Genomic DNA, 57671 nt, shown 5'->3' with positions numbered 1-57671 from the left:
CTTAAAAAGCAAAAATAGTTTTCAGAATAGCAATACTAAGGAACAAAAAAAATTAAATAAAAATGATCAATCAAAACCATCAAAAACGAACAATTACAAAATCAATCAATTATCAAAAAAAATGAAATGAAATCAATCAATCAAAAAGCAAGGAAATTTAATTATAGAAATGCTTCTGGTGCTTGGTATCATGACAGGTGTAAAAGCCATTGGAGACCATTTTGATATTATAGCATCAGGTACCATAATCCGGGTTAAACTATTTTAAATGATTAAATCTATTATTTTACTTCTTTCCGTATTGTTTTCTAATATCTCGGTCGCGCAAGAGAAGAACACTTTAGAAGAAGATTTAAAAAAGGCCATTGCGAGCGAAAATTTGACTGGTGCTGTATGGTCATCTGTTAGTGATGATATAGTTACAATTGGAGCAATAGGCTTAAAGAATGCGGAAACAAATGAAATTTTAGACACTAACGATAGGGTATTAATTGGTTCAGTGACAAAAACACTGATCGCCACAGGTATTCTTCGTTTAGCAACCCAGGGAAAATTAGACATTGACTCCCCTGTTTACAAAATTTTATCCAACATAACTTTTGATAACCCCTGGAGAGAAAATAATCCCGTTACAATTAGAGATTTATTAAATCACACGGCAGGAATTGAAGATTCCAGATTTTGGCAGGTTTTCAGCACTAAATCAACTTCTACTACGCCACTAGAATATCTTTTTACTAAAAACCCTTCTGTATTGAAAGTGAGAACCATACCTGGAACTCGATTTTCTTACTCAAATATGGGGTATTCCTTTTTAGGTTTAATTATTGAAAAAATCACTCAGGAACCTTACGAAAACTATTTGGATAAAAATCTTCTTGGTCCTTTAGGTATGAAGAACAGCACTTTTCAATTTACAACTCAAAAAGGAAAGAATATTGACCGGCACCTTGCTATGGGACATTTTGATAATGGGATAACGCAAGAGAACATACCTATGTTTTTACGTCCATCTGGCCAATTTTCCACAACTGCAAAAGATATGGCGCTATTCACAAAATTCTTAATGAGTGACGGCACTGTTAATGGGAAGTCTTTTATTGATAAAGCGCTTTTATATCAAATGGGGAATCCAACATCAACAGAATCTTATAAAAATGGATTAAAATCAGGCTATCAGTTTGGACTTAGTTACAGAGATAGATATGGGGTTGTAGGTAAATTCCATCGTGGAAATACAACTGGTTACAGAGCAACATTCTATCTATTTCCTGAGCAAAAAAAAGCATTTTTTATAAGTTTTAATACGGATAGTGAAACCGCTAATTATGAGAAATTTAATAGGATTTTTATAAATCACCTTGAGATTAATAAGCCTGACCAACTGAATGAAAAAGAGAACTTACCATCGAATGTTGAAGAGTTTGAAGGTTATTATAAAATGAACCCTGTTCGATTTAAACTCTTTGCATACCTGGATTTACTTTTCAATTCAATAAAAGTGGAGAAGAAAAAAAATAGCCTTCTTGTTAAATCTATTCAAATGGAAACTTACACTCTTGTACCTGTTGGAAGTAATTTATTCAGAAAAGAAGATAGAGTAAATTCTTCTCACGTTTTATACAAAAACGGAAGTATACCAATAATTAGCGATGGATTAGTAACCTACGAAAAAGTTAATACAACTTATTTAGCTTTAATGTGGCTAAGTCTTATTCTGGGATTAATTGGTATAATCATTATTTTCTTACGTGGATCCTATTTACTCTTTCAGAAAAAACTGTTTAAAAACTACCAGATAATAACGTTCCCATTTTTATCCATTGTTGGGCTTTTGATTCCGATTCCGTTTCTTCTAAATCAATCTTTTCTAAACTTAGGAGATTTCACATTTGCAAATGTTTTGTTAGCAATTGTAACAGGTACATTACCAATAGCAATGATTTTTGGTAGTATAAAAATATGGAGAAACAAAACATTGACAATAGATGCACTAGGAACTTTATTTATCCTACAGTGGACCGTTATTTTAATTTACTGGGGGGTAATTCCTTTTAGATTATGGTCGTAGAAAAGGAAGATTGTAAGCCGTATACAGTTCAGTATTTCTGATTTTACGATAGGCAAGCCTCGTATTTTACTATCTTGATTTATTACCCTGAAAACCCCATGGAATTTTCTCGCAACCAACCATAAACAAAAACGTTGGTATGTATTAGAGCAAACAATAGCTTATTTCAATAATTGAATGATATTTGTTTTATACAGTTTACCAATAGGCACAATATGATCTCCAATGTAAATTCTGTTGCCTTCTACACTACGTATATGCTTTTTTGCAACTGCAAAAGACTTATGAACTTGAAGGAAATCATTGTCTGAAAATAATTGTATCGTATCCGATATTTTTTCTCGGATGCTGATGATGCCATCAGTAGTAATAACTTTGGTATAGTTGCCAGAAGCTTCAATAAATAGTATGGAATCTATAGCTACCTGAACATGACTATTATTTTGCTTTAAAAAAATATGCTTTCCTTCAGGCTTTATATTCTGTGCTCTTCCCATACTTATTGTACTAATGGTCGAAGACGTTACTTTATTAATAGCACTCAAAAAACGTTCTAAACTAAAAGGTTTTAACAAGTAATCTACAACGTTTAATTCGTAGCCTTCAATTGCGAATTCACTGTAGGCGGTCGTGACAATAACTTTAGGAGGTGATGATAAGGTTCTTAAAAATTCGAATCCTTTTAACTTGGGCATATTTATATCTAAAAAGATTAGGTCAACTTGATGTGTATTCAAATACTCAAGCGCTTCCAAAGCGCTATAACAGTTTTTCTGCAACTTCATATGCGGAAGCATTTGACAATATTCCATGATAATCTTGTGGGCTATATGTTCATCATCTATGATTAGATATCTCATTATTTTAATTTTAGAGATAGTTTAACTTTATAACTATTGGTGTTTACGTCAAAAGAAAGAGCATGCTTATTTGGATAAACTAGCTCTAATCTTCTCTTTAAGTTTTTTAAACCAATACCTTCTGTATTGGGTGTTTGTTGTAATTCAAAATTATTTTCAATTATGAAATTTACGTTATTATCCTTTTCGGTGAAGTTAATATGGATATACGCGTCTTTTTCTAAATTTTCCAAGCCATGCTTAAAAGCATTCTCTACTAGAATAATAAATAGTAAAGGCATAATTTTAGCTTGCGGATTCTCAATTTCAGAATTAAATTGAATATCAGACTTTTTATGATAGCGTATTCCTTGAAGTTCAATATAGTTTTTTAAGTAATCTAATTCTTGTTTAAGGGTAACCCAATCTTTTTGGCCCTCATAAATACTATATCGCATCATATCAGAAAGTTTAAGTACCATTTCCCTTTCCTTAGAATCTTTTTCCATTAATCCATACAAATTGTTGAGTGTATTGAAGAAGAAATGTGGGTTTACCTGACTTTTTAAATGCAGTAATTCTGTTTTTTCTTTTTCATTCTTTAATCGAATAATTGATTTGATCTGTTTAAAAACCCAGTGGGCAATTGTAATGATTAAGAGAATAAAGTACAATACAACAAACTCAGCAAACCCTTCTAATTTACCAAAAGTGTCATTAAAGATTACAATGACTATACCTATAATTACAAGGGATATCTTATAAACCCTGTTTATAATTTTCTTATTTCTATCTGATATTTTCAACTTCATAGGTCAAGATTAATTAAATAAAATTCCTCCTACAAATTAGTTGACAAACAATAGATTCAGAGGGATAAACACCTGCTTAGTAGGGATAAAGTACGTTTGCACCCTTCTTAAGGTCTTGTATCACGCTTAACATGAGATGTGTCACTTTTTGTTTTTTACAATTAAGGCCCACCATAAGTTTGCCTCAATCAATCAAAAACGAACAGTATGGAACTTAGAATTGACAATCTATCAAAAACGTATTCAAACGGGATTAAAGCTTTACAAAATATTTCACTAGATATACCAATAGGCATGTTTGGTCTATTAGGGCCAAATGGTGCAGGCAAGTCTACGTTAATGCGAACTATTGCAACACTGCAAGAAGCCGATGCTGGTTCCATTGTTCTTGGAGACATCGATGTATTAAAACAAAAAAATGAATTGCGACAGGTATTAGGTTATTTGCCGCAACAATTTGGTTTGTATCCAAAAATATCTGCCGAAGTATTACTTAATCATTTCGCAGTGCTTAAAGGCATCACTAATAAAAACGAACGCAAAGAATTAGTGAAAGCGCTTTTGTATAAAACCAATTTATATGACGTACGACAACAAAACCTTAAAGGATTTTCTGGTGGGATGAAGCAACGTTTTGGTATTGCACAAGCCTTACTTAACAATCCGAAGTTACTTATTGTAGATGAACCAACAGCAGGATTGGATCCCGTAGAACGCAATCGATTTTACAACGTTCTAAGTGAGCTCGGAGAACATACCGTGGTTATTTTATCCACACACATTGTTGACGATGTCAAAGAACTCTGCACAAATATGGCCATTATTAATCAAGGACAAGTATGCTTAAAAGGGCAGCCGTTGCAAATACTAGAAGGCCTAAAAGATAAAGTCTATAAAAAAACAATCGAGAAATCAGAATTGAACCTATATAAAGAAAATTATCAGGTCATCAGTGAACGATTATTTCTTGGAAAACCAACCATTCATATCGTAAGTGACACAAATCCAGGAGACGGTTTTTCGCTTATTAATGCCGAATTAGAGGATGTCTATTTTTCGGAAATATTCAATAATACAAACCTTAAATCTAATTAGTTATGTGGTATACTATTTTTAAGTTCGAAATACAATACCGAATTAAACGACCGGACACCTATGTATTCTTCCTTTTTCTATTTCTATTTTCAATTGTTGGTGTTGACTTTATTTTTCAAGGTTCAGACATGGGGTTGATGAAAAATAATTCACCCATAGTGATTGCAAAAACTATGGGAGCTATTACCGGTATATTTATGATTTTAGCCTCAATGATAATGGGCGTTTCTGTACTAAGGGATTTTGAATACAATATAGAATCATTGCTATTTTCTGCACCAATCAACAAAAAAGATTATTTACTAGGTCGATTTTTAGGATCGTTTGCAGTTTTGCTATTTGCATTTACAGGTATTTTATTTGGCATGATGCTAAGCGAATTTATGCCATGGCATAATCCAGAAGATCTATTAGGGTTTAATGCCATTGTTTATATAAAGACATTTTTAATGGTAACGTTACCAACGTTGTTTTTTGGAGCTTCGTTATTTTTTGTTACAGGTGCTTTAAGCAGAAACCTGGTGGTAGTCTATACACAAGGTATTATTTTATTTGTGATTTTTATGCTAACCAAAGCTATCACTAATGAATTTTGGCAAGCCATTCTAGATCCATTTTCGCTAACAACAACCACTTTTGCGACAAAGTCTTGGTCAGCGTTAGAAAAAAGTACACAAGAACTTCCTTTTATTGGAGCATTGCTGTATAACAAACTATTTTGGATGTCTCTAGGAATACTGGCGCTAATCTATGGTTATAAAAAATTCAATTTTAATGTTGTTAAAGAAAAGCGATCAAAGAGAAAGCAAGTTGAAAAATTAGTTGGTAAAAGCACTAGTGTTGTTAGTGATATAGAAATTCCTGAAGCTACACAGCAATATGGATTACTTTCAAAATGGAATCAATTAAAACAATTTTCTTGGTTTTACTTTATCAGTATTTGCAAGCAAGCATCATTTTGGGGAATTGTTCTTTGTGGGATGATTATCATTCTCATTAATTCCGTAAATCTTGGAACTGTATATGGTGTTGATAGCTATCCAGCAACCTATTTTATTGTTGAAGAACTCAAAGAAACATCTATTTATTTCTTCATAATAATTTTAGTGTTTTATTCAGGTGAATTGGTATGGAAAGAGCGAGGTGCTAAATTAGATTTGATCTATGACGCAACACCAATGTCTAGTTTTATCAAACTAATGGGTAAATACATTGGATTAAACGTAGTGTATGTAGTATTAATGCTCGCACTAATTGGTTCAGGAATTCTATTTCAAACATTAAGTGAGTATTACAAATATGAATTCCAAGTCTATTTTTATGGTTTCTTCTTAGAGATTTTACCGTTTTTAGCACTGTATACATGCATTGCATTTTTTATTCAATCTGTGGTAAACCATAAGTTTGTAGGCATAATGTTGGTGATTGTATTTTTTATAGCCAATGTTGCTTTAGGTTTATTCGGGTTTGATCACGATTTATATTTTTTCGGAGGAAGTGCTTTAGGAACGTATTCTGATATGAATGGTTATGGTCATTTTTTAAAACCCTATCTGTTAATTAAATCATATTGGTTTCTCTTCGGAATACTATTACTAATTATTGGGTCTTTAGTAAACGTAAGAGGTACTGAAACCAATTTAATGCAACGCATAAGAGCTAGCAAAAACAGATTGAGCAAGCCGCTTTTTAAAGTTGGTTCTATGGTCTTTTTAGTATTTATACTAATGGGAAGTTTAATCTTTTACAATACGAATATTTTAAACACCTATTGGACCAATACTAAAGCAACTGAATTTAGAGTAGCTTATGAAAAAGAACTCAAACAGTTTGAATATATATCACAGCCCAAAATAGTGGATGTAAATTTAAAAGTGGAATTGTATCCTTCATCAAGAGATTATACTGCGGAAGGGTATTATATATTAAAAAACACCAATGCGCAACCCATTAATGAGATTCATATTCAGAAACTCATTGAAGAGAATATCACATTAGATGCTGTCACTTTTGATGGAGGCGCAACAGAAAATAATACATACGCTACTTATGATTATACCATCTATCAGTTGCATAGCCCTTTGAATCCTGGAGATTCAATTAAAATGAACTTTAAGCAATCATTCACTACGAATGGATTTGAAGCAGCTAATTCGAATGCTAATATTGTTGAAAATGGAACATTCTTTAACAATAAGGACTTTCCAACATTTGGCTATAACAGAAAATATGAGCTAAGTGATAGGGATGAACGTTCAGAATATAATTTACCTGAAAGAACGAATAGAGCAAATAGAAATGACCCTAAAGAATTAGTTAACGCAAGATCTGGTAGTGATTCTGACGGTATTCATTTTGAAATGGTCATAGGAACAGACATTGACCAAACAGCTTTAGTTCCTGGGAATTTATTGAGGGAGTGGACAGAAAATAATCGTAATTATTTTCATTATAAAATGGAAATTCCAATGATTGATTTTTACTCAATTGTTTCAGCAAGGTATGACATAAAAAAAGACAAATGGATTTCAAAATCTGATGCTATTTCGAAACAAGTAGATTTAGAAATTTACTATCATAAAGGTCATGAGTATAACATAGATAGAATGATGATGGCTATGAAAGCCTCATTAGATTACTATAGCACGAGTTTCAGTCCGTATCAATATGAACAGTTACGTATCATGGAGTTTCCGCGTTATGCGCAATTTGCACAATCATTTCCGGGCACTGTTCCATTCTCAGAATCTATAGGTTTTGTTTTAGATATTGATGATGAAACCGATGTAGATATGGCATTTTATGTAACTGCACACGAAATTGCCCACCAATGGTTTGCTATGCAAGTAGAAGCCGCAAATGTAAAAGGGCAATACTTTATTTTGGAAACGCTATCTCAATATGCAGCCATGATGGTTTTAAAAGCGCACTATCCAAAAGAAAAGGTTCAGGAATTTTTAGAGTTGCAATTAGAGAAATACGAAGAAGGCAAACTCAGAGAATCTGGAGCAGAACCAACTTTAGCTTTAGTAGATAATCAAGACTATATTTATTATGCTAAAGGTGCCATTAACATGTATCAATTTCAAAAGGCAATAGGCGAGGAGCAGGTCAATAAAGCTTTAAGACGCTTTTTGGAAGATTGGAATACTACAAACGGTAAGCTAAAAATGAATACCAATCGCTATGCCACCAGTCAAGACTTGATAGGCTATTTTAGAGCGGTTACACCAGATTCGTTACAGTATGTAATAGTTGATCTATTTGAAGAAGTTAATTAGGCCAATAATAACGTGGGGTATGGAGTATAGTTTTTATAAATAACACTTAAGCTTTATATTTCACGTTCCTGTACTTTTACTTTTCACTTTAAAAAGTATTTTGTGTCTTTGTCTAAACATGGGTAGCAACAAAAAAATAAATACTAATACTACTAGAACATCCCTTTACTGGAAGTGCCAGTTAATCGGTTGGGGGCTGGTTTCCCTTTTTTGGTTTTATATCGCCTTGTTAAGGGATGATTTTAAAATCTCTCATGCCATTATCAACTACTTCTTAGACATTTTTATATGCATAGCAATAACACATGCGTATAGGACTATGGCAGTGCGGCGAAAGTGGAATGAACTAGGTATGAAAAATTTGATTTGGAAAGTAATTCCTGCATTGTTTGTTCTTTCCCTGGCATTCATGTTGTTCATGAATCTTAAAACGTCTGCCTATATTTCTTTAGTAGATAGGCAAAATGATGCTATTAGCAAGCTTTTTGTTTGGAATCCTATTTTTATATGGAATCCTGTCTTAATTACTGGTTTGAGGCATATGACCATTTGGCTACTTGCATATCATTTATATCATTTTTATCAAAGGGAGGTGCAAACTTCCAAAACTAATGCACAACTTTCTCTAATTGCAAAACAAGCGCAGTTGGATAATTTGGCAGCGCAATTAAACCCACATTTCTTGTTTAATTCCTTAAATTCTATTAAATCATTAGTAATAGAAAACCCTAAAGGTGCAAGAAGAGCTATTGATTTATTATCAGATTTGTTGCGTTCTTCTTTATATGAAAAAGACAAAGATTTAATTCCTATTGAAAATGAACTTTCTTTAGTCTATGATTACATTGAATTAGAAAAAATGCGTTTTGAAGATCGGCTTCAACTTAAAACCGATATTGATCAGGAAGCACTTAATTACAAGATTCCTGCGTTAAGTATTCAGTTATTAGTAGAAAATGCAATCAAACATGGAATCGATTTAAGAGTGGATGGTGGCGTTGTTTTCTTGAAAATAAAAAAGAGGGATAACTACATTCATATTAACGTTGAGAATCCTGGTGTAATTCATAAAAACGAACGTGTTGGGTTAGGTCTGGAAAACTTAAATAAACGCCTGGAAATTCAATATAAGGGTAAGGCAAGTTTTAGTTTAACTCAAAATGAGAATGACTGTGTAGTTGCAGTAATAATAATTCCAATGAATATAGACGATGAAAAAATATAAAACTATAATCATTGATGATGAACGTTTAGCGAGAGAAGAAGTAAAACGCGCATTAGAAAAACATCAAGAGTTTGAAATTATAGGTGAAGCAAGTCATGTAGATGAGGCCATATCTTTAATTGAAGAACTACAACCCGACCTATTGTTTTTAGATATTCACATGCCAGGTAAATCTGGTTTTGATTTATTGGAAGAATTAACGAATGTACCAGACGTTGTTTTTACAACGGCGTACGATCAATATGCCGTAAAGGCTTTCGAGATGAATGCTCTAGATTATTTAGTAAAACCTTTACGAGATGAGCGTTTTTCTAAAACTATTCAAAAGGTAAAGGAAGAACTTTCTAACAGGGTAAAATTAGAGCCTACAACCTTACCCATGCATCAAAAGATATTTATTAAAGATGGAGAGAAATGTCATTTTATTCCGCTAACAGACATTCATTTTATAGAATCTTTAGAAAATTATGCGCGGCTGCATTTTGGTTCAGATAAAGCCATGATTAAGCGTTCTTTAAATTTATTAGCAGAAAAATTGGACCCTAAAGTCTTTTTTCGCGTTAATCGAAGTCAAATGATTAACATACATTACATTAAAGAGATTCACCCATACTTCAATAATAAATTACAAATTATATTAACTACTGGTAAAAAAGTAGAAGTGTCTAGTAGGCAATCAGTTAAGTTTAAAAATTGGAATAGTTTGTAAACTCTTTTTACGCTTATTTACGTATATCTGCGTTCCTGTACTTTCCCTTTCTACATTGAAAAACTTACCATTTCTTTGCTTCATAAATGAGTATAATTTTAATGACTAAAATATTGCTATGAGGCATTTCAAAAGTAAATATCAGCTACCTATAATTCTAATTGTCTTTATAACTGGGGGACTTTATTCCTGCATAAATGATACCCTGAAAATCGCTGCGCAACCTACTTTATCAGATTACTCCGTTGGAGAAAAATGGGTTTGGAAGTATAAGGGAGTTACAACCGAAGGCGAGGTACGTTCAGAGGGTGAGGATACAAGAGAAGTAGTTATTGCAGATGGTGTTTTGGGGATGACAATGGGTAATGATACGATTCCAATAACAGACATCGTAAAACCGGAAGAAAGTGAAACGCCTAAGTATGACTGGCCTCTGGAAGTGGGTAAAAAGTGGAAATATGAAAAAAATTGGACCAGTCAAGATGGTACCACAGGAAAGCAAAGTCAAGATGTCGAGGTTTTGTCGTTTAAGGAAGAAACAGTAGCAGCAGGAACCTTTATGGCGTTTACCATAGAATACAAGGGAACCGTTTCGAATTCTAGAGGATATAACGCACAAACCGATGAAGTTTGGTGGTATGCTCCAGAATTAAAAAACTTTATTAAAATGACACAAACTCAAGACGATTTTTTGTACAAAGAGGAGTTAAAACACTATTCAAAACCAAACAATTAAAATATATGGTTACCCCCAACTTTTTAAATGAATCAACATGACCAAAGACATCAAATCGCAATTAACACTAAAAAGGGGCATTCTTGCCATTGTTGTCATGTATGCATGTCAGCTTTTAGCAGGAATTATAACCTCTTATAGTTTTAAGTTCTTTGTACCGTCAAAGACTGTTTCTATAGAGGTGATTGGAGTATCGTCTGCCTTATTAAGTGGTATTATCATCTTGTTTCTATTCTGGTGGGACCTAAATAGGTCTGGCAAATCATTTTATCCACAGATAGGATTACAAGCTAGTAAGATCAAGAAGAACAAAGGAGTTTTATTAGTGATAGCGGCATTGGTATCGACACATTTTTTAGCATGGATATATAGGTCGGTTATTTTGCCAAGCTTTGACCAAGCAGGCATTATAGGCGGTGGTTCTAAAATGTTTAGTTTTATTCAGGCCAACGGAGGAGTACTCGAAATGAGTGGCTTTCTACTATTGGCACTCATTGTGGGCCCTATAATGGAGGAGGTTGTTTTTAGGGGGTATTTGCAATCGTCATTAGCAAAGCGTATACCTTCTTGGGCCGCAATCTTAATTACCTCTGTTATTTTTGCTGCTGGCCATAGCCCCATGATTTTATGGCCAATGTATTTTCTCTTTAGCATTACTTGGGGTTGGATATATGTAAGAACAGGATCTTTAAAAATGGCCATTCTAATCCATGTCTTAAGCAATTTATTTTATACCGTTATTGGTTTTGCAGGTTGGGATATTCTCGCTTGAGTGAATTTAGTTGCAATTTTGAAAAATAAGCTATGAAAAAATCAGTCCTATTATCATTTTTAATTGCAATTAGTATGACTTCTTTTGGTCAAGAATTGCCATTTAGGAAGGTAAAACTATCGGATTCAATAGCGATTTCAAAACAGATGAAGCAATTAGCGGCATTATGTAATACTCAAAATTTATCGGATTTAGACTTGTTTAAGTTCCAGTTAATTAGAGGTGATTATGCAGATGCTTTAGTTACGTTCAAAAAAAGAATTGAAGAAACACCCATAGATAAAAGACAGTACTTAGATATATATATGCATTATGTGGAGGCAAAGCGTTCTAAGAACTTTAAAGGGGAGTTTAAAAAATCGTATAGAAAATACGTAAAGAATGCTGATGACATACAAGTTATTAATTTAGATAAAGCATTGATAATTAGAGATCCTACCGATTATTATGTAAATAATTTTAATACTACATATTCTAGTATAGAATCTGAAAATCTATCACAGGAAACCGCCAAGGATTTAGTAAAAAAATATTTTTTAAGAACTGTATTTTCATCAACTAGAGATCTTTATTTTGAAGAAATTAAACAAGACCATGAAAGGAGATATAGTATAAACGATAGCACAATAATACCAATGAAGGATGGTGCAGAAGTTTCTGTGGTAGTGATTCAACGAAAAGGAAAGGTATCGACTAAAAAGCCTGCTGTATTAATTGCTTCTATTTACGCAGGTTCCAATGAAACTGGGGCGATGTTATCTGCCTCAAAAGGTTATGTTGGAGTGATAGCGAATACTAGGGGAAAACGCTTAAGTAGTGGAGAAGTAAAGCCTTTTGAATATGAAAACACAGATGTCTATGAAATGATCGATTGGATTAGTAAACAATCGTGGTCAAATCAAAAAGTAGCCATGTTTGGTGGTAGTTACAATGGCTTTACACAATGGGCTTCTATGAAACACAAAGTGCATCCTGCATTAAAAACCATTGTTCCAATGGTTGCTATTGCTCCTGGTATTGATTATCCGATGGAAAATAATATCCTACACAATTATTCGTATTCATGGAATTTTTATGTGACTAATAATAAGTTTTTAGACTTTGATGCTTCAAATGATTTTAATCGTTGGAACACTTTAAAAAACACCTGGTACAAAACAGGAGTTGCATTTAATAAGCTAGATAGTTTAGATGGGCAAGTAAATACATTATGGAATACCTATATGGCGCATCCTAGTTATGATGCTTATTGGAAAAAAATGATTCCATATAAACAAGAATTTGAAAAAATTGACATTCCTATTTTAACCATTACTGGTTATTATGATGACTCGCAGAGAGGAGCTATGTATTATTTTAATGAGCATTACAAATATGCAAAAAATCCAAATCATTATTTATTAGTTGGTCCTTATGATCATTGGACTGCGCAAACGAGGCCAGATGAAAGCCTTAGAAATTACAAATTAGACAAATCGGCTTTACTAAATATTGAAGAAGGTCTTCTTTTTCAGTGGTTTGATTACATTTTAAAAGGAAAAGAAAAACCAAGCATTTTAAAAGATAAAGTCAACTTTCAGGTAATGGATACCAATACCTGGATGCATAAACCGAGTTTAAGTGCCATGACCAACGATACGTTGACTTTTCATTTCAGTGATTATAAAACGGATGATTTTTATGCGCTTAAATCGAAATCAAATACTTCTAAAATTGATTTAACTGTTGATTTTAAAGATAGAGAAAGCATGAATAACACAGGGTATTATCCTTGGCCTTTAGAAAAAGAAAACATCAATATAAAGGATGGATTGCTTTTTAAATCGGAACCCTTAGAGGAGGATGTGATTATAAATGGATCCTTCCTCGGAAATCTTGAATTTACTATCAATAAAAAAGATGTTGATTATTCCGTTATCCTATATCACTTAACGCCAGAAGGGAACTACTTTCATTTGAGCTATTATATTGGTAGAGCGAGTTATGCTACAGATCAAGAACAAAGAAATTTATTGATACCGAATCAAAAAACGCAAGTGTCTTTCGACAATTCTAAACTCATCAGTAAAAAGCTACAAAAAGGAAGTAGGATGGTAGCTGTGGTCAATGTGAATAAAAACAATAATGCACAACTTAATTATGGAACGGGGAAGGATGTGAATGAAGAAAATATTAAAGATGCAGAAGTCCCGTTAAAAATTATATTTTCAGGTAATAGTAGTATTTCCTTACCGGTTTGGTATTCCCTAAAGGAATAACCAAATTCTTATTAGTATATCATTGGCAAAAAAGGCCTATTCGATTCTCCTTTTGACTGTTTTTTTCCGTGGATAGGGGCTGCAGGGTTGCACCTATTGATCAAAGCAAAAGTAACGATGCGGTGAGTTCCATTGTAAAGATATTTGAGAAAACGAGCCCCATAGGCCAATTTAATGGATTTGGTATCATCTCACAAATAGTTATGGAATAGAGTGAAGTCCATGACCTTTACTTCCTGTTTTTCGGTATCTAGGTTTAAGGCCCTGAAAAAGTTATTTTGAAAAGGGGTATCATTCATATACATAGAAGTCAATATGGAATCCAAATTGATTGCTTGTTTCTATGGCATTTCAAGCTTTAGAAGTATTTGCAAGGTTCTCCCATATATCGTTAAATAAACTATATGGTTTTTGTAAATTTAGCTTTGAATAATGCCTGTAATCGATAAGAAATCAATAGCTGTCTTGCCATTTGTTAATTTGAGTAATGATATTAACAATGAATATTTCTGCGATGGCTTAACCGAAGAAATAATTAACGCCTTAGCATCTATAAAGGTATTATTAGTGACCTCTCGTACTTCTTCCTTCTATTTTAAAAACAAAAAAGCAACCTCTAAAGAAATAAGGGAAAAACTAAAGGTGGCTACATTTATAGAAGGCAGTGTAAGGACATCCAAAAATAAAATGCGCATTACTGTGCAAATGATAGATGCTTTGGATGACTTTCATTTCTGGTCAGAAACTTTTGATAGAAATCCTAAAAATATTTTTGAAATTCAAGATGAAATTAGTCTGTTTATCGCTGAAAAATTACGCGAACACATAGGGCATCTTGAAATCGAAGATAAGCTAGTAGAAGCTATTGATGTACCTGTGGCTATTTATAGAGAATATTTGAAAGGAAGGTACTACATCATGAAACTAGATTATAAAAACTCTATAAAGGGTATCAATATCTTAAAAGAAGTAATACATAAATCACCCAATTTTTCAAATCCCTATTTAGATATAAATCTAGCCTATGTTCATATGGGAACCATGAGTCTTTTACCCGCATATGAAGCATACGAGAAGGCCCAGCCTTATTTGTTAAAGGCATTGGAGCTAGACCCAAACTCATCAAGGTCACAATTGAATTTGGCTTGGATAGAATGCTGGCAAAACTGGAATCTTAAGAAAGCTTACGAACATGCCAATAAGGCTTTGGAGATGCAACAAGCAGACGATATTTACTTAACCATTTCTAATTTTTTGACCGTAGAAGGAAAATTAGATGCGGCACGGAATTATCTTGACAAAGCCTTACAATTAGATCCTTATGCCGCTATAAATCATCATTACAAGGGTTTTATATACTACTTGAAAGAAGATTATAAAACTGCGATACCTTATCTAAAAAAGGCATTAGATTTAGACCCTAAGTTACCCTTTCCACCAATTTATATAGGGATTTGTTTATTAATGTCAGGCAAACCAAATGAAGCTTTAACATATTTCGGTTCACTTGAAGGCGTTTCTGTGAAAGACCTCACCAAATTAGGAGGTGAAACCATGTGCTATGCAAAACTCAATGAAACGGAAAAGTGTAATGATGGATTAAAAGAATTAGAGACGTATTTAAATACTGATCTTGTAGATAAGGCATTTACGTTTTTGATATTAGTAAATGCCTTGTTAGGTAATAACGAAAAGGTAATTGATTTAATAACTCAAGCATACAATAATCGTTTGCCCGTAATTTTATTACTTAATCCATCACCAATTCTTAAACCTGTTAAAAATCACAAAAGGTTTAAAGACATCATGCTAAAAGCCATTCCAGATAATTTAAATTATAAACAGAAAAAGAAGTATAAACAGGCTTTACTAGATTCCAACGAAATCAAAAAGTACAGTAAAGAACTAGAGCAAATAATGATAGACTACAAACTGTATTTAAATCCAGACCTATCCTTAAAAGATTTAGCTTCTTACTTGGAACTTCCTGCTAATTATGTCTCGCAATTATTAAACTTGGGGTTTCAAAAAAACTTTTCGGAATATGTTAATACCTATAGAATTAACGAATTTAAAGAGCGGGTTCTTCTAGAGGAAAACAAGGGCTTAACCTTAATGGCTGTAGCTTATGATAGTGGTTTTAACTCTAAAACAGTCTTCAATACCTTTTTTAAAAAAATAGAGGGGATAACACCAAATACTTACCTTAAGAGTAATAGTTAGTTCTGATTTAAAAAATAGAACCTTCCTTTTATAAGCTACAATTAGTTTTGCTTCATCAAATTAGTAACAGTAAGAGATTACTTGATTTATTCTTTGGCAATATTTTAAAATGCGTCATAATTTATATAGCTGCGTCATAATTTTCAATCTATCATCAAACTTTTTATATAAGGCTACATAAGTGTTTAGAGGCATATTACTTCTTGATCGATCTTTGTAGAAACGAAAATCAAGTTTTTAATTACTATGAATTTAATCATTTATGTGTTTGATGAACGAAGGAAAAATAAGTACTGACAAATGATTATGAGGTACAAATTCTGTTTGTAACTTATAAGAGGTAGTTTATCATTAATAAACATTCGAATATCACATAAAGTTTAATTGATTAAAGACCTCTTTTAAGTTTACCCTAATCAAAAAAACAAACAATCAAAAAGTGAACAATTATGAATTCAATTAAAAGTAAAAAAGGAATTAGACTTGCAGTAGGCATATTTTCAGGGGTATTAGTAGGCTTATTAACCTCAAACATAGCTTTGTGGCTTCCCATTGGAATTGCCATTGGTGCCGCGTTAGAATACTCAAAAAAATCTTAATGTAACAACTGAGAGTTCAAAATAAATCATCAATCAAAAAACGAACAATTATGAAATCAATTAAAATGAAAACAATCAAAAAACAAATGGTATCAAGAATGGCTTGCGTAGCCTTTGCATTAGTATCAAGTATAACCTATGCACAAAACGCAGATGCTGAAACAACACAAAGGGATGGTTTCATCTTCGAAGCTGTTGTAGGTGGTGGCATTATCAGTATAGAAGATAGTGCTGGTAATCAAACGTTTGACAATGCGCAAGGAACCTTCGTGTTTCCAGATTTAAAATTGGGCTATATGTTGAATGAAAATCTTGCCATTACTGCCGTAATGCCAGGAAATATTTATGAATTTCAAGACAATGACAGGAACTTTGGAGGTTTTATTCCATCTGTACAATATTGGGTAAAAGATCGTTGGTGGATACATGGAGGAATTGGTCTAGCAATAGATTCGCCAGCACTATATGATATTAAAGATAATGTAAATGACGACTGGAACTTTGGCGTCGCTGTTATGGCAAGTACAGGTTATGAGATTTACAAAAAGAAAAATTTTGCACTCAATGTGCAGTCTAAATTAGTTTTGGGCAATGTGTCTTTAGATGGAGGTGCGGATAGAGATGCCGTAATTTTTAATATAGGATTAGGGTTTAGTTGGTTATAAAAATTTATCTATTGCATATATTCTATTGTTGGCATTAATTGTGAAAGACTGTAACATTCTTCTCCATTTATTATCTTATATGAAATTCAATCAATCAAAAAAATGAAAAAAGGACTCCTAGCATTATTCGCATTATTAATTTTTATCTCTTGTAACGATAACAAAACTGAAAAAGGAAGAATATTGGTTATAGTTTCAAATACAGAAGACATGGGCGACCCAGAAAAACATTTTGCTGGGAACAACCTTTGGGAAGTAGCTCCTCCATATCATATTTTTGTTTCTCATGGATATAAAGTTGATTTTGTTTCACCAACAGGAGGAAAAGTACCTTTCTCAATGGATCCTGTTGGAATAAGCAGTTATACTATAAAGTATGAAAATTTTAATGGCAATGTTGAAAATTCATTAACGCCTGATTTAGTAGATTATAAAAACTATAAAGCCGTTTTTATTGGTGGCGGATATGGACCATTATTTGATGTATCCAATAACAAAGACTTATTATCAATAATAGCCAAAATTTATGAAAATGGAGGAATAGTTGGAGGTTGCGGACATGGTCCTGGTGCTTTTGCAAATGTCAAACTTAGTAATGGTGATTATATGGTCAAAGGTAAAAAAGTAACTGGCTTTCCAAATTCGACTGAGATTACCAAAAGTTGGGCTAAAGAAGGTACTTTATTGCCTGTAATGCTGGAAGACCAATTGAGGGAAAATGGAGGAATATTTCAAACTAAAAGTAATTTGAATGATAAGCATGATGTTGTAATTGACAAAAGGATTGTATCAACCATGTTTCTTCCTTCTACAGCAATAGTTGCAAAAGAAATGATTAAACAAATAGAAAACTAATGCCAACAATACCTATAGCAAATAGGACAAAAAGAGCTGATTTTAATGGCTTGGGCGTGTTTGCTAAGTCCGCCAAATCCTTTGGATTTGGCAATTAAAAAATGAAACTAATTACAAAACAAAAAGCTCTGGCTCGCAGACCAGACGGAAACGAAAAGTTTCCTTGCCTGCCCTATTTGCTATAGCCCGACCGTTACCAAACATATAAAGCAAACTATGAAAAATTTGACATTTGTAATTTTATATATTCTTCTTTCAGGAGTACAAACCACTTTTGGACAGAATGAAATAGATGATATTATAGTAGGAAGTAAGTTCGTTATTAAATCTAATATTTTAGATGAAGAAAGAACCTGTTTAATAAGTCTTCCTGATTCATACAATAATTCATCTGAAGTTGATAAAAAATATCCAGTTATCATATTATTGGATGGATATACTCATTTTAAAACAGCATCTGGAATAGTACATTTTATGAGTTCTAATAGGAATCGAAACAATTCAATGCCTGAAAGTATTATTATAGCCATAGAGAATGTTGACCGAGAACGAGATTTTACAGTTACAAAAATTAAGACCAAACGACCGAATAATATGGGAGGTGGAAGGAATTTTTTGAATTTCATTGAGAAAGAACTAGTACCTTATATTGATAAAAAGTATAAGACAGAACCGTTTAGAACTCTTGTTGGGCACTCTTTAGGAGGACTACTTACACTAAATTCCTATATGGATGAAAATAGCGTATTCAATGCTTACATTTCTATAGACCCAAGTATTTGGTGGAATGAGGAGATGATGAAAAACAAAGTTGATTCTACTCCCTCAATATCATTAGATAAAAAACTTTATATCGCTACTGCCAATCAAGGAGAGGCTAATTACGAAAGGAATAAACAAAGACACGACTCTCTCTATACTTTAATAACAAAGAAATCGGATAAACCTCTAAATATCGAAATAGAATATTTTGAAAAAGAAAACCATCGCTCTGTACCATTAGTAGCTCTATACGAAGGGTTAAAATATATTAATCAAGAGGAATGATTTCGAAGCTGGTAATATCAACAAATACGTTTGGTAACACCGTATATAATTTATTGCTGGCTTTTTGCCTACTTGCGAAAGTCTTTGCGGACTTTCTTGGTCGGTAATTAGTTGCTTAAAACACGCAACAAACCATATACAAACACGTTGTGTGCCATAAGGGCAAAACTGTAACAATTAATCTTTTACAGAGTCCGAATTAGTATAAAATAATAAAAATAAATAATCTATGATTGCAAATACAGAACAGAAAAATTTAATTAAGACCGCTAGAATAACTGGCTTATGGTATTTAATGATGGCTATTACAGGAATTCTAGGGTTTATGGTCTTTCATTCTCAAATATTTGTGTCTGGTAATCCTGAACAAACGCTAACAAATTTGGTAGAATTAGAATCTACAGCAAGAATTCGATTGCTATTAGAATTTGGTATAGTAATTTCTCAGGCTCTTACCGCAGTTTGGTTTTTCAAATTATTTAAAGATAATTATGAATGGGAAGCTTGGACTCTAGGTATATGGGGAATGGTAAATGCTTTAGCCATTATGATAAGTGCAATTTCAATCGCCTCAGCAATAGGTATTGCAAATTCAGAAATAAGTGCTATGGAAGACAAAGTTTTACTAATTCAGGTTTTTCAAAATATTATTTCGAATGCTTGGGGTATTGGTGGCCTATTTTTCGGGTTATGGCTATTTCCAATGGGATACATAGTTATCAAATCTAAAAGGTTGCCTGTTTGGTTAGGAAGAATAATTATTTTAGGTGGTATAGGCTATCTAATTTCTACAGTTATACACTACGCAGGAATTGATTTTAGCTTCAATAGATTTCTAACTCTACCTGCAACCATTGGAGAATTTTGGATGATAGGTTATTTACTAATTTTTGGCATAAGACCTAGCTATAAGTAATTGCTTTGCTCTCCTACTTCTGAAAATCCTCACGAATTTTTAGTTTGGTTTATACTTGCAACGTTAAGTGATTATTCACGAAACTACTCATAGCCGAAATCGTTGTGGGTAATGAGAAAAATTGAACTTTCTTGAATAAAAGTAAACAAAAAATGATTAATAAAAGTTTTGAAAAAGCAAAAGAGCAAAGCAAATTATTAGAAAATGATTTGTATAAGAATCCTCAAAAGTACCGCGTATTAACGGGAGATAGACCTACAGGTAATTTGCATCTTGGACACTATTTTGGCTCAATTATAAACCGATTAAAATTACAAAGCTTGGGAATTGAGACTTATATTTTAATTGCGGATTATCAAGTGTTGACAGATAGAAATGTTTTTAATGAAATTTCAAAATTCACCTATGAACTAACTTTGGACTATTTAGCCTGTGGATTAGACCCTGAAAATTATAAAACTCATATTTTTCCACATAGTCATATTCCTGAATTAAATCAACTAACTATTCCATTTCTGACATTAGTTTCCAGTTCAGAATTAAACAAAAATCCAACTGTTAAAGAAGAAATTACTGCTTCAGGACTGAGTAATATTAATGCAGGAATGTATATCTATCCAGTTCATCAAGCTGCTGACATTTTGTTTTGTAAAAGTAATGTGGTTCCTGTTGGAAAAGATCAATTACCTCATATAGAATTAACTCGGAAAATTGCAAAGCGCTTTAATACCAAATTCAATAAAAATATTTTTACAGAACCAGTTGCATTTTTTACTGATACCCCTACTATTCTTGGGTTAGACGGTATTCAAAAAATGAGTAAAAGTCGCAACAATTCAATTATGATAAAGTCAACAGCTGACGAAACAGCAAAACTAATAAAATCTGCCAAAACTGATTCAAGTCGTTACATATCTTACGACCCCGAAAACAGACCAGAGGTTTCCAACTTACTTAAGTTAGCTTCCTTATGTTCAGATAAAAGTCCAACAGATATTGCTGATAAAATTGGCGACCAAGGTTCAGGAAAACTTAAACAGCTAACAGAAGAAGCCATAAACACATATTTTGAGCCTATTAGAAAAAAAAGAATAGAGCTTGAAAAAAATAAAGATTATGTCAGGGATATTTTGCTTAAAGGTATAAGTAAAGCGAGAGAAACAGCTATTGGAACGTTGAGTGAAGTCACTGAGGCAATGAATATGAAAATATAATAGCACTACATCCAGCAAAGAACTAAAATCGGATTCGATTCAATCTTTTTATTTTGAAAGAATAGAGTTGATTTTGAATGGAATCTCGAAGAACAAATAAAGCGAACGGAAGCATTTCAAAAAAACAAAATAACTAAAACTATTATTTAATTCTACTTTTTCAAGAAGGTAAACTTCATACAAATATCAATCAATCAATAATCATCATTAATCAAAAAAACATCATCATGAAAAAAACTTTAATTACCTTGACTTTGTGCGGACTAACATTAATCGCCAAAGCTCAAAACACAAGTGTAGAAAAATCAACATTCGGATTACAAACTGGAGTTCTAGGAATCTGGGCATATAATGAGGCAAAACTATCAAATGCCATTGCACTGAGAACAGAGATTGGTTTTGATTTTGGTATTTGGGAAACTACTTTTTACGATGATTATGATTCTCCATTTCTACTAACACCTGTAATAGTTGTGGAGCCAAGATTTTATTATAACCTCGAAAAACGTTCAAAAAACTCAAAAAGAATTGATGGGAATAGTGGCAACTTTTTTGCTTTAAAAATGGGTTATCATCCAGATTGGTTTGTCTTATTCAATACTGACGATGCTCCTGTGGTAAGTGATTTTTCGATTATACCCACTTGGGGAATTAGAAGAAATATAGGGAAACACTTTAATTATGAAGCAGGTCTTGGCGCAGGATTTAGTTACACATTTGCTAAACGCGCTGGTTATTTAAAGAACAAAAGTGAAATGGAATTAAACATGCACTTGCGTATAGGGTATAGGTTTTAGTAAAAACAACTCTCTGTGCTTTGGACAAAATTGGTTACGTTGGTATGAATTTTTAAGCTATAATCTTAAGCGTTAGAAGTCACATATATCTTATGGTAAATATTTATTTTTTAATAGATATAAGGAGCAGAGTGGATTATCAAACATCTATTGGATAGGTGCAAAGGATATAGAGAGATTAAGATCAATTAATCCTGAAATTTAATATTTGACAAAGAACTAAATTATAAATACAATCAAATGAAAAAAATAAAATAAACTGCACTTGCTTAGTGCGCAGCCCGAAATTCCCTGAATTTCTGAGCCCGCATCACTCATAGCCAGAACGTTAAAGCCAATATAGACCAGCATATGAAAATAAAAATCACAATCTTATTATCAATACTAATTTTGATTTTGTCATGCCAACCATCAATCGAAGAAACTGTTGATTTAAGTGTGCAAAATTGGATTCATGGCTCTGAAAACTGTGATGATAATATTGACCCACCAATTCAGGTCGTTAAGTATAATAGCTGTACGTATATTTTACGTCAAAACAGGTGTACAAATTACGAAGCACCTTTTATGTTTCTGTTTTTTGGTGAGAACAAAGCGCTATTAATGGATACTGGAGCTACTCAAGAAGATGATATTTTTCCGCTTTATGAAACTGTAAATACAATTATTAACGACTGGTCTAAAAAGAATGGAGAAGTTGAATTAATAGTTGCTCATACTCATAAGCATGGAGACCACTATGCTGGCGATGGACAATTCAAAGGAAAACCGAACACTTCTGTAATCGACCTTGAGGTTAAAGATGTACAAGATTTTTTTAAGATTTCAAACTGGCCCGAAGAAATTGTAGATTATGATTTAGGGAATCGCATGATGAAGATAATACCAATTCCTGGACACCAAGCTTCTTCAATTGCGGTTTATGATACTTCCACTAAAATTCTCTTGACTGGAGACACCTTTTATCCTGGTAGACTATACATAAATGATTGGAATGCTTTTAAAATGAGTATTGAAAGACTTGTAAAATTCACCGACATTAATGAGGTTTCAACCATACTTGGAAATCACATTGAAATGACTCAAACAGCTGGTGTTGATTACCCCATGGGAACTAGTTACCAGCCTAAAGAACACCAACTTCCGTTAAGTGTGCTCACATTAAAAGAACTTTCACGAGCTCTTACAAAATTAGGAGATACAACCACAAAGAAAATTCATGATAGCTTTATAATATATCCCGTCGATTAAAACATCCTAAGAAATGAAAAATCTCATAATTAAACTCTCAGTATTATTAATAATATTCTTAAGTGCTTGTAAAACTGATAATTCGAATGCAAAAGAAAATGATTCTTTATCTATAGAAAACCCATATCTGGGTCAAAATCCACCAGGATTAACGCCTATACCATTTGCTCCAGGTCTGGTATCTACAGATTTGTATGAAGTCAATAGTGCATTCACCCCAGATATGAAAGCGTTTTATTTTATTAGAAGAGGCGAAGAAAATAAAAAATCAGCTTTTTACGAATACAAATACAACGAAACAAATGGGAAATGGGAAAAATCTGAAATAGCATCTCCATGGATAGGAAGACCCGTAATAGCTCCAGATGGACAAACCATGCATTTAGGTGACAGGTATCTAAAAAGAACAGAAGCTGGATGGTCAGAATTACAAAAACTAGAACCTCCTACTGTAAGTAATGATTCTATGTATATTATGCGCCTTTCATCGTCTTCAAATGGGACCTACTATTTTGACACCTATAAAGAGAATGATTCAACGTTTCCAATTCGCTATTCGCGTTTAATAGATGGAAAGCATGAGGAACCTATCGCTTTGCCTAAAGAAATAAATACAGGAACCTTTTTGAGCCATCCTTTTATAGCACCAGATGAATCGTATTTATTATTTGATGCTAAAAGGGAAGATGGTTTTGGAGACTCTGATATTTATATCAGTTTTAAACAAAGTGATGGTACTTGGGGCGATGGAATTAATTTGGGAGATAAAATAAACACCAACGCTTGGGAAGCTTCTGCTAGTATAACACCAGACGGTAAATACCTTTTCTTTAGTAGAAATGTAGGATCAGACGATTTTGAAAATGTAGATATATTTTGGGTAGATGCAGAAGTTATCTATGCTCTTAAAAAGGAATAACGAAAAGCAAAGGTTTGTTCCAATTTCAAAATACGAACTTTTGTAAACCACATTTTAACCAACTTTGCTGTTAACAAAAACAATTATGAAAGCAATAGAATGTCTAAAATATGGAGAAGTAGAAAACCTGGTGCTAAGTAATGTTAAAAAACCAATAGCAAAAGCTAATGAAGTACTTATAAAAATACATGCAACTTCAGTTACCACAAGCGATGTTCTTATTCGGAGAATGAATGAACCTTTCATTCCTAAACTTATACTCCAACTCATATTTGGTTTTGGTCGTCCAAGAAACCCTGTATTGGGGATGGTAACAGCTGGTGTTGTGGAGCGTAAAGGTAAAGATGTAACATTGTTTGAAATTGGTGATGAGGTTTTTGCTTATGGTTCTATCTCGCCTACCAAACGTCGTTTTGGTTCTTACGCAGAATATATCTGTTTACCCGAAGATTGGAATCTGGCACTAAAACCTGTAAATCTGAGTTTTGAGGAAGCCGCTGCGATTCCTTATGGTGGTTTACTTGCTTCTCATTTATTAAAAAAGACCAGTATTAACAAGGACGACAAAATTTTAATCTATGGAGCGTCAGGAAGTATAGGTACAATGGCGATACAATTGGCGAAGCATAAGGGTGCTCATGTTACAAGTGTATGCAGTAGTCGAAATTTTGAATTAGTAACCTCTTTAGGAAGTGATAAGGTGATTGACTACACGATAGAAAATGCTGAAAAACAATTAGAAACATATAAATATGTGATTGATGCTGTAGGCAATTCGAAATCATCGATACTTAAAGAGAAGAGCAAAAAAGCATTGACTTCGAATGGCAAATACATATCCATAGATCATGGCACTCCATTAACACCAAAAGAAGCTTTTTTAAATTTAAAAAGCTTAGCAGAACAAGAGAAACTTAGACCTGTTATTGACAGCATATATCCTTTAGAAAAAATGGCTGAAGCGCATAAATATGTGGAGATGGGTCATAAAAGAGGAAATGTAGTCATCACCATTTAGCTGGACTAAATAGTATATCAATTCAAAAATCATCAACTCGTGCTGAGCCCAGTCGAAGCATCAAAAAACGAACAGTGTATGTTTATCAAATCAAAAGAAAGAAAATTAAAAAAAAATAACCACAACTACCACTTATTTCTGACTGATATCATCTGATCTTTAAATTGAACCAAGTGAAAATAGTAAAAGGCCGAAAATTAAACAGAGCAACTTTAGATTCTTTTAATGAAAAGGCAAAAAATCGAGAGAATTTAATAGCTACTTCTCTGAGGTATTTGGAAAACCTAATCATTGAAAAATAAACTACTGGTAAAAATGTAGATAAAATCAGAAAACTAAATTAAGATTTAATAGAAAGGCTTGTTTGCATCATAATTTATAGAACTGCGTCATAATTTTCAATCTATCATCAAACTTTATACATAAGGCTTCATAAGTGGTTAGAAGCATATTGCTTCTTGATAGATATTTGTAGAAACAAAAATTGAGTTATTAATAATAAAAATTAAAGTGTAACAAATACCTATCATCCCTCGTCATAACATTCAAAATACATCAATCATAATCATCAATCAAGAAACGAACAGTACATGTTTTTCAAATCAAAAGAAGGAAAAGAAAAAATCTTATCCCTTTACAATCAAAAGTTAAATGAGCTGAATATTGAATATTCAGAAAAATTTATAGAAACAAAGTTTGGAGTCACTAATGTTATCATTACTGGCGATACTAAAAACCCTCCATTAATACTGATTCACGGCACAGGAGGTTGTGCACCACAAATTTTAGATTCTTTCCCCAATCTAGCTTCAAAATATTGTGTCTATGCCATTGATGTCTTAGCGCAGCCCAATAAAAGTGCAGAGAATCGATTAGACATGAAATCTTTAGATTATGGAAAATGGCTTATTGAAGTAATCATAAAACTAAGACTGAAAGACGTGACCCTGGTAGGCTTTTCCTTTGGAGGTTTGATCAGCTTAAAAGCAATGGAGTTTAACGAGACACCAATTAGACAGGTTTTCTTAATTGCACCAGTCTATATCGTTAATGGTAATCCTCTTGTAGGTTTGTTTAAAATGTTCCTACCATTAAAAAAGTTTATAAAAACTAACAATCAAAAGCACATTAAAAAGGTAATGAACGTACTTTTTTCTGAATACGATGATTTTGCATTAGAGTTTATGTCTTCTACGTTTCAATACTGCAATATGGATTTTTCTCCTTTACCAATGCTATCTAAAAATGATGCAAATAGAATAAAAACACCGATTACCATTTTTGCCTGTGAAAAAGACATCATGTTTCCCGGAAAAAAAATGATTAAAAGAGCAAATCGAATATTTTCTACTATAGAAGAAGTTGTTTTGATTGTAGAGGCTAAACACGTACCAAATTCAAAGGATTTTAAAAAAATAGAAGATTTAATTATTGATAAAAACAGGCACTGAAATGATACAAGAAATTAAATCTTTAAAATTTCCCAAATCCAATATAATTTCAATAAATGGAATTGAGTTAGAAGTATTTGAAGCAGGTAAAGAAAATATTGGTAATCCGATTGTACTTTGTCATGGCTTTCCCGAACATGCCTTTTCTTGGCGTTATCAAATACCAGCGCTTGCTAAAGCTGGTTATCATGTCATTGTTCCAAATCAAAGAGGATATGGCAATTCATCGCGCCCTAAAGAAGTAACGGCATATGATATAACCCATTTAACAGATGATTTAGTGGCCTTACTTGATTATTACAACTACAGAGATGCTGTTTTTGTGGGGCATGATTGGGGCGCAAATGTAGTATGGAACCTTGCACTCTTGCATCCAGAGCGTGTAAATAAAATCATAAATCTTGCACTTCCTTATCAAGAACGAGGTGAAAAACCATGGATACAGTTTATGGAAGCGTTTTTTGGTGAAGATTTCTATTTTGTTCATTTTAATAAAAAACCAGGAGTAGCAGATGCTGTGTTAGAGAACCATGCAGAAAACTTTCTTTGTAATTTATTTCGTAAGAATGTGCCTCTTGCACCACCAGAACCAGGAATGTTAATGATGAATCTTGCAAAAGCAGAAAAGCCTTTTGGTGAGCCTATTATGAACGACGTTGATTTGTCTGTATTTGTAACGGCATTTAAAAATTCTGGGTTTAATGGCGCTATTAATTGGTATAGAAACCTTGACCGAAACTGGCACGTATTGGCAGATATAGACCCAATCATCAAACAGCCTACACTTATGATCTATGGTAATCTAGATATGATTCCAAAATTTGAAAGGCTACAGGATTTTGTTCCAAATTTGGATGTGATTAGTTTAGAGTGTGGCCATCACATTCAACAAGAGTTACCACATGAAACTAATCAATCAATTTTAAAATGGTTGGCAAAATTTAATGGTTAAAAAAGAAATGGAAACAAGAAGGGTATTTTATAGAGAAGGAGCAGAATTTGTTGGAGACTATAGGCAAGCCTTAATTTTTGAATCCATTTAATTAACAGTACTAAAAATACGTATGAAACATTTTCTTTTATTCATCGGATTTCTAATGTTAAACGCTTCAGTTTTTGCACAAACGGAAGTATCTAAAATAGAAAACACGCTTTTAAATTATATAAATGGTACTTCTTACAATAGATCTGCCCTTATTAAAAAAGCATTTTATACCAAAGCAAATCTGTATTTAGAAAAAAATGACAAAACACTTTGGACCGTTCCAGCCAAAGAATATGCAAGTTGGTATAAAAATAAAAAAGAAGGGGAGTTTACGGGAAGAATAGGTAACATTTTATCGATTGACAACTTTGAAGGTGTTGCTACTGCAAAAGCAGAAATTATTATCCCTAAGAGTGGTTTAAGATACATTGATTTGTTTCTTTTAAAAAAAATTGAAAACGAGTGGAAAATTATTAGCAAAACTGCTAGTAGTGAAAAAAGTAACCAAAATGGTGATAAAATATTATTTATAGTATCCAATGCCTCATTCCATGGAACAACTAAACTTCCAACGGGTAATAGTTTCTCTGAAATTGTTAATGCTTATGATACGTTTAAAAAGGAAGGGTTTACTGTGGACTTCGTTAGTCCGAATGGGGGTAGTATTCCACTAGCTTATATTAATACATCTGACGCACTCCAAAAAAAACTGCTTTACAGTGAAGACTTTATGTATGCATTAAAACACACCAAAAAGCCTAAAGAAATTATTGCAAAAGATTATAAAGCGGTTCATTATATCGGAGGTGGAAGTGCAATGTATGATGTGCCTAAGAATAAAGAAATTCAAAAAATAACAATGACCATTTTTGAAGAATATAATGGTATTGTCTCTTCAGTATGTCATGGAACGGCTGGTATTGTTAATTTAAAAACAAAAGATGGGAAGTACTTGGTAAATAATAAAATAATTAGTGGATACCCAGAAGCTTATGAAAAAGAGGGTGCTGAATATTTTAAGCAATTCCCTTTTTTAATTCAAAAGACCATAGAAGAAAGAGGTGGGATATTTAAATATTCTCCTAGAAACTCGGTACATGTAGAGGTACAAGGAAATGTAATTACAGGTCAAAATTATTTATCATCTAAAGATGTAGCATTAAAAATAATAGAAAATTTAAATAATCGACAAGTCAGTCAATAAAATGAAAAAATCAAACCAAATTTTACTAACATATTTTTCCATATTAGTATTGATGGGTAGTACAGTTTCATGCTCAAATGATGATAATATTGCGGGTTTTAATCGTGCTTATGTAAGCATACCCGATTCAAGTTTTGAAGCGATACTTATAAAAACAGGTGTAGATTCTGATGGTATTATAAATCAGCAAATGCTAAGCAGTGATGCTGAAGGAATAACTACCCTTGACTTAAGCAATCTAGAATATGGAGCTATTACTGATTTAACAGGAATAGAAGGCTTTACCAGTTTAAGAAAATTAATTGCCACCCAACATGATATAGCACAAATTGATTTAAGTGATAATTTAAATTTGGATACGTTAAATCTTGCGGGGAATAAATTGTTAAGTATTGATATTAGCAACAATAGTAAACTAGTTTTACTTGATTTGACTGCTAATGAAATGAATTCAGTCGTTGGATTATCAGAATTGGGTGAATTAAAAGACTTGGATTTGTCTTGGAATTATTTTGAAACTTTTAGTATTTCTAGTGAGTCGTTAGAGGTTTTACATATGAGTAATAATGATTTGTATTCACTCGACATTAGTTCAGCTCCAAATCTAAAAAACCTACTTTTAACATCAAATAAATTGCAAAGTTTAGAGGTGATTTCAAATAAAAAGTTAGAAACATTACTGGTTTCTGATAACGAGCTGCAAACTATTAATCTCTTAGAAAATAATGATTTAACGCATCTTTATATCACCAGTAATTCACTGGATAGGTTAAACGTGAGTTTTAATCAAAACCTTATTGATTTAAAAGTAGATAGAAATCCAAATTTGCCTTGTATTAAAATTCTTGATGGACAAAATATCCCACTAATTTCTAAAGCAGATCATCAAGAACTAAATACTAATTGCAATTAAAAACGCCATAAAACTTTGAGATACAATCTATTTAATTTACGGGCTTACTATAAAATAAAATAGAATAATATTTCATTACGGTAGACATAAGTAAAAATTATTGGCACCTTATTTATTTCGGCATTTTTACTATTGGATATTCTAGATAATCAAAGAATAAAGAACTATTATAATCAAATTTTGAGATGAATATAACCGAACAACTAAACACCATTAATGACTACTATGCTCCAAAAATAATTGGTGAAGTAAATGATGTTTTTATAAAACTGGTGAAAATACAGGGCAATAAAGTTCCTTGGCATCATCATAAAAATGAAGATGAATTATTTCTTATTATTAAAGGAGCGCTTCTTTTTGAAATAGAAAATCAAGAACCGTTTACTATGAAAAAGGGAGACTTGTTTATTGTGAAAAAGGGAATCAATCATAAGGTAAGCTCTAAAAACGAATGCCATATAATGCTTATTGAAAATAAATCAACTTTGCATACAGGAGAGGTTGTTAATGAAATTACTAAGCCTATTAAAAATCAAATCTCGTATGATAATGATCTATAAAAAAAGGTGTTTAAGTGTACTATTGTTGTTGATTGTAGCATTCTCTTGTACACAACCTAAAGAAGCAGATAAAATTAGGATTCTGTTTATCGGAAATAGTTATACGTTCTACAACAGCACTCCGGAGTTATTAAAGAAAATAATACAAGAGAAATTTCCAGAACATGTAGTAGAAACTCAGTTGATAAGTGATGGTGGTATGACGCTTGCCGACCATTGGCAAACAGAGAGTACAATAGAAGCCATTAGAACGGGTGAATGGGACTATGTGGTACTCCAAGAGCAAAGCAAGCTGGGAATGGGCGTCATGATTGATAACGACATGTATTTTGGGTCAACAGATCAATTTTTTGAGCACTCAAGAAAGTTTAATGCTGAAATAACAAAAGCGGGTGCTAAGACCGTGTTCTTTATGACCTGGTCAAATAAAGATCAACCGAAAGAACAAGCCATATTGTCACATGCATATACGACCATAGCCAAAGAGCTTGAGGCTATAGTGGCGCCAGTTGGTTTGGTATGGGATAGGGTGCGAACGAATCCAAAGATTGACTTATATGCCGACGATGGTGGTCACCCATCAGCAATGGGTTCCTATTTAACCGCTGTTACACTTTACGCAACACTAATGTCTGATAATCCTCTAGGTCTTCCAGGGACTATTTTTGGTAATCGGTTATCGAATATTGGTGAGCGTTCATTGGATAGGGGGCTGTTAATTGATCTATCAAATGAGGAAGCTCAATTGATTCAAGAAGCAAGTTGGGAAGTGGTGCAAGCCATGCAAAAATCAAGTGATTACCTTGATTTTGAACAGCCAGACCCAAGCTATACCATTCCTGAATTGACCAAAGGTGAAACCATTGAGCTAAAAAAGATTATCGGAAAGTGGTATGGGACCGGTACTTATGGATCAGACTATCTTGGCCAAATCATGGAGGTTAAAGATGTGGATGGCAAACCCGAAGTGAGCCTATCATTTTACTCACCTCATGTACGAGATCAAATGAGAGTAGATAATGCAATTATTAAAGAAGATCAATTGATTTTAACCCTTCATGACTCTTTAAGAACTAGAAACGCTAACCTACGTATGTCGCTAATGAGTGGCAATATGGAGGGAATATTAGAATCCTCCGGTAATGTACAAATGTATAAGCATTTATATTTCTCTAAAGCATCTGTTCATAATAAAATAGACCTTTCAGCTGTAGCGTTGCTGATGGAATCCTTTCAATCTAACATTGTAAAAGAGGGCTATGCAACAGCTGCAGTAAAACACTATGAACAATACAGCAAACTGATTGGTGAAAGGTACAAGCCTGAGGAATTTTATCTGAATGCAGTTGGTTACAATTTTCTAAGGGATGAAAAAGTGAATGATGCTCTAAACTATTTTGAATTGTCCATGATTTATTATCCTCAGTCGGTCAATACATATGAAAATTATGCAGAGGCTTTGATTGTAGCAGGGCGAAAAGATGAAGCATTAGCAGTTTATACGAAAGCTTATGAACTCGCCAAAAAGAATGGCTATGAAAATTTTACCCATATGGAAGAGAATTTGAATAAATTGAAAAATAATATTTCCGTTGATATAGAAGGAGGAGCAGTTCCACCACCACCTCCTCCTAGATAGTTATTATTTTTTCATAATTTATTCTCCTCACTGCAAAGTAGCAAAGGCGAAGCAAGTCTGTGATTCTTCTTTTCCAATTAAGAACTTCAAGTATTATGGCTTAAGGACACATAACAAAGAACTGAGATAGAAAACAAATAAATTCTTTCTTGATTTGAGACATAATTACTCTAAGCCCTTAGATTTAAAAAATAGAATCTTTGAGCTTTTTTCATGGTTTTTGTTCCTTGGTTATCTAGACAATACATAAACGTAAGTTTCATGGTATGGCCTACCTGATTTTGCAATGGCAAAGGACTGTTTGAGTAGTTTGTTGGCCACTGCGATCAATGCCAGTTTCTTGCTCTTACCTTTGTTCACGATTCGCTCATAAACCACTTTGCAATACATTGTAGGCTTCCCTAAAAATGTAGGCTTCCCTAAAAATAGGACAGTTCATAATTCGAATTTACTAACTTTAAATTCAAACTGTCACGATGAAAAACAGCAAGTTTAGCGAGAGTCAAATTATCAAGGCTCTAAAAGAACATCAGCAAGGAAGATCCGTTGGAGATGTTTCAAGAGAACTGGGAATAGATAAAAGCACGTTTTACTATTGGCGCAAGAAGTACGGTAGTATGGAGCAACAGCAACTTAAACGGTTGAAGGAATTGGAAGATGAGAACAATAGGTTAAAGCAGATGTACGCAGATGTTAGTTTAGATAATAAGATGCTAAAGGACGTACTATCAAAAAAGTTCTAAGGCCTTCCGACAAGAGAGTCCGGGCAAAGTATCTCATCAAGCAATATGTAATTCCCATCGTGCGTGCCTGTAATGTTGTCGGCCTGAGCAGGTCAATGTGGTATTACCAGAGTAAAAGAGACGATAGCGAGGTCATAGATAAACTGACCGAGTTAGCAGAAGCCTATCCTACTAGAGGTTTTGATGAGTATTACTACAAGATTCGTCGTGAAGGTCTAAAATGGAACAGAAAGCGTGTATTGCGAGTATATCGTGATATGAAGCTCAGCCTTAGGCGTAAACATAAGAAGCGTTTAATAAAGCGTATAAAACAACCTTTGGAAACTCCATCGACTCTTAATGAATGCTGGAGTATGGATTTTATGAGCGATGCCCTTATAGATGGCAGAAAGCTACGCGTGTTCAATGTTATAGATGATTGTAACCGTGAAGCTATTGCAATCAATGCAGGACTCTCGTACCCAGCTAGGGCGGTAGTGGAAACATTGGAAAACCTCAAAGAAGAAATAGGCACACCTAAATATGTTCGGTGCGACAATGGACCTGAATTTATATCTAAGACATTTATGAACTGGTGTACAAAAAACCATATAGAAATTAAATATACACAGCCCGGAAAACCAATGCAAAATGGTTACATAGAACGTTTCAATAGATTTTTCAGAGAAGATATACTAGATGCATATTATTTTAACGACATCTATCAACTTCAAAATATAAGCGATAACTGGAGAGAGGACTATAATTTTAATCATCCACATAAATCTCTGGGCAATAAATCACCTAAAGAATACATGCCCAGGTTTGATGAAGAATTTAAATTCTTCATCAAACCTGACCTAAATAATAATTATTTATCGAATTTAGAGGTGTCCTAATAAGGGGAAGCCTACACATACAATGTGGATATTTTAGTTTCTGAAGATTTGATTAAATCTTTGGAACTTGATCCTGAATTTAAAATCAATTCGGTGGGAGTGGTTAAATTAAAGGGAAAAAAAGAGCAGATAGCCTTATTTACGATTCCGGAATAATTATCTGGAATTGGATAGGCGTAAATTCAATAAGTAACAAAGTATTGACCCTATCGTCTAATTACCAATCAATCAAAAATTAAGATGCAACAAAAACTCAAAAAATGACAATACTGGTAGTAGGGGCAAGTGGAGCAACAGGGCGACATTTGGTAGCGCAACTTCTTAAGCAAGGGCATACCGTTAGGGCAGTAGTACGCTCACAGGAAAGGTTACCGGAATCCATCAGAAATGAGGGTAATTTATTTATTATCGAAGCCAGTATCCTGGAACTCAGTGATACGGAAATGGTAGAACATGTTGCCGGTTGTGATGCCGTAGCCTCGTGCTTAGGTCATAACTTGACCTTTAAGGGAATGTATGGTAAACCCCGAAGATTGGTAACCGATGCCGCGCGCAGATTATGTGCCGCGATAAAGGCAAACAAACCCGAAAAACCAATAAAATATGTATTGATGAATACAACAGGGAATAGAAATCGTGATTTGGACGAACCCATTTCTTTCGCTGAAAGAGGCGTTATCTCATTATTACGCTTGTTGTTGCCCCCACACGTGGATAACGAAAAAGCAGCGGATTATTTACGGACTGAAATCGGCCAAAATAATCCTATCATAGAATGGACGGCAGTCCGACCCGATGGTCTTATCAATGAATCGGAGGTTACCGCATATGAAGTATATTGCTCCCCAACCAGAAGTGCAATTTTTAATGCAGGCAAGGTCAGCAGGATTAACGTAGGTCATTTTATGGCTGCTTTGATTGACAATGATGATTTATGGCAAAAATGGAAAGGGCAGATGCCTGTTATTTATAGTAAAATGTCATCTTAATATTTGGTTTTGGAAGTTTCGTTTAAAGCAACGGATAGATTTTGTAATAAAAGTTTGGCAATTACCTGCAAAAATTCGTAATAATATACAAACCCAGCTGAATTAAAGTGAATCATCCAGATCGAGTTAAAGTGGGTATGAAAGTATTCATGAATCGCACGTTTTATAGGACCATCAAAATCTGGTCTTTAATAAACTCCCTGTAAAATAATTCAAAAAAGCAGGACTCTTTTCAAAATCCACCTTTTATAAAGAGCTTTGTCACTTTTACCATAATCGTTTATCGTTACTCTTCTAAAAAAACTTCGTTCTTGAATGTAACATTTGTTAAAATTCCTTGTCTTTCATAAAACTGGACTTATAAAAAATTTGTCATCCAAATTTTTTGTTTAGCTATTTAAAAGTAACTGAGAAAATATAAGTTCAAAATTTAGAGAATCATATTATGATTAAAAACTATATCACTATAGCATGGCGAAATATTAAGGCTAATAGGGTTTTATTCTTGCTTAATATTTTAGGTTTAACTTCAGGATTATTTTGCTTTTTACTTATCTATTTATGGATATCAAGTGAAAATAGCATTAATAGGTATCATGAAAACATAGATCAACTCCATTCTATATATCTTGTATCACCCGATGGTACGGCATTGGGTTATGGCACTTCATCACTTCTGTATAAAGAGTTAAAGTCAAAAATTCCGGAGGTAGAGAAAATCACGGCTATGACCAACGATAGCAGAAATAGTACCTTCTCAAATGGGCACACGGTTTTAAAGCAAAATGGAAAGTTTGTAAGTGAAGACTATTTTGAAATGTTTTCATTTGAGATTTTAGAAGGAAATGCTTCGAATGCGTTAACCGCTCCAAACCATATCGCTATTTCAAAAGAAATGGCCGAATTGTTCTTTGGAAACTCAAAAGGTGCCATTGGTAAAACACTCACCTACGAAAATTCAAAAGAGTTGGAAATAGCTATGGTCTATGAATTAAGCAGTGAAGATTCAACCGAGAAAAGTGATTATTATTTGCCCTTTGAGCCTCTTTTTGCTGAAAATGAGTGGATGCATGAATGGAAAAATCTTGGCACCTATACCTTTGTTCAATTGGCGGAAGGAACCAATGTTGCTCAGTTAGAACAAAAACTAAAACCATTCTTAAAAGACTATGAATTAGATTTAGAAATTCGATTTCAATCTTACGCAGACAGTTATCTGTTTGCAGACATTGAAAAAGGGGAAGGGAAAATTATATATGTAAGAATGTTTGGGATAATAGCTTTCCTGATCATGCTAATTGCAAGCATTAATTTTATGAATTTAGCTTCTGCCGGCTATATGAAAAGAGCTAAAGAAATTGGGACTAGAAAGGTTTTAGGGGCAAGCAAAAGCAGTTTAATTTTGCAATTCTTAGGAGAAGCCATGCTTCTTTCTTTTATAAGTCTATTTTTTGCCTTAATCTTTATTGCAATTGCGCTACCGGTGTTTAACGACATCACTGAAAAAAACATTGACCTGCTAAATCTACCTGTATCCACTTGGGCAATGGTTTTCTTAATTACACTTTTAACAGGATTTCTATCTGGAAGTTACCCTGCATTTTTGCTTTCTTCCTTTAGCTCTACTGATCTTTTTAAGAAAATAATTGAAACCAGCTCCAGCACCAAATGGATTAGAAAAGGTTTGGTCGTGTTTCAGTTTACCATTGCGGTTGTCTTTATAAGTAGTATGCTCATTATTTCAAAACAAATTGATTTTGTCCAAGATAGGAATATCGGTTTCGATAGAGGAAATTTATTGGCAATCACGCTTTCAAAAGACCTGCAAAATAATTTTGATGCCTTTAAAAGTGGTGCTTTACAAATTTCTGGAGTTCAGTCGGTTACAAAAACATCTCATATTCCGCTAGGAGACTATGGTACGTCACCGGAAGTTATCTGGAACAGTAAGAGCGCTGATGATCGGTCGTTATTTACAGGAATGGTGGCAAGTACAGACTTTGTTGGCACCTATGGCGTTGAATTGGTCATGGGAAGAGAACTTATTCATAATAACCCGGAGAACATTGAATATCTTATTAATGAGACGGCCATGAACATAATGAAGATGGAAAATCCGATAGGTCAACCCCTATCGTTTTGGGGAAATCCGGGAACCATTGTAGGTGTGGTTAAAGATTTTCACTTTGGATCTTTGAAAGAATCGATCTTCCCAATGATTATTAGAAGTGAAGGGTATTCAGAATTTAATATAGCCTTCGTTAAATATAGTAAGGGTAATGAAAAACAAACGTTAGTGGCTTTAGAAGCTCTTCATAGCAATTTAAATCCAGCTTTCCCTTTTGAGTATCGGTTTATAGATCAGGAATATGACAAACTATATAAAAGCGAATCTATGTTTTACAAGTTATCAACCTACTTCTCTGTTTTGGCCATACTAATTTCTTGCTTGGGCTTGTTTGGTCTGGTCCTATTTACAGCAGAACAAAAAACCAAAGAAATTGGTATTAGAAAAGTATTAGGAGCCTCTGTTTTTACCATTACCTCACTTATAACACGAGATTTTTTAAAATTGATTCTCGTTGGAGTCGCAATTGGAACCCCAATTTCTTCTTACTTCATGATCAAATGGCTTGAAGAGTATGAATATAGAATACATATGCCATGGTGGGTATATGGTCTAACTGCTGTATTAATAATAGGCATATCCCTGCTTACTGTCGGTTTCGAATCTTTAAAAGCTGCTACTGCAAAACCCTTGAAAAGTTTAAGAGATGAATAGCATCCTTATATTAAAAGAAAGATTATGAATAGTAAACTAGCATAAAATCCAACGTACGGCAGGTTATAAAAGCAATACTGTTTTGCTGTTTAAATAAATAGTTTCTACTTCTATTTGGTAGCTTGCGAGTTAAAAAGTTAAAATATCTTTCGCTACTGCTTTTATGCCAACCGTTAAAATCTTAATTTTTAATGGTCCTGTTAAACGAAGGTTTTTCAGGACTTGCTTTTTATAAATGAAAAGTAATCCAAATCTATTGCTCAGAGAATTGTTTTAATTTTATATTTATAAAATCAGAAAGTAAGTCATCTTACTTTAAGTTCATTTAAATTATAATCAACAAATTGGTCAAAAGTTAAGTTTTTAAATTTATAAATGATTGATATATAATTAATTATAATGAAAAGTTGCAATTCTGCCACCCCGACCGAGAAAATCCAATCATTAAAGGGTTGGATTTTTTTGGAATCATTGCCTTTTTGTGTTTAAGGAACCCATTTGATATCACTAATATCACATAAAGTGTTTACGTTTGGGTGACTATTTGGTACTAAAAAGACGCTTAACCTCTTCCTCATTTACAGAATAGTAAATAATAGTAAATTTAGATTTAGCTTAAATATTATAAACCCGACGGTTTTAGATTTTTAAAGTACAGAATAACAGTATTTTATATGATTTAATTAGTAACCGCATACGCTACCGTATACGGTGAGCTTCAAAAGAAAATCCGCCGATTCTGAATGTAAATCATTCAATATCAACGGATTATTTGTAGCGAGAGGGGGGCACGATCCCCCGACCTCCGGGTTATGAACTCCAAGTTTAAACTTTTGTTTTCGGTTTTATTGGGCTCAACCGCTCTTAAATTATAAAATCGTATGCAAAAACGTATGCAGTTTTAGTTTTCTGTTAGTTAGCAATTTAGTAAAAAAACCTCGATGTTAGTGTTTCGTTTTTTTCTATGCATATTTTTTTTAAAATTATATGCATAGAGAATTAGAAATATGGACAGGGACTAAATTCTTAATTAGGTTATTCTTTTTTAAATAAAAGCTATAACATTTTTTATTAAAGACAAGTTCTTTGTAGATATTCAGCCTTCATTAATAAGTTTGATTTAGAGTGAAATCTATTTATATATAGATGGTGAAAAACCTAAAAAAAATCGGGACTTACGTCCCTAAGCGGACTTTTTATTTGAGTGAGAAAGTATGGTTGGGCTGAATTTGCTAACGTTCTCGGCTATGAGTAGTTGCGTGGGATAGTACTTAACTTTGCAAGTACACATCAAACTGAAAATTCGCGAGGATTTTCTGAAGTAGGCAAGAACAAGCAATTACTTATAGCCATTGTTAGCAAATGTTTTTTTATTCTGTACAAATTCCATTCATTAAATCTTCTTTTGTTGGGTTATAAGCATTACCATAAATAGAGTAATGACTATAGGGGAAATTTTCAAAAAAATTTGTCAACCCACAAAAATCATTGAGTATCGAATTACCTCCGATAGAAAAATGATAGTCTTCATATTCAGAAGTAATTCCTACTATAGTTTCTAACTTATTCAACCCATCCAAGTTCTCAAGTATACTATTATCATCAATTTTAATAACTCCGGCTACACTTTGAAGGTTGCTCAAAGCATTAATATTTTGAAAAACAGTATTAAAAATATATAGATGACCTCCTATAGCGGTAAGTTTATTTAGGGCATTCATATTGGGTAAGATAGAATTCGAGCTGATAGCTAAGTCACCATTTAAAGTAGTAAGGTTAGACAAACCATCTATATTTTCTAAAATCGGATTTTTAGATATAGTCAAACCTCCAAGTTGATTTATTTTTGATAAAGCATTGACATTTATTAACTTCTTATTCTCACCAATTCCTAAACCTCCGCCAACATAAGTTAAATTTTCAAAAACATTTAAATCACTCAAATTAGTGTTCTCAAGTATTAGGTTATACTTAACCAAAGATAATTGATTGAAAGTATCATAATTATTTAGCTCTGGTAGATTACTCAGAACTAAACTTCCATTTATTTCAGTGAATTTTGGAAAAAGACTTATATCAGTGAGATTTGGTAAAAAACGCAAGACTAAATCACCTCCTAAATAATTGAGATTTACTAACCCGTTGATATTAATTAAAATACCTCCAGATATATTTAGGTCTTCATCAATATTTTCAATTCCGTCTAACCCATCAATATTATTCAACTTATCATTACTGTCAATATATAAGCTTTTTCCGATACTTTTAATTCCCTTTAGTCCGTCAATATTATTTAATAATTTATTTCCGGAAATGTCCAAAGTACCAGTAATCAAAGTAATACTATTCAGCGCATCAACATTGGTCATATTGAATTCGGAATCCTGAAAATCATGAATACGTAAACTTCCGTGTATTTCTTTATAATTTTGGCTACCAAAGTGGTTTAATTCTTCTTGCGAACTTAAAAAAAGAGATCCATTAAATATTTCTATTTCAACATCTGTTAAAGTAATTGTAATCAATATTTCTTTTGAAACATTTGAATTTGTAAGTTTAACTGTTCCAGTAATTTCAGGGTTAGATTCATAGTTGAATAAAGTTTCATCTAATACAGTTATTTCTCCGTTTTCTGAATTAATGGAAAAAGCCCCATTTGGACTTTGGCTTACCAATGAATACGATATTTGGCCAACATTTGTAGTTGCTTGAATTTGACCAATAATTTCGCCAGATATGGGGTTTTCAGAAATTGTAATATTTAGGTTCGAAGATTCAATAGTAATTTGTTCTTGGATATTATCTTTATTTTCATCTTTGCTGCATGAAAAATTAATAATAAAAATTAATAATGTGAAAATTTCTAATAGTTTTTTCATTTTTTTTTTTAATGTTTGCTAACGGTGCGGCTATGGCAAGTAGGGCAGGCAAGGAAACTTTTCGTTTCCGTCTGCGCTCGTAGCCAAAGCTTTTTGTTTTGTAATTACTTTCATTTTTTAAATTGCCAAATCCAAAAGATTTGGCGGACATGGCAAACATACCCAAGCCTTTAAATATAGACCTTATGCCCTATTTGCTATAGGTATTGTTAGCAATAGTTATTTTTTTTCCGCTCGAATTGCTTCTCCATTTTCGTAATAAAGATACCCGTCAACATCTCCACTTATACTATCGAACATAACCCATCTTCCATCTTCTTTTCCGTTCACAAATATACCTTTTGAATGCATGTTCCCATTTTCAAAATAGCTATATACAGAATCTTGAAGTTGTCCGTTTTTCCAGTTTTCTAGGTTTTTGAGTTGTCCATTCGGATAATAGACTTTCCAAATTCCTTCTTTAGATTCATTTTCGACTTGTCCCAGTTCAGCTACTTGACCATTTTCATGATAGTATTTTACCTTTCCATTGGCAAGTCCATTTGTCCATTCAACCTCTTCTTCAACTTGACCATTTGGAAAGAAATATTTCATTTTTCCATTTACAAGTCCATCTTTAAATTCTGAATAGGACTGAATTACACCATTTTCATAACTTTCACAAGTCCCTGTGTATGGTTGATTGTTCAAAAACCAAGTTCCTTCATTGTTTTGAAATAGGTCATTGCAATCAACAACTCCTTCAGCAAGTTTTACTTTTTTTTCCTCTTTACAAGCGATGAATAGTAAAATCGAGATAATAAAAATTAGGTTTTTCATAATTATTGCTAACGTGTTCGTGTATGGTTAGTTGCGTTGGCTAGGTCTAAATTAGTAAAAGAAAACGAACCAGAGGAAAATCCGTAGGATTTTCCGAGTACACACAGACCAAGCAATTAATTATACACGGTGTTGTATGCAGTTTTTAAATTTAAATTATATCATCATCATCATCATCATCATCATCATCATTATCATAGAATAAGCCCGATGGGTCTTTTTCCTGTATGAATATCAAACTTTCTACAACATTCAAAAACTTATCTCCTAGAGAATGCCCTATTAAGTCTATTAATTCTTGCAACTCTGAAATAAAATCTTCTTTACAGTAGAAATATCCTGTGTTGACAAGCGCATTAATTAATTCAGTAGGCACTTCTTTATAGTTTGTCCAGATTATCAAATTTGCCCAAGACCTAGCATTTATTTTTGTTAGCAAAGCATCGATTAAACTAGAAACAAAAACCATTTTTATATTTTTTTTTTGTAAATATAGAGCTGAGTAATAAACCCAAACATCAGGATTTAGAGCATCAATATTAATTAGCATATCAAGATTACTAGGTTTTTGGAGCTCTTTTTCGCTAAGTGATTCTAAAATTTGATTCGATTTCTTGTTATCTCTTTTTTGGCTATTTATCCCGTAAAAATTAATTAATGCATCACATGCAGCAAATTTTAACGTTACCTCCATTTGTTTTTGGAAACTTTCCACGTTCAAGGAAAGAAAATCATCATAATAATGATTTGCATTTTCAAAATTACCTGAATAGAATTCTGAATCTCCAAGACTAGCTAATAGAAGAATGTTTTTAGGCTCTAATTCAATAGCTTTTTTATAAAATCTTGTACTTAGTTTAAAGCGGCCTAATCCAAATAATACATCTGCTAAATCACAGCAAAAAAAACCTATATTTAATAAACTAGGCGTTGTCTTTATAGCTTTATTGTAATACTCTAATGCACGGTTAAGAACTTTATTTCTTTTGTAATATGCTGCTAAAGCATAGAAAGCTCCTGATAAAAAAGTATCGTCTTGAGGATCTAAGCTATGTTCAATAATTTGATTAAAATAAGATGCCACTCTATCCTGTGAAATTAAGCCATCGCTAGATAGAGCAGTAATAGTTTGAAGCATATAAGCCCTTCTTACGTCTTTTGTTTTAAAAACATGATGAATAATCGCCTCAGTAAAATTATAATCATTTTCACTTACGATTAGTCTGGGCAATAAATATTCCAACATCCCATTTTGAGTAACTAATTCATCGAACAATTCATTATCATTTACGAACTTAATCATATCATCGTATTTTCGTGCATGATGTAACATAAGTAAAAGACCAATCTCAAAGTTTCTAAAAATTACTTCTTCGTTATCTATTGACTTTTTCTCAAATTTAATTGAACTGCCAAAAGAACCATAAAGAATTAATACTATTTTATTTTCCAGTAAATTTATTTCAACATCAGCCAAATATTTATCTCTAACTATATTTATTAGCGATATTTTTTTTGTAATCTTAGAGGATAATTTTCTTGCAATTCTCTTGGGGACATTTATATTATTAACAAAACCCTTTATTGGGAAGAAAAAGGAACCATCACTATATTTATTCTTTTTTAAAAGAAATGACTTTATATGATTTGGAGAATCTTCAGACCATAAATGGTGGTCTTGGAATTTAAGATTAAAACTTTTTTTATCAGAATCTATAGAAATAATGTTATGACGAAAAATCCAGTCAAAAAAGAATTCTTTACCTTTTGAATTATATCTAAAAATTGCTACCGATAAATCATATGAGACCAATTGTTTTATTTTAGCAATTGGCATTCTTAGTGATTTGTGGTCACTAATTTTTGAACTATCTGTTGCCTTTAACTGAATCCAAAAAACGATTCCAGTATATGTTCCATCGGAGTCAAAAATTTCGACTTCTGCATCCACCCCGTAGTCTTTAGGTTTTTCCCTAATAACCCATTCAGATGGAAGAATTTTTCTTAGTTCGAAAAAACTTTCCTCTTCCAATATGTGTGTTCGACTTCTCAACCAATTGCTCTTATTAATGCTTTAATAATTTCCTATATTCTATATTCTGTATTCTGTATTCTGTGTTTGAGTTTTAATTGCATACAACGGTTTTGTGTATGATTAGCGGCGTGTTTAAGCACCTAATTTAGCAAATAAAAACCAAATAGAAAATCCGCAAGGATTTTCGTAAGTAGGCGAGAACCAGCCATTAATTATACACGTTGTTGCCACACGTTTTTATTTATTCCGTAACAAATGTTTTTTTCGTATTCTGGATATTCTTTTAGTTCAGGATGATTAAATTTTCCCATTTTTTCCATTCCGATTTTTTTCATAACGTTTTCAGATTTCGTATTCTTCTCCGTACAAGTTGAGATTACGTTATTTAAATTCAGTTTGTTAAATGCAAATTCAAGACATTTTTTCGCTCCTTCGGTAGCAAATCCTTTTCCCCAAGCACTTTTTTTCAGTCTCCATCCAATATCCACAGCTGGAGTAAATTCAGTTTGATATTCCTGATAAGCTAAACCGATAAAACCAATAAATTCATTATTAGCCAGTATTTCAGTTGCGTAATAAGTGTGGTTGTGTTTTTTGTAATGTAGTTTTAGTTTCTCGAATAATTCCTCATTTTCCTTTTTTGTCAAGATTTTTGGGAAATGCTCCATTACTTCAACATCCGAATTCATTATCTCTAACTCTTTCAAATCGCTTTCTATCCAATTGCGAAATCCTAGTCTTTCAGATTTAAAAATGTATTCTTTTTTCAATTTTAGCGTGATTTTCTTAAATGTGTGGCAACGGTTGGGCTAAGCGTAGTGCGGAGGCAAGGAAACGTTGAGTTTCCGTCTGCGCACGAAGCTAAAGCTTATTGTTTAGTTTTATTTTTTTGTCCAAAGCTAAATCCATAAGATTTAGCGACTTCATAAATATACACAGACCTTTCGGTTTTGCCCTAAAGTCCGCATTACGTTTAGGCTTTGTTAGCAGCAGTTTTTTACCACACGCATGTCCAGTAAACAAGCTCTCTCTGCTTTTCATTTATAGCGATACCTCTTGAAAATCCATTTTTCCATTTAGCAGGAAGATTGTTATTTGAAGTAAGATATTCTTCTTCCATAAATTTCCCTGGTTTAGATTCAAGAACATATATTTCGTTATTTTCCGACAAGTACTTGCTGTTGGGTCCAAAATTGCCTTCGTAAGATTGAAAATTAGGAATAGGAATTCCATCTTCTTTTTTCGAATAATCTAAGGTGTCTCCAATAATTATCAATAAACTATCAGTTGGTTGATAAGAACGAATCTTGTTCAGGTTAAGTTTTTGATAGGTTTTGCTGAATTCAGATGAATCAACTTGGTGAGCATATATCATACTAGCCATTCCAGTCCCGTAAGCTCCCGCAGGAAATCCAATACTCAATTTTTTAATGTCTCTTAGCTCAGATGGGAAATGGTCTGTTAAACTAAGCCCAAGAGCTTTTCTTCCATCCATAAACTTGCTCAAAATTTCTTTTTCGGATTTCTGATTTGCATCTAGACATGAAGCGAAAAAAAGTACTATAATTATATAAAGTGTTTTTTGCATTCACGAAATTTTAAATTGCTGCTAACGGTTGGGCTAAGCGTAGTGCGGAAGCAAGGAAACTTTTCGTTTCCGTCTGCGCACGAAGCTAAAGCTTATTGTTTTGTTTTATTTTTTCTTGTCCAAAGCTAAATCCATAAGATTTAGCGACATTATAAATATACACAGACCATTGGTTTTAGGCCTAAAGTCCGCATTGCGTTTAGGTTTTGTTACCAACTGTTTTTTTCGCCCAAGTAGGCCGTGTCCATTGCGTTTAGCTTTATTTTTTCAATTTTTTTATCTTTTTTCTTAAATGCTTTTCCGAAAGGCCAACATATTCTTCTAATACTGGATTTTTATATTTGGTGTCAATTTGGACTACTTTTTTATAATAATTCAGGACATTATTAAGAGCAATAAGAGCCGATTCTATTTCTCTGGATTCGCCATTTATTTGATTCATGAATTCACTTAACATATAAATCATTGTAATTTCCTTGAAAAACTTATAGTTAGCACCAGAATCCATGAATTCACTTATTCCTGTAACTCTCATTTGAACTTCGGAATGATTTAAAGCCTGCCATTTGAATACACTGACCGATTGTTCTGAAAAAATGCTATCTGTTTCAATCTGAGGATTTTCAATTATCCAAGACAAGACTTCTTCCGCCTCTTTCGCGGAATTGACTTGGCTAAAGGTTGCCTTCGTAGATGTGATTATAAAGAAAAGTGAAATTAGTTTTATATTCATTTTTAATTCATTTTTTTTAATCCGTTCGAGTTGGAAGTCCATGGGTAAACTAGCTCAAAAGTCCATCTGCGTTCAGATTGTGTTGTACTTTAAAGTCCGTCCGCAATATTTTTCCAATTTCGTTTATTTTTCGAATCCGTTTTCGAGCTCTTTCGGCATAAAAATCCATTTTCTTCAAATTAAAGATTAGATTTTGCTGCATCTCCAAATAGGTGGTAACGATTTAGCTATGAACAGTACGGGAGCAAACTAGCGTTTACTTTCCGCCACGCACATAGCGAAATCTTTTGGTTTTGTTTTTTCTATTCCTTGTTTAAAGCAAAATCCCAAAGATTTTGCGGACTTCATAAAAATACACAAACCATTCGATTAAGCCTGAAGCCCGTATTGTTTATAGGTTGTGTTACCTGCCGTTTTTCTTTTCCACAAGTTCGGTCAATTTCAAATTTGTTTTACTTCCATCAATATTGGTATAGTCCAATTTCACAAATCCGTACTCAGGATTAAAATATGCGACTAATACCGTTTCTCCAATTCGGCTTTTGGCTTTGGATTCGATTACCAAGCATTCAATTTCGCCCAAGTCCGTTTTTAAAGTTCTTTTGTCCGTGATTTCATATTTATACTCATTTTCAATTTGACCTTCCCACATTTTCCAACGTCCGTCTGCCCAATGGTCTCCAATCCCCAAATTCCAAGTCCATTTGGTCCCTATCTTATATGGAGCTTTTATATATGGAAATGGATTTAGCTCTAAAATTTCAAAATATTTATCACGAGGTGGATGAATCCAAACATTAGCCTCATTTTCAATAGCTCCTGACATAGAATAACCTTTGTTGTTACCGCTTTTGTAAACTAAAGCGGTTTGGTTGTAATCAGGAATATGGTCTGCCATTGGATTTCCATTAGCTACTTCAATGACTACATATTTAATTGTCGTTGAATCTGTATTTTCGAATTCCACGAACTCCCAACCGCTGTTGTCATTGATGACCTTGAAAAACTTGATTTCTCCCGTTGGCGTTACGTGTTCGAAATTGTATTTAAAACTATTGCCTATTTTGTAGATAGTATTGTTGTGGTTGTATTTGTTTTCATCGACGATTGTTGAATCAAATTTCTCCACTAAAATTCCATCGTCGTCCACAATCAATCCATAATTTTTTTCGGCTGGTTTAATTTTTGATTGGCAGTTTGCAAAAGTTACGAAAAGTAAAAAAATTAAAATGTTCATCAATTTCATAAATTTGTTTTTAAATGGCAGGTAACGTTGTTGTATATGGTTTGTTGCGTGTTTTAAGCACCTAATTTAGCAAATAAAAACCGAATAGAAAATCCGCGAGGATTTTCGTAAGTATGCTAGAACTAGCAATAAATTATATACGGTGTTGGCAACTGGCTTTTATTTTTTAATGTTCCCAATGTTCTAATCTAAAATCAATTACAATTGAGTCTTTGTCAAATTCTACGTATAATTCTTTTCCTTCCATTGGATCTATGTTCCAACCATAATCAACCATTATTTCGTAAGTAATTTCGTTTTCTTTTTTAATTTGATAATTACCAGGTTCTCCTAATAATTCAATGACTTTTTTTAATTCCATTCCTTTTTCGAGATGATTTTCCATTAAGTCTTGGACCATATTTTCTCGATATTCATAAAATCCGTCAAATCTTTCATTCCATTTAGACTTGTCGAATTCCATTTCTTTTACTCCGCAACTTGAGAATAAAATTATGGTGATTAAAGTCAATATTTTGCTTAATATTTTCAATTTTTTAAAATCCGTTTACTATAAATTAAAAGTCCGATAAATGTCAGTCCACAAAGAATAGCTAAAATGTGAAATGTTTTGATTGCTTTACACAAGTCAATTCCAGAAACAAGAGAAATACAGTCAGTCAATTCACGTGTTTCGTATTTCAAACTAACCATAGAATTGAAAGCCATAAATTCAAATAATGGAATTCCGATTATTAATAAAATTATTGCAATTATGTAAATCGTTTTTCTCAATTATTTTCGGTTTTCAGCTTGTTGCCAACGTTTATGTATATGGGCCGTTGCGTGGTTTAGCACGAACCTTTCCAAGTAAAAAACTACTTCGGGAAATCCGCAGGATTTTCCAAAGTAGTACTGACCAAGCAATGGCTTATATACTGTGTTGTACAGCGTTTTTTTATTCTATTGGTATGCAAAAGTCAACAATAGCTTTCCTTTCAGGATGTTCATTAAAATTATTATAATAAATTTCGAAAGGTTCTCTATCGGCTTTCTTATATCCATTTTCGTTCATCCAAACGAATAATCCAGTCCACGACTTTTCAAATTCGTTTAATCCAATTTCAAAACTTCCAACAATAAATTTTCCAGCTTCTATTATTGTCAGTCCAATTTCTCCATTTGTTTCCACCGCCTTGTTAAGTAAAATCGAAGCACTCATTCGCACTTTGTTAGCTTCAGTAACTTTAAAACTGTCGTGATAAACCGTTATCATTTTTGTTTGGTCGTTTATTAATCCTTTTGGTGTTGCCCATTGCATTAATTTTCCATACGCATTTTCAAGGTTATGAGGACCAATACTTGATACATACGCCAACTCCATTTTTGGCATTTCTTTAATTTCAATTTTTGCGTTCATTTTTATCCAATTTTTAAGATTATTAATGACGCAAATGTATTTTTCATAGTCAGGATATTCTTGTCCGTTCTTGCTTTTAAGTTGACGAATCTTGCTAAATTTATTTGGATTTTGGTTTTTAAATTCAGTCGGGCTTACTCCAAAATACTTTTTAAATGCTCTGGAATAGGAAGAATTATCACTAAATCCATATTTATGTGCTATTTCAGTTGCTGTTATGTTTTTATGTAATAAATCAGATGCTGATTTTTCTATTCTTCTTCGTTTTACGTATTCATTTAGAGTTTCTTCTGTAACGAACTTGAAAACTCGATGAAAATGAAATGGTGAGAAAAAAGCAATTTCCGAAACTGCATTTAATGATAAGTCCGATTCCAAATTTTGGTCAATAAACTCAAAAACTCGGTTAATTCGATTTTTGTAATCAGCTTGTAATTTTTTGTCTGTTACTGTCATTTCTTAAATGCTGTACAACGTTTATGTATAAGAATAGTTGCGGGTTTGTATGCGAGGATTTTCCGAAGGAAAATCAGACGTTACAAACACGCAACGACCTTTGATTAAGCACTAAACCGCAATTATTTTTATACGGTGTTGTGTGTAGTTTTTTTCTTTTTTATTAATTCAGTTATTTTTCCGATTCCGAAAACAAAGAACGCAATAATTCCAGAAAAAAATAATCCAGTTATAAATGAAAAATTTCTTCCAGTATCACTTATCAGATTTCTCATTGCTTCTTGCTGTTCAGGCGTGATTTCATTTCCGCTAAAAAATCCGTCTTGATTTAAGTCAAACTTATTCGAATTCCATTGAGCATAAATGTCATCATAAGTTGCTCCTCCAACAATAAATAAGTAAAATAGAAAGAATACTGTCAAACTTATCCAAAACCATTTCAGTTTTCCGTTTCCAAATATTCGCTTTCTTTTCAAGAATATTATTCCTAAAATCAAAATTGAAATTATTGATGGAATTATTAAATGATATGGTAAAGTTATTTCGTTCATTAAATTTCTGTCTGTTTGGTCAAATTACACACAACGTTTTAGCTATGAACAGTACGGGAGCAAACTAGCGTTTGCTTTCCGCCACGCACATGGCGAAATCTTTTTGTTTTGTTTTTTCTTTTCCTTGTTTAAAGCAAAATCCCAAAGATTTCGCGACATTTTAAATATACATAGACTTTGGCTTTTAAAACCTAAGCCCGTATTGTTTATAGATTGTGTTAGCAAATGTTTTTTCCAGAGTGTTGATTTAAAGTCCAGATATTATTTCAGTAATCCATTTCCATATATTTCCCCAAGCCGCTTCCTCAATCCCAACTCCAATTAGCAACACTATTAATTTATTGTTTGAAATTAATTCCCAAAATCGTATCGCTAGAGACTTTTTTGCAAGTTGCTTTTCCGAAACCATATTTGCAGTTGTTTCAAATTTACTACTCGTTAAATCAGAATCTTGAATTATAGTACCTATTGTAGAATTAGGAAAATTATTGGTAATTACACTATCTGTATTTTGTCCATCAAGCCAATTAAGAAATTCATCCCAAGAGCCAATCTCTATTAATTTTGATAGATGTTTACGCTTACCGAAATCAGCAGCATATTTAAATCTTTCTACTTTGTTAATTATACCTAGATTGTTAAGTTTAGGGATTAACTCTCTAATTTCTTCTGGTCGGTCTTTAGTTATAGTATACGATTGTCCGTCCATAAGTTTTTTTAATACCGAGATAGTTTCTTCTTTCATTTCCAAGACAAAGTTATCTCCATTTTCCGTTTTTAAATATTCAATCCAGCCTTTCTCGCAAATTTTTTCGGATTTAATTGTAAGATGGCAGTTTTCTCCATTTCGCGTTATAAGACCATTTTGTTCAAGGTAATCAGCTAGCTGTTTATGCTGGTTATTACCTAAACTCCATAATTCTGTTTTTCCATCCACGTCTAAAAATCGCACGTCGTACATAGACTTTGAATTACTCTTACAAATAAGCCTTAGATTTAATTCGGTTAGTTGGTCTAAACGGTTCATTTAAATATTTGCTAACGCCTGAGCTAAGAGTAGTGCGGTTTTAGGGAAACAATTCCGTTGGCGCCATAGCCCTTAGCAAAATCTTTTTGTTTTGATTTAATTTTTCATGTCCAAAGCAAAATCCCAAAGATTTTGCGACATCATAAAAATACACAAACCTTTGGATTAAGCCCGAAGCCCGCATTACTTTTAGGTTTTGTTGTATGCAGTTTTTATTCCATAATATATATAAACCATTAGCCCTATAAAAACAATTGGTAAAACTAATAAATAACTTAATTGCCAGATATTTTCTCGTTTTCCGTATTCAAATATTACTAGTGAAATAGCAATTATCCAAATCAGTAAAGCAATCGAGTAAGCCGACAATGACTTTTTTAAATTCTTTTTGAACCGGTTCAAATCTTCATTCTCATATTCTCTACTCCCAAGACTTTCATGAAATCCAAATTCACCACTAAACATTGCGAAAACAAAAAAACTTGCGATAAATACCAGACATAATAATCTTAAAATAATAGTCCAATTATTCAAATCAGATATTACTTCTAATTCAGAAAATGATTTTTCAAATCCGATAATAAATGGAAGTATTAATATAGCAATTAACCAACCTTTATATTCAGACTTCATGTAGTTAATAATTTTCAACTAAGGGTTTGATTTTTAAATTGCATACAACGTGTTTGTGTATGGTTAGTTGCGTGGTTAAGCAACTAATTTAGTAAACAAATACGAACCCGAGAAAATTCCGAAGGAATTTTCCAAATAAGCACTTGCCAAAGCAATTAATTATACACGGTGTTGTGGTGTCGTACTTTTTATTCATTTATTCTTTCCGTTATTATTTTCCCAAAGTCAGTTCCTAAATTATCTAAAAGTCCAGAATGATGACAATAGTAAACAGTTCCGTTTTTTTCTTCCTCTTTGACAGCTAATATTCCATCATCAAATTCCGCTAAATGGAAGTAATTTCCATCGTCAAGTCCTGTTGAGCGTATTTCGGATATTCCGAGTATGCAACAATCTCCGAAATCAACTCCCTCGGATTGTTTAATAATATCTAGATATTCTATTGGTAACTTTGAGTCAATTCTCTTAATGTAATTCTCTAAAAATTCAGCTCTAATTGGTTCAAAAACTTGATTTATAGATTGAATATTATTTAGCTCTCCAAGAAGTCCATTAAATTTAGGAATTGAGTTAAGTTTTTCTTTTTTGAAAGTGCTTTGAGCAAAACTATTTGGGTCATTATTTATTTTCTTGCTTGTAATGCTTATTGTTGATGTTTTCATAATCGACTTTGGGTTTGGTCTGATTTTCCAGCCCCAAATTCGTCCGTCATAATTGTCAAATTCTATATGATATTTTTCGTCATTGGTTTTAAATCTAATTGTTGCGAGCTTGCTTTCGTCTTTTCTTTTATATCGCAAGTTATCAGAAAGTGGATTTTCGTTGTCTCCATATAGTTCCATTGACATACTTTTTTCCCAATACTGTCTCCATTTTCTTTTTGGTTCAAAATATTCAATTTGAGCTTTTAATTTAGTTTGAATCTCGGAATCAAAAAGTTCATAAAGTTCGGAAAGAAGATTTTTTTCCAAAGCCGTAAATCCCTTATTATTAAATTTCGGTCGTCTTCGATACGAAGCAATAAATAGAGCAAGAAAAATCAGTCCGATTATTCCAATTAAAACTCCTAATATTATTAAAATGCTCTTCATTCAGGTATGCACCACAACGGTTTTGTGTATGAAACGTAGCGTATAAATAAACGCTAACTTTTCGGATTTAGCACGAGCCAAATTTTTATTTTTTCTATTTATCTTTTAAATTTTAAATATACAAAAATAAAAATTTGGCGGACTTTATAAATAAGCAAAAACCTCTCGGAAAGCCTATAATAGCTATGTTTTATACACGTTGTTGTGCATAGTGCTTATCACGTTCTGCTTTGTTTTCTGATGTTTGTTATTTAGTTCAAATGTGAGCGTTGGCAAGACATACTCTTTTGCAATTTTTGGCTTGTGTGGTGGTTGTAGCGAATTGCGAATGTGTATGGCTTAGAGCGCTGGCATACTTGTTATTTATTTATATTCAATTTCGGTGTTCCTGAATTCGGCTCTTCAATCGGTTTTTCGAATTTCATAATAATGGGCATTGGGAAATCCACACCAGTTACAACTGCTTCTCCTTCTCCGAGAATAGGTAAGAAGTCTAATGTATTTTTATTAGCTGTACTACAAGCACTACTTATTGCTTCTTTGTCATTATAGTTAATAAGTCTATGAACTATAAAAGTTCCCATTTGACTTAAAGTACCTTTAGGGATATCTCTTGGCATTTGGGTAGCGATACACAAAAACAGTCCATATTTTCTACACTCTTTAGCTATTGAGTCAAATGCGTCTAGAGGTTTAGATTCAAAATATTCATCTTTAATTGATTTGTTTAAAAATTGGTGTGCTTCATCAATTAAAACAACAACAGGTGATTTTTCAAAATCTCTATTTCTAGCTTTATTCAATAAGTATTTTCCAATCGCATTAACCAATGTTTCTCTTACTTGAAAATCGTATTTGACATCTTTAAGATTTAATCTTAATAACTTGTCATCTTTATTGTCAACTGATATAAAGTCGTCAATCAAGTCAGTTATATCATTTTCTTTTTTTTCTTCTTGAAATCCGAATACTTGATTTAATTCTGGTGTATTACCTAAATTAGTTACTCTAGAAATTAAACTTACACAGTGAGATACATCATTATTTGAAATTCCGCTCCAAGCTGTTCCGTTGTCAAATACACATTCAGCCGAAATTTGTCTGGCTAATTTTGTAAAATCAAAATCTGCGGTACCGTTTTCGATTTTAGAAATATTACGATAATAAAATGCTTCGTAAGGCTTTTTAGGCGAATTAATTTTCTTAATAATTCCTTCATCAATGACAATTTCATCATTTTTGTGTTTTAGGTTTTCTCCTTTATTCAAAGCTGAAATTTTTAATGACCTAATTGCCTCCATTAGCTTAGGTGTTTGTGTTCTTGGTGAAGGTTTCAGCATAAAAAACAAATCGTCAATGGTTAATTGAGAATAATGAAAAACACTTTTTCCATCTCCAATATTTATATTTTTTAAACCTTCGTATTTGCCATTGTATTCTCCTGTCGCATCTATCAATATCGCTTTGTTACCTAACTTAATTAAAGATTCAATCAACTTGCTTACAGTAAAACTTTTTCCTCCTCCAGTTGTACCCACAACTGCACAATGTCTTCCAAAAATAGATTGTAAATTAACTTTTACATCAATATTTGGACTAGAAACTAAATACCCTAATTTAATTGCATTAGTATTTTCATCAGCCCTAACACCAAATCTGGACATATATTCTTGAACTAAATCTCCTGAACTCACAAAAACTTTAGCTCCAATATTTGGATAAGTGGTTAAGCCTTTTTTTACAGTTAATGGGTCATACAAATCAAATGATAAGAGAATTTCTATTTTACCTGATGGATGAAATTCACTAGTTTGAAATGCTTTTTCACTTAATGAAAGTCTTTCTGATTCAGGAAGTAATAACTCTGTTATTCTTCCTAAAAATCCGTATTTACTTCCCTCAATAACAACAAAACTGCCAACTAAACCACCATTAAATTCTTGACCATAATGAGTGAAACCATTTAACAATACAGAAGATGGAAAGTGGACTTTTACATATTGAGGAAGCACTTGGTTAATGTAACCAAGAAAATATTCGTGCCTGAAAGGATTAATCTTTTTGTTATCCATTATTTAAATTTATGGATTGGTGATTAAAGTTTTCATAGGTTTTTATTTCTGGATAATACTTTGCAAATTCAGTGAAAGATTCTGATGTCAATAGAATTCTTTCAGACTCTTGAGCTACTTTTTTAATTTCCTTCAAGGATGATGAAATATTATCCGATTCAAAACCTGGGTCAATGGAAGCAAGTCGAAATCCTGGATTTTGATTTAATGCCTCTTCAATTGCAGCATTTATATGTTTGTCATTAAAGCTATAACCAATACAGATTAATAAAGTATCATTATTCTTTCTTAGATTTCTTTGAAATCTTGCCATCATTTCGAAAAATGGTTGACCATAAGAATCTTCGTATTTAGCATCTCTTGGATAGACCATTAATGGTTTGTCTGGATTGTTATTTATTTTAACTTTTTGGTCAGAATTATCACGTTCCCAATTTAAAGAACCGTGTAGTTTATGAAGATGGAAAACTCGTTGAATAAAGTTGTCTTCTGCTTTTAATTTACTTCCTTCTCTTTGTACAATATCATAATCGAAATACCTGCCACTAAATGTTCTGGGGAATGTAAAAGAAAAACCATCAACAACAATCGCATTTACTTCTGTAGCTGCATATTCAAATAATAAGTCATAGTTGAGAGTGAAAATTTTAATTCTTGGATTTGTTTGTTTGCGTTGTAATAATTTTTCCAGAAAAGTTTTATGAGGAAAATTATCTGAAGGTGCCGGAATAGTACATTTATCTTTTATTAACTTGAAAATTTCATCTTTAATGTCAGATAGCTGTTTTATAGTTTCTCCAATTTTTATTTCTACATCTTCAATGAATTTACTGTAGCCTTCAATATGAGAAAGCAATGCTTCTAAGTTTTTCTCTTCTGACTTAAATTTTACAGCATCTCGTATAATCTTAAAACCGTCAATTTCTGGATTCTCCTCGGTTTTATCAATTTTATATTTCTTTTCTGTTTCTTCCCAAAGTTGCCACATTGAAAGTCCGCCAACGTCCATTGAAGAGCCAGCACCTGATAAAACTAGTAGATTTTTAAATGGTTTTTTGAAAAAGTCTATATATATATTTCTTTTCTCTTTATTAGCATCTGCTAATGTTGGTTTAACAGGATTACCCTCATCATTTTTTTTGCTAAATGGTTTTAGGTCATCAATGGATGTAAGTTCTCCTTTTTTAAAAACAGGATTTTTTACTTGAAGTTGATTTGCTTTTCCATTTAAGAGAATGTATTTCCATTTTTCTTCTTCCATTGTTGCAATTGGTTTTATTGTTTTGAGCGTTGGCAAGAAACAGCTCTTTTGGTTTTTTTAGCGTTGGCTTTTGTGCGGGCAAAAAACCAAATGTGCTGTTTGTGCGGTTGGCTTTTTTAGTTCAAATGTTCAATTTCAGCACGATTTTCGCATTATGCACAACGTTTAGTGTATGGTTAGTAAGGGATTGCGAGCTTCAAACCTATCAAGATACCACCTAAAAATGATACGGGTGATACCGCTCGAAAACCTCTGAAACCCTTATTAACTATACACATTGTTAGCACCAGTTATTTTTTTAAATATAATTCTTCGTAATTGAACTTTATTAAGTCGCTGGAATCGTTCCAATCTATTGCTATTTCAGAATCATCTCTAAATGGAAGTTTTACCACATTTTTTGACAATTTGTCTTTAATAACATAAAATGCAGTTTTTTCATCAACCGCGATAATAACTCCCTGATATTTTTGGCTTAATAATGAGTCTATAGATTTTAGTTCATTATTAGATATCTTATTTCCTCCTACAATTTGTTTACTTAATCTAATTGAATCAAATTTAGCAACGGAAATAATATCGTACTGAACAATCTCTATTTCACCTAGGTTAAGTGTGTCAAATGTTGTTGGTAAGTTATAAATTATAAATTTCGGACACAAAATCCCTTCAATTGTAATTGTATCAGGACGCGAATTAAATGAATCAAAACGGAAATACCCATCTAAATCAGAAATTCTTGAAATTGAATCTACAGAAATAGTTGCTCCAATTTGGGGTATTAATTGATTGACAGAGTAAGACAAAACTTTCCCCATTATCAACTGAGAGAACCCTTGATAGTAAGAGAAACAAATTAGAATTAAAAATAAATATCTTGTATTTATGTATCTGTTGTTATTTCGTCCCATTCGTCAGCATAAAATGTAATCCAATTTATCGCATAATGCCTTTCAAAAGCAATACTGCTATTTAGATTTGTAGGCATTTCTTTTCCATCCAAATCAGAGTTTCTGGTTGCCCAGTGCAGTCTATATGTTAAGTCTGAGAAATCAAGAATCTCAGATGTAGGTCGAATAATTGAAGAATCAATAAATTCTTTCGGGTCTTCTAAAAAGTCAGGAAGTTTTGAAATAATTTCTTCAATCTCCACTTGCTCAATAGGTAGTTCTATTCTTTCAACTTTGTTAATTGTCCATAATAAAATCCATATAGCCTCAGAACGCCATGAAATATTAATCATTTCTTGATTTGTCAATTTTTCTTTTTGAAACAATTGTTTTTCATCAGGAGATACTTTATCCCATAAAGTATGTGACTTTAGAAAATCAATTACATTTTCCTTTTCCTCAGGAACCTCAGATATATAACTCAAATAAGTTAAGATTAAAGCTCTTTCTGCAATTTCTTGTGGTTTCCGAATCTTTGCCTCATTTTCTTCTTCAATTTGAGGTAAGTGATTAATAAATGGAATATTCAAAGATTTTAGAAGCTTCTCAGTTTCTATTTTCCGTTGTTCTGCTGTTTTTAATCTTTGTGGATTATTGTTCTTTAAAAAATTAAAAATTCTCATTATTAAGCTATGTTGTATCGTTTGCGCATAATTGGTGCTAACGTTTTAGCTAAGCGTAGTGCGGAGGCAAGGAAACTTTTCGTTTCCGTCTGCGCACGAAGCTAAAGCTTATTGTTTGGTTTTATTTTTTCTTGTCCAAAGCTAAATCCATAAGATTTAGCGACTTCATGAATATACACAGACCTTTCGATTAAGCCCTAAAGTCCGCATTACGTTTAGGTTGTGTTGTACACCGTTTTTATTCCGTTCAGAAGTTTTCAAATCCTTTTTTTATGTACCTCAAATTGAAAATCGCTTGCTCCTCCATTATTGACGATTTAAATACTCCCTCAAGAATTACTCTCATTTCCTTACCCAATAAAACAGGGTCATTTGTCCACTTTACGAATTTGGCAAAAGTCCTAATAGGTGTTTCTCCGTGCATTTCGTCCAATTCCATCATTTTAATGCCAGATTCTTGATAGTTTATGTAATTCTCATTTTTCTCAATTCCCTTTCTATCTAGAACAAGGAATATTACAAAACCATTTTTGAAATTGGTCTGATTTACATTGAAAAGTTCAAACCAAGATGGCACAAATTTTAGTGGGTCAACTTGAAGTATTAAATCGTTTTTATATATCAATTCCAGATGAACTCTTCTTTTTGAGTTATCTTTTATGAACTTGTCTACAAATCCAGTCGCACTTTTCGGTTTTAAAAAATTTCTCAAAAATTTCTGAATCTCCATAGATTTTACTGAATATTATTTTTTTTCAAATGGTGTACAACGCCTGAGCTAAGCGTAGTGCGGTAGTAAGGAAACTTTTCGTTTCCGTCTGAGCACGAAGCTAAAGCTTATTGTTTAGTTTTATTTTTTCTT

General features: G+C 32.7%; 51 protein-coding genes and 1 pseudogene (1 of these 52 running past the window's edge). 31 read left to right on the top strand and 21 right to left on the bottom strand.

What is annotated here, in order from left to right:
* Both CHB68_RS17865 and CHB68_RS17860 read left to right on the top strand, forming a co-directional pair.
* A protein-coding gene (locus tag CHB68_RS17865; RefSeq protein WP_245838984.1) for a thioredoxin family protein crosses the window boundary here: on the top strand, nucleotides 1-18 show its 3' end. Its footprint begins 474 nt before the window's first position; only the last 18 of its 492 coding nucleotides appear in the window; its start codon lies off the left edge, out of view; it ends in the stop codon at nucleotides 16-18.
* A gap of 250 nt (nucleotides 19-268) precedes the next feature.
* Nucleotides 269-2071: a serine hydrolase domain-containing protein gene (locus tag CHB68_RS17860; RefSeq protein WP_089263205.1), complete on the top strand. Its 1803-nt coding sequence runs from the start codon at nucleotides 269-271 to the stop codon at nucleotides 2069-2071.
* Between the two features lie 161 nt (nucleotides 2072-2232).
* Here the strand turns inward: CHB68_RS17860 and CHB68_RS17855 are convergent, their stop codons facing one another.
* Nucleotides 2233-2931, bottom strand: coding sequence for a LytR/AlgR family response regulator transcription factor (locus CHB68_RS17855; RefSeq protein WP_317043842.1), 699 nt, complete (start codon nucleotides 2929-2931; stop codon nucleotides 2233-2235).
* On the bottom strand, nucleotides 2931-3722 hold the full coding sequence (locus CHB68_RS17850; RefSeq protein WP_071339928.1) for a sensor histidine kinase: 792 nt from the start codon (nucleotides 3720-3722) through the stop codon (nucleotides 2931-2933). Before CHB68_RS17850 ends, CHB68_RS17855 begins: the two co-directional genes overlap by 1 nt.
* A gap of 207 nt (nucleotides 3723-3929) precedes the next feature.
* Between CHB68_RS17850 and CHB68_RS17845 the strand changes: the two genes are divergently transcribed.
* The 24 genes from CHB68_RS17845 to CHB68_RS17735 all read left to right on the top strand — a co-directional run bounded on the left by CHB68_RS17845 (nucleotide 3930) and on the right by CHB68_RS17735 (nucleotide 32054).
* On the top strand, nucleotides 3930-4817 hold the full coding sequence (locus CHB68_RS17845; RefSeq protein WP_089263201.1) for an ABC transporter ATP-binding protein: 888 nt from the start codon (nucleotides 3930-3932) through the stop codon (nucleotides 4815-4817).
* Nucleotides 4818-4954: 137 nt separating this feature from the next.
* Nucleotides 4955-8098: an ABC transporter permease/M1 family aminopeptidase gene (locus CHB68_RS17840; protein WP_245838983.1), complete on the top strand. Its 3144-nt coding sequence runs from the start codon at nucleotides 4955-4957 to the stop codon at nucleotides 8096-8098.
* A gap of 118 nt (nucleotides 8099-8216) precedes the next feature.
* Complete coding sequence (locus tag CHB68_RS17835; protein ID WP_089263197.1) at nucleotides 8217-9323, top strand: sensor histidine kinase; 1107 nt, start codon at nucleotides 8217-8219, stop codon at nucleotides 9321-9323.
* Complete coding sequence (locus tag CHB68_RS17830) at nucleotides 9310-10032, top strand: LytR/AlgR family response regulator transcription factor (protein ID WP_089263195.1); 723 nt, start codon at nucleotides 9310-9312, stop codon at nucleotides 10030-10032. Before CHB68_RS17835 ends, CHB68_RS17830 begins: the two co-directional genes overlap by 14 nt.
* A gap of 118 nt (nucleotides 10033-10150) precedes the next feature.
* A complete protein-coding gene (locus CHB68_RS17825) occupies nucleotides 10151-10768 on the top strand; it encodes a hypothetical protein (protein ID WP_089263193.1) in 618 nt (205 codons plus the stop codon).
* 37 nt (nucleotides 10769-10805) lie between these two features.
* Nucleotides 10806-11540, top strand: coding sequence for a CPBP family intramembrane glutamic endopeptidase (locus CHB68_RS17820; RefSeq protein ID WP_089263190.1), 735 nt, complete (start codon nucleotides 10806-10808; stop codon nucleotides 11538-11540).
* A 32-nt stretch (nucleotides 11541-11572) separates the two neighbouring features.
* Nucleotides 11573-13798: a CocE/NonD family hydrolase gene (locus CHB68_RS17815; protein ID WP_218822517.1), complete on the top strand. Its 2226-nt coding sequence runs from the start codon at nucleotides 11573-11575 to the stop codon at nucleotides 13796-13798.
* A gap of 432 nt (nucleotides 13799-14230) precedes the next feature.
* Entirely contained in the window at nucleotides 14231-16021 is a 1791-nt protein-coding gene (locus CHB68_RS17810; protein WP_089263188.1) for a tetratricopeptide repeat protein, read from the top strand.
* Nucleotides 16022-16470: 449 nt separating this feature from the next.
* Nucleotides 16471-16620, top strand: coding sequence for a hypothetical protein (locus CHB68_RS18650; protein WP_179213230.1), 150 nt, complete (start codon nucleotides 16471-16473; stop codon nucleotides 16618-16620).
* Between the two features lie 50 nt (nucleotides 16621-16670).
* Nucleotides 16671-17285, top strand: a complete 615-nt coding sequence (locus tag CHB68_RS17805) for a hypothetical protein (protein ID WP_245838982.1) — start codon at nucleotides 16671-16673, stop codon at nucleotides 17283-17285.
* A 102-nt stretch (nucleotides 17286-17387) separates the two neighbouring features.
* Nucleotides 17388-18140, top strand: a complete 753-nt coding sequence (locus CHB68_RS17800; protein WP_089263184.1) for a type 1 glutamine amidotransferase domain-containing protein — start codon at nucleotides 17388-17390, stop codon at nucleotides 18138-18140.
* A 216-nt stretch (nucleotides 18141-18356) separates the two neighbouring features.
* The gene (locus CHB68_RS17795) at nucleotides 18357-19187 is read left to right on the top strand and encodes an alpha/beta hydrolase (protein WP_089263182.1); all 831 of its coding nucleotides are present in this window, start codon (nucleotides 18357-18359) and stop codon (nucleotides 19185-19187) included.
* 229 nt (nucleotides 19188-19416) lie between these two features.
* On the top strand, nucleotides 19417-20103 hold the full coding sequence (locus tag CHB68_RS17790) for a DUF4386 domain-containing protein (protein WP_071339919.1): 687 nt from the start codon (nucleotides 19417-19419) through the stop codon (nucleotides 20101-20103).
* Nucleotides 20104-20234: 131 nt separating this feature from the next.
* A complete protein-coding gene (trpS, locus tag CHB68_RS17785) occupies nucleotides 20235-21317 on the top strand; it encodes a tryptophan--tRNA ligase (protein WP_218822516.1) in 1083 nt (360 codons plus the stop codon).
* A 227-nt stretch (nucleotides 21318-21544) separates the two neighbouring features.
* Entirely contained in the window at nucleotides 21545-22114 is a 570-nt protein-coding gene (locus CHB68_RS17780; RefSeq protein WP_089263180.1) for a hypothetical protein, read from the top strand.
* Between the two features lie 351 nt (nucleotides 22115-22465).
* Nucleotides 22466-23365, top strand: coding sequence for an MBL fold metallo-hydrolase (locus CHB68_RS17775; protein ID WP_089263178.1), 900 nt, complete (start codon nucleotides 22466-22468; stop codon nucleotides 23363-23365).
* A 13-nt stretch (nucleotides 23366-23378) separates the two neighbouring features.
* Entirely contained in the window at nucleotides 23379-24284 is a 906-nt protein-coding gene (locus CHB68_RS17770) for a TolB-like translocation protein (protein WP_089263176.1), read from the top strand.
* A gap of 85 nt (nucleotides 24285-24369) precedes the next feature.
* Nucleotides 24370-25302 carry an NAD(P)-dependent alcohol dehydrogenase gene (locus CHB68_RS17765; RefSeq protein WP_089263174.1) on the top strand — a complete coding sequence of 311 codons (933 nt, stop codon included), beginning with the start codon at nucleotides 24370-24372 and terminating at the stop codon, nucleotides 25300-25302.
* A 590-nt stretch (nucleotides 25303-25892) separates the two neighbouring features.
* On the top strand, nucleotides 25893-26753 hold the full coding sequence (locus CHB68_RS17760; RefSeq protein ID WP_089263172.1) for an alpha/beta fold hydrolase: 861 nt from the start codon (nucleotides 25893-25895) through the stop codon (nucleotides 26751-26753).
* 1 nt (nucleotide 26754) lies between these two features.
* Nucleotides 26755-27705 carry an alpha/beta fold hydrolase gene (locus tag CHB68_RS17755; RefSeq protein WP_089263170.1) on the top strand — a complete coding sequence of 317 codons (951 nt, stop codon included), beginning with the start codon at nucleotides 26755-26757 and terminating at the stop codon, nucleotides 27703-27705.
* Between the two features lie 112 nt (nucleotides 27706-27817).
* Complete coding sequence (locus CHB68_RS17750; protein WP_089263168.1) at nucleotides 27818-28942, top strand: nuclear transport factor 2 family protein; 1125 nt, start codon at nucleotides 27818-27820, stop codon at nucleotides 28940-28942.
* A 1-nt stretch (nucleotide 28943) separates the two neighbouring features.
* Entirely contained in the window at nucleotides 28944-29855 is a 912-nt protein-coding gene (locus CHB68_RS17745; RefSeq protein ID WP_089263166.1) for a leucine-rich repeat domain-containing protein, read from the top strand.
* A 185-nt stretch (nucleotides 29856-30040) separates the two neighbouring features.
* Nucleotides 30041-30415 carry a cupin domain-containing protein gene (locus CHB68_RS17740; protein ID WP_089263164.1) on the top strand — a complete coding sequence of 125 codons (375 nt, stop codon included), beginning with the start codon at nucleotides 30041-30043 and terminating at the stop codon, nucleotides 30413-30415.
* Nucleotides 30405-32054, top strand: coding sequence for a hypothetical protein (locus CHB68_RS17735; protein WP_089263162.1), 1650 nt, complete (start codon nucleotides 30405-30407; stop codon nucleotides 32052-32054). Before CHB68_RS17740 ends, CHB68_RS17735 begins: the two co-directional genes overlap by 11 nt.
* A gap of 231 nt (nucleotides 32055-32285) precedes the next feature.
* On the opposite strand, the pseudogene CHB68_RS18685 reads toward CHB68_RS17735, so the two are convergent.
* Nucleotides 32286-32438, bottom strand: a pseudogene (locus tag CHB68_RS18685) (IS110 family transposase); the annotation flags it as partial.
* A gap of 92 nt (nucleotides 32439-32530) precedes the next feature.
* Here CHB68_RS18685 and CHB68_RS17730 point away from each other — a divergent pair.
* The 5 genes from CHB68_RS17730 to CHB68_RS17715 all read left to right on the top strand — a co-directional run bounded on the left by CHB68_RS17730 (nucleotide 32531) and on the right by CHB68_RS17715 (nucleotide 37446).
* Nucleotides 32531-32797, top strand: a complete 267-nt coding sequence (locus CHB68_RS17730) for a transposase (RefSeq protein WP_089263160.1) — start codon at nucleotides 32531-32533, stop codon at nucleotides 32795-32797.
* A complete protein-coding gene (locus CHB68_RS17725; protein WP_143815234.1) occupies nucleotides 32782-33675 on the top strand; it encodes an IS3 family transposase in 894 nt (297 codons plus the stop codon). Before CHB68_RS17730 ends, CHB68_RS17725 begins: the two co-directional genes overlap by 16 nt.
* Nucleotides 33676-33699: 24 nt before the next feature.
* Entirely contained in the window at nucleotides 33700-33831 is a 132-nt protein-coding gene (locus tag CHB68_RS18805; protein WP_262494240.1) for a hypothetical protein, read from the top strand.
* Between the two features lie 104 nt (nucleotides 33832-33935).
* Entirely contained in the window at nucleotides 33936-34664 is a 729-nt protein-coding gene (locus tag CHB68_RS17720; protein WP_089263156.1) for an NAD(P)-dependent oxidoreductase, read from the top strand.
* 445 nt (nucleotides 34665-35109) lie between these two features.
* Nucleotides 35110-37446: an ABC transporter permease gene (locus CHB68_RS17715; RefSeq protein ID WP_089263154.1), complete on the top strand. Its 2337-nt coding sequence runs from the start codon at nucleotides 35110-35112 to the stop codon at nucleotides 37444-37446.
* Nucleotides 37447-38816: 1370 nt separating this feature from the next.
* Here CHB68_RS17715 and CHB68_RS17705 read toward each other — a convergent pair.
* The 18 genes from CHB68_RS17705 to CHB68_RS17610 form a co-directional block, all read right to left on the bottom strand.
* Nucleotides 38817-40325 carry a cadherin domain-containing protein gene (locus CHB68_RS17705; RefSeq protein WP_089263150.1) on the bottom strand — a complete coding sequence of 503 codons (1509 nt, stop codon included), beginning with the start codon at nucleotides 40323-40325 and terminating at the stop codon, nucleotides 38817-38819.
* 219 nt (nucleotides 40326-40544) lie between these two features.
* On the bottom strand, nucleotides 40545-41144 hold the full coding sequence (locus tag CHB68_RS17695; protein WP_089263146.1) for a toxin-antitoxin system YwqK family antitoxin: 600 nt from the start codon (nucleotides 41142-41144) through the stop codon (nucleotides 40545-40547).
* Between the two features lie 151 nt (nucleotides 41145-41295).
* Complete coding sequence (locus CHB68_RS18680; protein WP_143815233.1) at nucleotides 41296-43176, bottom strand: DUF4365 domain-containing protein; 1881 nt, start codon at nucleotides 43174-43176, stop codon at nucleotides 41296-41298.
* A 215-nt stretch (nucleotides 43177-43391) separates the two neighbouring features.
* The gene (locus CHB68_RS17685) at nucleotides 43392-43949 is read right to left on the bottom strand and encodes a GNAT family N-acetyltransferase (protein WP_089263142.1); all 558 of its coding nucleotides are present in this window, start codon (nucleotides 43947-43949) and stop codon (nucleotides 43392-43394) included.
* A 227-nt stretch (nucleotides 43950-44176) separates the two neighbouring features.
* Nucleotides 44177-44767 carry a hypothetical protein gene (locus CHB68_RS17680; protein ID WP_089263140.1) on the bottom strand — a complete coding sequence of 197 codons (591 nt, stop codon included), beginning with the start codon at nucleotides 44765-44767 and terminating at the stop codon, nucleotides 44177-44179.
* Between the two features lie 259 nt (nucleotides 44768-45026).
* Nucleotides 45027-45500, bottom strand: a complete 474-nt coding sequence (locus tag CHB68_RS17675; protein WP_143815232.1) for a hypothetical protein — start codon at nucleotides 45498-45500, stop codon at nucleotides 45027-45029.
* A 403-nt stretch (nucleotides 45501-45903) separates the two neighbouring features.
* On the bottom strand, nucleotides 45904-46737 hold the full coding sequence (locus tag CHB68_RS17670) for a hypothetical protein (protein WP_245838981.1): 834 nt from the start codon (nucleotides 46735-46737) through the stop codon (nucleotides 45904-45906).
* Between the two features lie 175 nt (nucleotides 46738-46912).
* Nucleotides 46913-47278 (bottom strand): hypothetical protein, encoded by a 366-nt coding sequence (locus CHB68_RS17665; RefSeq protein ID WP_089263134.1) that lies wholly within the window; start codon nucleotides 47276-47278, stop codon nucleotides 46913-46915.
* 405 nt (nucleotides 47279-47683) lie between these two features.
* Nucleotides 47684-48601, bottom strand: coding sequence for an AraC family transcriptional regulator (locus CHB68_RS17655; RefSeq protein WP_089263130.1), 918 nt, complete (start codon nucleotides 48599-48601; stop codon nucleotides 47684-47686).
* A gap of 128 nt (nucleotides 48602-48729) precedes the next feature.
* Nucleotides 48730-49152, bottom strand: coding sequence for a hypothetical protein (locus CHB68_RS17650; RefSeq protein WP_089263128.1), 423 nt, complete (start codon nucleotides 49150-49152; stop codon nucleotides 48730-48732).
* A 247-nt stretch (nucleotides 49153-49399) separates the two neighbouring features.
* The gene (locus CHB68_RS17645; RefSeq protein WP_143815231.1) at nucleotides 49400-50179 is read right to left on the bottom strand and encodes a hypothetical protein; all 780 of its coding nucleotides are present in this window, start codon (nucleotides 50177-50179) and stop codon (nucleotides 49400-49402) included.
* A gap of 189 nt (nucleotides 50180-50368) precedes the next feature.
* Nucleotides 50369-50812: a hypothetical protein gene (locus CHB68_RS17640; RefSeq protein WP_089263124.1), complete on the bottom strand. Its 444-nt coding sequence runs from the start codon at nucleotides 50810-50812 to the stop codon at nucleotides 50369-50371.
* Nucleotides 50813-51000: 188 nt separating this feature from the next.
* A complete protein-coding gene (locus CHB68_RS17635) occupies nucleotides 51001-51903 on the bottom strand; it encodes a hypothetical protein (protein ID WP_089263122.1) in 903 nt (300 codons plus the stop codon).
* A gap of 359 nt (nucleotides 51904-52262) precedes the next feature.
* Nucleotides 52263-53975 (bottom strand): ATP-binding protein, encoded by a 1713-nt coding sequence (locus CHB68_RS17630; protein WP_089263120.1) that lies wholly within the window; start codon nucleotides 53973-53975, stop codon nucleotides 52263-52265.
* Complete coding sequence (locus CHB68_RS17625) at nucleotides 53968-55236, bottom strand: SIR2 family protein (protein WP_089263118.1); 1269 nt, start codon at nucleotides 55234-55236, stop codon at nucleotides 53968-53970. Before CHB68_RS17625 ends, CHB68_RS17630 begins: the two co-directional genes overlap by 8 nt.
* Before the next feature lie 290 nt (nucleotides 55237-55526).
* Nucleotides 55527-56054, bottom strand: coding sequence for a hypothetical protein (locus CHB68_RS17620; protein ID WP_089263116.1), 528 nt, complete (start codon nucleotides 56052-56054; stop codon nucleotides 55527-55529).
* A gap of 65 nt (nucleotides 56055-56119) precedes the next feature.
* On the bottom strand, nucleotides 56120-56809 hold the full coding sequence (locus CHB68_RS17615) for a DUF4272 domain-containing protein (protein WP_089263114.1): 690 nt from the start codon (nucleotides 56807-56809) through the stop codon (nucleotides 56120-56122).
* Between the two features lie 247 nt (nucleotides 56810-57056).
* A complete protein-coding gene (locus CHB68_RS17610) occupies nucleotides 57057-57539 on the bottom strand; it encodes a hypothetical protein (RefSeq protein WP_089263112.1) in 483 nt (160 codons plus the stop codon).
* Nucleotides 57540-57671 lie beyond the last annotated feature (132 nt).

The organism is Maribacter sedimenticola (assembly GCF_900188415.1).
Classification (GTDB): domain Bacteria; phylum Bacteroidota; class Bacteroidia; order Flavobacteriales; family Flavobacteriaceae; genus Maribacter; species Maribacter sedimenticola.
This window is presented reverse-complemented; position numbering and strand designations above follow the sequence as displayed.

What these genes read in the sequence shown, in the direction of transcription:
- CHB68_RS17860 (WP_089263205.1), top strand. Translation starts at nt 269, where the DNA reads ATGATTAAATCTATTATTTTACTTCTTTCCGTATTGTTTTCTAATATC.
- CHB68_RS17855 (WP_317043842.1), bottom strand. Translation starts at nt 2,931, where the DNA reads ATGAGATATCTAATCATAGATGATGAACATATAGCCCACAAGATTATC.
- CHB68_RS17850 (WP_071339928.1), bottom strand. Translation starts at nt 3,722, where the DNA reads ATGAAGTTGAAAATATCAGATAGAAATAAGAAAATTATAAACAGGGTT.
- CHB68_RS17845 (WP_089263201.1), top strand. Translation starts at nt 3,930, where the DNA reads ATGGAACTTAGAATTGACAATCTATCAAAAACGTATTCAAACGGGATT.
- CHB68_RS17840 (WP_245838983.1), top strand. Translation starts at nt 4,955, where the DNA reads ATGAAAAATAATTCACCCATAGTGATTGCAAAAACTATGGGAGCTATT.
- CHB68_RS17835 (WP_089263197.1), top strand. Translation starts at nt 8,217, where the DNA reads ATGGGTAGCAACAAAAAAATAAATACTAATACTACTAGAACATCCCTT.
- CHB68_RS17830 (WP_089263195.1), top strand. Translation starts at nt 9,310, where the DNA reads ATGAAAAAATATAAAACTATAATCATTGATGATGAACGTTTAGCGAGA.
- CHB68_RS17825 (WP_089263193.1), top strand. Translation starts at nt 10,151, where the DNA reads ATGAGGCATTTCAAAAGTAAATATCAGCTACCTATAATTCTAATTGTC.
- CHB68_RS17820 (WP_089263190.1), top strand. Translation starts at nt 10,806, where the DNA reads ATGACCAAAGACATCAAATCGCAATTAACACTAAAAAGGGGCATTCTT.
- CHB68_RS17815 (WP_218822517.1), top strand. Translation starts at nt 11,573, where the DNA reads ATGAAAAAATCAGTCCTATTATCATTTTTAATTGCAATTAGTATGACT.
- CHB68_RS17810 (WP_089263188.1), top strand. Translation starts at nt 14,231, where the DNA reads ATGCCTGTAATCGATAAGAAATCAATAGCTGTCTTGCCATTTGTTAAT.
- CHB68_RS18650 (WP_179213230.1), top strand. Translation starts at nt 16,471, where the DNA reads ATGAATTCAATTAAAAGTAAAAAAGGAATTAGACTTGCAGTAGGCATA.
- CHB68_RS17805 (WP_245838982.1), top strand. Translation starts at nt 16,671, where the DNA reads ATGAAATCAATTAAAATGAAAACAATCAAAAAACAAATGGTATCAAGA.
- CHB68_RS17800 (WP_089263184.1), top strand. Translation starts at nt 17,388, where the DNA reads ATGAAAAAAGGACTCCTAGCATTATTCGCATTATTAATTTTTATCTCT.
- CHB68_RS17795 (WP_089263182.1), top strand. Translation starts at nt 18,357, where the DNA reads ATGAAAAATTTGACATTTGTAATTTTATATATTCTTCTTTCAGGAGTA.
- CHB68_RS17790 (WP_071339919.1), top strand. Translation starts at nt 19,417, where the DNA reads ATGATTGCAAATACAGAACAGAAAAATTTAATTAAGACCGCTAGAATA.
- CHB68_RS17780 (WP_089263180.1), top strand. Translation starts at nt 21,545, where the DNA reads ATGAAAAAAACTTTAATTACCTTGACTTTGTGCGGACTAACATTAATC.
- CHB68_RS17775 (WP_089263178.1), top strand. Translation starts at nt 22,466, where the DNA reads ATGAAAATAAAAATCACAATCTTATTATCAATACTAATTTTGATTTTG.
- CHB68_RS17770 (WP_089263176.1), top strand. Translation starts at nt 23,379, where the DNA reads ATGAAAAATCTCATAATTAAACTCTCAGTATTATTAATAATATTCTTA.
- CHB68_RS17765 (WP_089263174.1), top strand. Translation starts at nt 24,370, where the DNA reads ATGAAAGCAATAGAATGTCTAAAATATGGAGAAGTAGAAAACCTGGTG.
- CHB68_RS17760 (WP_089263172.1), top strand. Translation starts at nt 25,893, where the DNA reads ATGTTTTTCAAATCAAAAGAAGGAAAAGAAAAAATCTTATCCCTTTAC.
- CHB68_RS17755 (WP_089263170.1), top strand. Translation starts at nt 26,755, where the DNA reads ATGATACAAGAAATTAAATCTTTAAAATTTCCCAAATCCAATATAATT.
- CHB68_RS17750 (WP_089263168.1), top strand. Translation starts at nt 27,818, where the DNA reads ATGAAACATTTTCTTTTATTCATCGGATTTCTAATGTTAAACGCTTCA.
- CHB68_RS17745 (WP_089263166.1), top strand. Translation starts at nt 28,944, where the DNA reads ATGAAAAAATCAAACCAAATTTTACTAACATATTTTTCCATATTAGTA.
- CHB68_RS17740 (WP_089263164.1), top strand. Translation starts at nt 30,041, where the DNA reads ATGAATATAACCGAACAACTAAACACCATTAATGACTACTATGCTCCA.
- CHB68_RS17735 (WP_089263162.1), top strand. Translation starts at nt 30,405, where the DNA reads ATGATCTATAAAAAAAGGTGTTTAAGTGTACTATTGTTGTTGATTGTA.
- CHB68_RS17730 (WP_089263160.1), top strand. Translation starts at nt 32,531, where the DNA reads ATGAAAAACAGCAAGTTTAGCGAGAGTCAAATTATCAAGGCTCTAAAA.
- CHB68_RS17720 (WP_089263156.1), top strand. Translation starts at nt 33,936, where the DNA reads ATGACAATACTGGTAGTAGGGGCAAGTGGAGCAACAGGGCGACATTTG.
- CHB68_RS17715 (WP_089263154.1), top strand. Translation starts at nt 35,110, where the DNA reads ATGATTAAAAACTATATCACTATAGCATGGCGAAATATTAAGGCTAAT.
- CHB68_RS17705 (WP_089263150.1), bottom strand. Translation starts at nt 40,325, where the DNA reads ATGAAAAAACTATTAGAAATTTTCACATTATTAATTTTTATTATTAAT.
- CHB68_RS17695 (WP_089263146.1), bottom strand. Translation starts at nt 41,144, where the DNA reads ATGAAAAACCTAATTTTTATTATCTCGATTTTACTATTCATCGCTTGT.
- CHB68_RS17680 (WP_089263140.1), bottom strand. Translation starts at nt 44,767, where the DNA reads ATGCAAAAAACACTTTATATAATTATAGTACTTTTTTTCGCTTCATGT.
- CHB68_RS17675 (WP_143815232.1), bottom strand. Translation starts at nt 45,500, where the DNA reads ATGAATATAAAACTAATTTCACTTTTCTTTATAATCACATCTACGAAG.
- CHB68_RS17670 (WP_245838981.1), bottom strand. Translation starts at nt 46,737, where the DNA reads ATGAACATTTTAATTTTTTTACTTTTCGTAACTTTTGCAAACTGCCAA.
- CHB68_RS17655 (WP_089263130.1), bottom strand. Translation starts at nt 48,601, where the DNA reads ATGACAGTAACAGACAAAAAATTACAAGCTGATTACAAAAATCGAATT.
- CHB68_RS17650 (WP_089263128.1), bottom strand. Translation starts at nt 49,152, where the DNA reads ATGAACGAAATAACTTTACCATATCATTTAATAATTCCATCAATAATT.
- CHB68_RS17645 (WP_143815231.1), bottom strand. Translation starts at nt 50,179, where the DNA reads ATGAACCGTTTAGACCAACTAACCGAATTAAATCTAAGGCTTATTTGT.
- CHB68_RS17640 (WP_089263124.1), bottom strand. Translation starts at nt 50,812, where the DNA reads ATGAAGTCTGAATATAAAGGTTGGTTAATTGCTATATTAATACTTCCA.
- CHB68_RS17635 (WP_089263122.1), bottom strand. Translation starts at nt 51,903, where the DNA reads ATGAAGAGCATTTTAATAATATTAGGAGTTTTAATTGGAATAATCGGA.
- CHB68_RS17630 (WP_089263120.1), bottom strand. Translation starts at nt 53,975, where the DNA reads ATGGATAACAAAAAGATTAATCCTTTCAGGCACGAATATTTTCTTGGT.
- CHB68_RS17625 (WP_089263118.1), bottom strand. Translation starts at nt 55,236, where the DNA reads ATGGAAGAAGAAAAATGGAAATACATTCTCTTAAATGGAAAAGCAAAT.
- CHB68_RS17620 (WP_089263116.1), bottom strand. Translation starts at nt 56,054, where the DNA reads ATGGGGAAAGTTTTGTCTTACTCTGTCAATCAATTAATACCCCAAATT.
- CHB68_RS17615 (WP_089263114.1), bottom strand. Translation starts at nt 56,809, where the DNA reads ATGAGAATTTTTAATTTTTTAAAGAACAATAATCCACAAAGATTAAAA.
- CHB68_RS17610 (WP_089263112.1), bottom strand. Translation starts at nt 57,539, where the DNA reads ATGGAGATTCAGAAATTTTTGAGAAATTTTTTAAAACCGAAAAGTGCG.